At 44.1% G+C, this 55,925-nt stretch carries 63 protein-coding genes and 1 tRNA gene (2 of these 64 cut by a window edge); 35 read left to right on the plus strand and 29 right to left on the minus strand.

What is annotated here, in order from left to right:
• On the minus strand, positions 1-1,242 hold the 5' portion of the coding sequence (locus ACFGVR_RS17615) for a polysaccharide lyase family protein (protein WP_448698678.1). 909 nt of this gene lie to the left of the window's left edge; the window shows 1,242 of its 2,151 coding nt (coding positions 1-1,242); it begins with the start codon at positions 1,240-1,242; the stop codon falls past the left edge of the window.
• 120 nt (positions 1,243-1,362) lie between these two features.
• On the opposite strand from ACFGVR_RS17615, the gene ACFGVR_RS17620 reads away from it, so the two are divergent.
• From ACFGVR_RS17620 to ACFGVR_RS17630, 3 genes are all read left to right on the plus strand, one after another.
• Entirely contained in the window at positions 1,363-1,989 is a 627-nt protein-coding gene (locus tag ACFGVR_RS17620; protein WP_448698679.1) for a hypothetical protein, read from the plus strand.
• Positions 1,990-2,402: 413 nt separating this feature from the next.
• Entirely contained in the window at positions 2,403-2,816 is a 414-nt protein-coding gene (locus ACFGVR_RS17625; protein ID WP_448698680.1) for a hypothetical protein, read from the plus strand.
• A 2-nt stretch (positions 2,817-2,818) separates the two neighbouring features.
• Positions 2,819-3,784, plus strand: a complete 966-nt coding sequence (locus tag ACFGVR_RS17630) for an MBOAT family protein (protein ID WP_448698681.1) — start codon at positions 2,819-2,821, stop codon at positions 3,782-3,784.
• Between the two features lie 2 nt (positions 3,785-3,786).
• Here ACFGVR_RS17630 and ACFGVR_RS17635 read toward each other — a convergent pair whose 3' ends face one another.
• The 4 genes from ACFGVR_RS17635 to ACFGVR_RS17650 form a co-directional block, all read right to left on the minus strand.
• Entirely contained in the window at positions 3,787-4,395 is a 609-nt protein-coding gene (locus tag ACFGVR_RS17635; RefSeq protein WP_448698682.1) for an alpha-ketoglutarate-dependent dioxygenase AlkB family protein, read from the minus strand.
• A 2-nt stretch (positions 4,396-4,397) separates the two neighbouring features.
• Positions 4,398-5,108, minus strand: a complete 711-nt coding sequence (locus ACFGVR_RS17640; protein ID WP_448698683.1) for a 2OG-Fe(II) oxygenase — start codon at positions 5,106-5,108, stop codon at positions 4,398-4,400.
• Positions 5,109-5,112: 4 nt separating this feature from the next.
• Positions 5,113-5,961, minus strand: coding sequence for a bifunctional helix-turn-helix domain-containing protein/methylated-DNA--[protein]-cysteine S-methyltransferase (locus ACFGVR_RS17645; RefSeq protein WP_448698684.1), 849 nt, complete (start codon positions 5,959-5,961; stop codon positions 5,113-5,115).
• 71 nt (positions 5,962-6,032) lie between these two features.
• Complete coding sequence (locus ACFGVR_RS17650; protein ID WP_448698685.1) at positions 6,033-6,596, minus strand: hypothetical protein; 564 nt, start codon at positions 6,594-6,596, stop codon at positions 6,033-6,035.
• A gap of 191 nt (positions 6,597-6,787) precedes the next feature.
• Between ACFGVR_RS17650 and ACFGVR_RS17655 the strand changes: the two genes are divergently transcribed.
• Together ACFGVR_RS17655 and ACFGVR_RS17660 are read left to right on the plus strand one after the other, a co-directional pair.
• Entirely contained in the window at positions 6,788-7,576 is a 789-nt protein-coding gene (locus ACFGVR_RS17655; protein WP_448698686.1) for an alpha/beta hydrolase, read from the plus strand.
• A 69-nt stretch (positions 7,577-7,645) separates the two neighbouring features.
• Positions 7,646-7,721: transfer RNA gene (locus ACFGVR_RS17660), tRNA-Lys, on the plus strand.
• A 196-nt stretch (positions 7,722-7,917) separates the two neighbouring features.
• Here the strand turns inward: ACFGVR_RS17660 and ACFGVR_RS17665 are convergent.
• Complete coding sequence (locus ACFGVR_RS17665; RefSeq protein ID WP_448698687.1) at positions 7,918-8,841, minus strand: hypothetical protein; 924 nt, start codon at positions 8,839-8,841, stop codon at positions 7,918-7,920.
• Positions 8,842-9,174: 333 nt separating this feature from the next.
• Between ACFGVR_RS17665 and ACFGVR_RS17670 the strand changes: the two genes are divergently transcribed.
• From ACFGVR_RS17670 to ACFGVR_RS17695, 6 genes are all read left to right on the plus strand, one after another.
• Positions 9,175-9,630: a hypothetical protein gene (locus tag ACFGVR_RS17670; protein ID WP_448698688.1), complete on the plus strand. Its 456-nt coding sequence runs from the start codon at positions 9,175-9,177 to the stop codon at positions 9,628-9,630.
• 131 nt (positions 9,631-9,761) lie between these two features.
• A complete protein-coding gene (locus ACFGVR_RS17675) occupies positions 9,762-10,973 on the plus strand; it encodes a metallophosphoesterase (RefSeq protein ID WP_448698689.1) in 1,212 nt (403 codons plus the stop codon).
• Between the two features lie 115 nt (positions 10,974-11,088).
• Positions 11,089-11,436, plus strand: a complete 348-nt coding sequence (locus tag ACFGVR_RS17680) for a DUF2200 domain-containing protein (protein WP_448698690.1) — start codon at positions 11,089-11,091, stop codon at positions 11,434-11,436.
• The gene (locus ACFGVR_RS17685; protein WP_448698691.1) at positions 11,390-12,343 is read left to right on the plus strand and encodes a polysaccharide deacetylase family protein; all 954 of its coding nucleotides are present in this window, start codon (positions 11,390-11,392) and stop codon (positions 12,341-12,343) included. The genes ACFGVR_RS17680 and ACFGVR_RS17685 overlap by 47 nt, the downstream gene beginning before the upstream one ends.
• 104 nt (positions 12,344-12,447) lie before the next feature.
• Positions 12,448-12,783 carry a hypothetical protein gene (locus ACFGVR_RS17690; RefSeq protein ID WP_448698693.1) on the plus strand — a complete coding sequence of 112 codons (336 nt, stop codon included), beginning with the start codon at positions 12,448-12,450 and terminating at the stop codon, positions 12,781-12,783.
• A gap of 44 nt (positions 12,784-12,827) precedes the next feature.
• Entirely contained in the window at positions 12,828-13,226 is a 399-nt protein-coding gene (locus tag ACFGVR_RS17695; protein WP_448698694.1) for a DUF1801 domain-containing protein, read from the plus strand.
• A 17-nt stretch (positions 13,227-13,243) separates the two neighbouring features.
• On the opposite strand, the gene ACFGVR_RS17700 is transcribed toward ACFGVR_RS17695, so the two are convergent.
• Positions 13,244-13,663, minus strand: a complete 420-nt coding sequence (locus tag ACFGVR_RS17700; RefSeq protein ID WP_448698695.1) for an ester cyclase — start codon at positions 13,661-13,663, stop codon at positions 13,244-13,246.
• An 86-nt stretch (positions 13,664-13,749) separates the two neighbouring features.
• Positions 13,750-14,616 (minus strand): helix-turn-helix domain-containing protein, encoded by an 867-nt coding sequence (locus tag ACFGVR_RS17705; protein WP_448698696.1) that lies wholly within the window; start codon positions 14,614-14,616, stop codon positions 13,750-13,752.
• Positions 14,617-14,716: 100 nt separating this feature from the next.
• Between ACFGVR_RS17705 and bla the strand changes: the two genes are divergently transcribed.
• Complete coding sequence (gene bla, locus ACFGVR_RS17710) at positions 14,717-15,595, plus strand: subclass B3 metallo-beta-lactamase (protein WP_448698697.1); 879 nt, start codon at positions 14,717-14,719, stop codon at positions 15,593-15,595.
• Between the two features lie 51 nt (positions 15,596-15,646).
• Here the strand turns inward: bla and ACFGVR_RS17715 are convergent, their stop codons facing one another.
• Positions 15,647-17,275, minus strand: a complete 1,629-nt coding sequence (locus ACFGVR_RS17715) for an ABC-F family ATP-binding cassette domain-containing protein (protein WP_448698698.1) — start codon at positions 17,273-17,275, stop codon at positions 15,647-15,649.
• A 108-nt stretch (positions 17,276-17,383) separates the two neighbouring features.
• On the opposite strand from ACFGVR_RS17715, the gene ACFGVR_RS17720 reads away from it, so the two are divergent.
• The gene (locus tag ACFGVR_RS17720; protein ID WP_448698699.1) at positions 17,384-17,953 is read left to right on the plus strand and encodes a hypothetical protein; all 570 of its coding nucleotides are present in this window, start codon (positions 17,384-17,386) and stop codon (positions 17,951-17,953) included.
• On the opposite strand, the gene ACFGVR_RS17725 is transcribed toward ACFGVR_RS17720, so the two are convergent.
• From ACFGVR_RS17725 to clpB, 10 genes are all read right to left on the minus strand, one after another.
• Positions 17,943-18,176 carry a (4Fe-4S)-binding protein gene (locus tag ACFGVR_RS17725; protein ID WP_448698701.1) on the minus strand — a complete coding sequence of 78 codons (234 nt, stop codon included), beginning with the start codon at positions 18,174-18,176 and terminating at the stop codon, positions 17,943-17,945. The two genes, ACFGVR_RS17720 and ACFGVR_RS17725, sit on opposite strands and share 11 nt — an antisense overlap.
• A 236-nt stretch (positions 18,177-18,412) precedes the next feature.
• A complete protein-coding gene (locus ACFGVR_RS17730) occupies positions 18,413-18,739 on the minus strand; it encodes a phosphoribosylpyrophosphate synthetase (RefSeq protein ID WP_448698702.1) in 327 nt (108 codons plus the stop codon).
• A 125-nt stretch (positions 18,740-18,864) separates the two neighbouring features.
• Positions 18,865-20,454, minus strand: coding sequence for a flavin monoamine oxidase family protein (locus ACFGVR_RS17735; RefSeq protein ID WP_448698703.1), 1,590 nt, complete (start codon positions 20,452-20,454; stop codon positions 18,865-18,867).
• 248 nt (positions 20,455-20,702) lie between these two features.
• The gene (locus ACFGVR_RS17740) at positions 20,703-22,283 is read right to left on the minus strand and encodes an alpha-1,2-mannosidase (RefSeq protein ID WP_448698704.1); all 1,581 of its coding nucleotides are present in this window, start codon (positions 22,281-22,283) and stop codon (positions 20,703-20,705) included.
• 209 nt (positions 22,284-22,492) lie between these two features.
• The gene (locus ACFGVR_RS17745; protein ID WP_448698705.1) at positions 22,493-22,870 is read right to left on the minus strand and encodes a hypothetical protein; all 378 of its coding nucleotides are present in this window, start codon (positions 22,868-22,870) and stop codon (positions 22,493-22,495) included.
• A 79-nt stretch (positions 22,871-22,949) separates the two neighbouring features.
• On the minus strand, positions 22,950-23,564 hold the full coding sequence (locus ACFGVR_RS17750; RefSeq protein ID WP_448698706.1) for a YdeI/OmpD-associated family protein: 615 nt from the start codon (positions 23,562-23,564) through the stop codon (positions 22,950-22,952).
• A gap of 18 nt (positions 23,565-23,582) precedes the next feature.
• A complete protein-coding gene (locus ACFGVR_RS17755; protein ID WP_448698707.1) occupies positions 23,583-23,990 on the minus strand; it encodes a VOC family protein in 408 nt (135 codons plus the stop codon).
• An 81-nt stretch (positions 23,991-24,071) separates the two neighbouring features.
• Positions 24,072-24,971: a helix-turn-helix domain-containing protein gene (locus ACFGVR_RS17760; protein ID WP_448698708.1), complete on the minus strand. Its 900-nt coding sequence runs from the start codon at positions 24,969-24,971 to the stop codon at positions 24,072-24,074.
• A gap of 226 nt (positions 24,972-25,197) precedes the next feature.
• Positions 25,198-26,010, minus strand: coding sequence for a hypothetical protein (locus ACFGVR_RS17765; RefSeq protein WP_448698709.1), 813 nt, complete (start codon positions 26,008-26,010; stop codon positions 25,198-25,200).
• A 177-nt stretch (positions 26,011-26,187) separates the two neighbouring features.
• Positions 26,188-28,794 carry an ATP-dependent chaperone ClpB gene (clpB, locus tag ACFGVR_RS17770; protein WP_448698710.1) on the minus strand — a complete coding sequence of 869 codons (2,607 nt, stop codon included), beginning with the start codon at positions 28,792-28,794 and terminating at the stop codon, positions 26,188-26,190.
• Positions 28,795-29,224: 430 nt separating this feature from the next.
• Between clpB and ACFGVR_RS17775 the strand changes: the two genes are divergently transcribed.
• On the plus strand, positions 29,225-31,300 hold the full coding sequence (locus tag ACFGVR_RS17775; protein ID WP_448698711.1) for a DUF1800 domain-containing protein: 2,076 nt from the start codon (positions 29,225-29,227) through the stop codon (positions 31,298-31,300).
• A gap of 154 nt (positions 31,301-31,454) precedes the next feature.
• Complete coding sequence (locus ACFGVR_RS17780; RefSeq protein WP_448698712.1) at positions 31,455-32,792, plus strand: sensor histidine kinase; 1,338 nt, start codon at positions 31,455-31,457, stop codon at positions 32,790-32,792.
• Here the strand turns inward: ACFGVR_RS17780 and ACFGVR_RS17785 are convergent.
• Positions 32,774-34,207 (minus strand): ATP-dependent DNA helicase, encoded by a 1,434-nt coding sequence (locus ACFGVR_RS17785; RefSeq protein WP_448698713.1) that lies wholly within the window; start codon positions 34,205-34,207, stop codon positions 32,774-32,776. The genes ACFGVR_RS17780 and ACFGVR_RS17785 overlap by 19 nt on opposite strands.
• Positions 34,208-34,267: 60 nt before the next feature.
• On the opposite strand from ACFGVR_RS17785, the gene ACFGVR_RS17790 reads away from it, so the two are divergent.
• The 3 genes from ACFGVR_RS17790 (at position 34,268) to coaD (ending at position 36,407) form a co-directional block, all read left to right on the plus strand.
• Positions 34,268-35,089 carry a DUF3822 family protein gene (locus tag ACFGVR_RS17790; RefSeq protein ID WP_448698714.1) on the plus strand — a complete coding sequence of 274 codons (822 nt, stop codon included), beginning with the start codon at positions 34,268-34,270 and terminating at the stop codon, positions 35,087-35,089.
• Positions 35,065-35,616, plus strand: a complete 552-nt coding sequence (gene rsmD, locus ACFGVR_RS17795) for a 16S rRNA (guanine(966)-N(2))-methyltransferase RsmD (RefSeq protein ID WP_448698715.1) — start codon at positions 35,065-35,067, stop codon at positions 35,614-35,616. The genes ACFGVR_RS17790 and rsmD overlap by 25 nt, the downstream gene beginning before the upstream one ends.
• A gap of 329 nt (positions 35,617-35,945) precedes the next feature.
• A complete protein-coding gene (gene coaD / locus ACFGVR_RS17800) occupies positions 35,946-36,407 on the plus strand; it encodes a pantetheine-phosphate adenylyltransferase (protein ID WP_448698716.1) in 462 nt (153 codons plus the stop codon).
• Here the strand turns inward: coaD and ACFGVR_RS17805 are convergent.
• Positions 36,376-37,017 (minus strand): NUDIX hydrolase, encoded by a 642-nt coding sequence (locus ACFGVR_RS17805; RefSeq protein ID WP_448698717.1) that lies wholly within the window; start codon positions 37,015-37,017, stop codon positions 36,376-36,378. The two genes, coaD and ACFGVR_RS17805, sit on opposite strands and share 32 nt — an antisense overlap.
• Here ACFGVR_RS17805 and pyrE point away from each other — a divergent pair.
• Both pyrE and ACFGVR_RS17815 read left to right on the plus strand, forming a co-directional pair.
• Positions 37,016-37,669 (plus strand): orotate phosphoribosyltransferase, encoded by a 654-nt coding sequence (pyrE, locus tag ACFGVR_RS17810; RefSeq protein ID WP_448698718.1) that lies wholly within the window; start codon positions 37,016-37,018, stop codon positions 37,667-37,669. The two genes, ACFGVR_RS17805 and pyrE, sit on opposite strands and share 2 nt — an antisense overlap.
• 12 nt (positions 37,670-37,681) lie before the next feature.
• Positions 37,682-38,077: an SRPBCC family protein gene (locus ACFGVR_RS17815; protein ID WP_448698719.1), complete on the plus strand. Its 396-nt coding sequence runs from the start codon at positions 37,682-37,684 to the stop codon at positions 38,075-38,077.
• Here the strand turns inward: ACFGVR_RS17815 and ACFGVR_RS17820 are convergent, their stop codons facing one another.
• Entirely contained in the window at positions 38,078-38,848 is a 771-nt protein-coding gene (locus ACFGVR_RS17820) for a hypothetical protein (protein ID WP_448698720.1), read from the minus strand.
• A 148-nt stretch (positions 38,849-38,996) separates the two neighbouring features.
• On the opposite strand from ACFGVR_RS17820, the gene ACFGVR_RS17825 reads away from it, so the two are divergent.
• The 6 genes from ACFGVR_RS17825 to ACFGVR_RS17850 are packed head-to-tail and all read left to right on the plus strand — an operon-like array spanning position 38,997 to position 42,184.
• The gene (locus ACFGVR_RS17825) at positions 38,997-39,335 is read left to right on the plus strand and encodes an ArsR/SmtB family transcription factor (RefSeq protein WP_448698721.1); all 339 of its coding nucleotides are present in this window, start codon (positions 38,997-38,999) and stop codon (positions 39,333-39,335) included.
• 21 nt (positions 39,336-39,356) lie between these two features.
• Positions 39,357-39,926, plus strand: a complete 570-nt coding sequence (locus tag ACFGVR_RS17830) for a DUF6428 family protein (protein ID WP_448698722.1) — start codon at positions 39,357-39,359, stop codon at positions 39,924-39,926.
• A gap of 10 nt (positions 39,927-39,936) precedes the next feature.
• The gene (gene arsN2, locus ACFGVR_RS17835; RefSeq protein ID WP_448698723.1) at positions 39,937-40,365 is read left to right on the plus strand and encodes an arsenic resistance N-acetyltransferase ArsN2; all 429 of its coding nucleotides are present in this window, start codon (positions 39,937-39,939) and stop codon (positions 40,363-40,365) included.
• A 3-nt stretch (positions 40,366-40,368) separates the two neighbouring features.
• Positions 40,369-40,785 carry an arsenate reductase ArsC gene (locus ACFGVR_RS17840; RefSeq protein ID WP_448698725.1) on the plus strand — a complete coding sequence of 139 codons (417 nt, stop codon included), beginning with the start codon at positions 40,369-40,371 and terminating at the stop codon, positions 40,783-40,785.
• The gene (locus ACFGVR_RS17845; protein ID WP_448698726.1) at positions 40,782-41,438 is read left to right on the plus strand and encodes an MIP/aquaporin family protein; all 657 of its coding nucleotides are present in this window, start codon (positions 40,782-40,784) and stop codon (positions 41,436-41,438) included. Before ACFGVR_RS17840 ends, ACFGVR_RS17845 begins: the two co-directional genes overlap by 4 nt.
• Positions 41,435-42,184, plus strand: coding sequence for a metallophosphoesterase family protein (locus ACFGVR_RS17850; protein WP_448698727.1), 750 nt, complete (start codon positions 41,435-41,437; stop codon positions 42,182-42,184). Before ACFGVR_RS17845 ends, ACFGVR_RS17850 begins: the two co-directional genes overlap by 4 nt.
• Positions 42,185-42,191: 7 nt before the next feature.
• On the opposite strand, the gene ACFGVR_RS17855 is transcribed toward ACFGVR_RS17850, so the two are convergent.
• Positions 42,192-42,689: an NADH-quinone oxidoreductase subunit C gene (locus ACFGVR_RS17855; protein WP_448698728.1), complete on the minus strand. Its 498-nt coding sequence runs from the start codon at positions 42,687-42,689 to the stop codon at positions 42,192-42,194.
• Positions 42,686-43,333 carry a pyridoxamine 5'-phosphate oxidase gene (gene pdxH / locus ACFGVR_RS17860; protein WP_448698729.1) on the minus strand — a complete coding sequence of 216 codons (648 nt, stop codon included), beginning with the start codon at positions 43,331-43,333 and terminating at the stop codon, positions 42,686-42,688. Before pdxH ends, ACFGVR_RS17855 begins: the two co-directional genes overlap by 4 nt.
• Positions 43,334-43,463: 130 nt before the next feature.
• Here pdxH and ACFGVR_RS17865 point away from each other — a divergent pair, with 130 nt between their 5' ends.
• From ACFGVR_RS17865 to ACFGVR_RS17875, 3 genes are all read left to right on the plus strand, one after another.
• Positions 43,464-44,027, plus strand: coding sequence for a YqgE/AlgH family protein (locus ACFGVR_RS17865; protein ID WP_448698730.1), 564 nt, complete (start codon positions 43,464-43,466; stop codon positions 44,025-44,027).
• A gap of 71 nt (positions 44,028-44,098) precedes the next feature.
• A complete protein-coding gene (locus tag ACFGVR_RS17870; protein ID WP_448698731.1) occupies positions 44,099-44,872 on the plus strand; it encodes a hydroxypyruvate isomerase family protein in 774 nt (257 codons plus the stop codon).
• 18 nt (positions 44,873-44,890) lie between these two features.
• Positions 44,891-45,475 carry an LOG family protein gene (locus ACFGVR_RS17875; protein ID WP_448698733.1) on the plus strand — a complete coding sequence of 195 codons (585 nt, stop codon included), beginning with the start codon at positions 44,891-44,893 and terminating at the stop codon, positions 45,473-45,475.
• 3 nt (positions 45,476-45,478) lie between these two features.
• On the opposite strand, the gene ACFGVR_RS17880 is transcribed toward ACFGVR_RS17875, so the two are convergent.
• Positions 45,479-48,058 (minus strand): DUF3857 domain-containing protein, encoded by a 2,580-nt coding sequence (locus tag ACFGVR_RS17880; RefSeq protein ID WP_448698734.1) that lies wholly within the window; start codon positions 48,056-48,058, stop codon positions 45,479-45,481.
• A gap of 63 nt (positions 48,059-48,121) precedes the next feature.
• On the opposite strand from ACFGVR_RS17880, the gene ACFGVR_RS17885 reads away from it, so the two are divergent.
• Entirely contained in the window at positions 48,122-49,018 is an 897-nt protein-coding gene (locus ACFGVR_RS17885; RefSeq protein ID WP_448698735.1) for an AEC family transporter, read from the plus strand.
• Here ACFGVR_RS17885 and ACFGVR_RS17890 read toward each other — a convergent pair whose 3' ends face one another.
• Positions 49,019-50,683 carry a GH39 family glycosyl hydrolase gene (locus tag ACFGVR_RS17890; RefSeq protein ID WP_448698736.1) on the minus strand — a complete coding sequence of 555 codons (1,665 nt, stop codon included), beginning with the start codon at positions 50,681-50,683 and terminating at the stop codon, positions 49,019-49,021.
• 40 nt (positions 50,684-50,723) lie between these two features.
• On the minus strand, positions 50,724-51,038 hold the full coding sequence (locus tag ACFGVR_RS17895; RefSeq protein WP_448698737.1) for an MmcQ/YjbR family DNA-binding protein: 315 nt from the start codon (positions 51,036-51,038) through the stop codon (positions 50,724-50,726).
• Between the two features lie 38 nt (positions 51,039-51,076).
• On the opposite strand from ACFGVR_RS17895, the gene ACFGVR_RS17900 reads away from it, so the two are divergent.
• The 3 genes from ACFGVR_RS17900 (at position 51,077) to ACFGVR_RS17910 (ending at position 53,007) form a co-directional block, all read left to right on the plus strand.
• Positions 51,077-51,424, plus strand: coding sequence for an MmcQ/YjbR family DNA-binding protein (locus ACFGVR_RS17900; protein WP_448698739.1), 348 nt, complete (start codon positions 51,077-51,079; stop codon positions 51,422-51,424).
• Between the two features lie 63 nt (positions 51,425-51,487).
• Positions 51,488-52,597: a bile acid:sodium symporter family protein gene (locus ACFGVR_RS17905; RefSeq protein ID WP_448698740.1), complete on the plus strand. Its 1,110-nt coding sequence runs from the start codon at positions 51,488-51,490 to the stop codon at positions 52,595-52,597.
• An 83-nt stretch (positions 52,598-52,680) separates the two neighbouring features.
• Positions 52,681-53,007, plus strand: coding sequence for a hypothetical protein (locus ACFGVR_RS17910; protein WP_448698741.1), 327 nt, complete (start codon positions 52,681-52,683; stop codon positions 53,005-53,007).
• A gap of 55 nt (positions 53,008-53,062) precedes the next feature.
• On the opposite strand, the gene ACFGVR_RS17915 is transcribed toward ACFGVR_RS17910, so the two are convergent.
• Positions 53,063-53,827 (minus strand): GDSL-type esterase/lipase family protein, encoded by a 765-nt coding sequence (locus tag ACFGVR_RS17915; RefSeq protein WP_448698742.1) that lies wholly within the window; start codon positions 53,825-53,827, stop codon positions 53,063-53,065.
• Between the two features lie 72 nt (positions 53,828-53,899).
• Here ACFGVR_RS17915 and ACFGVR_RS17920 point away from each other — a divergent pair, with 72 nt between their 5' ends.
• Positions 53,900-54,694, plus strand: a complete 795-nt coding sequence (locus ACFGVR_RS17920) for a HipA family kinase (protein WP_448698743.1) — start codon at positions 53,900-53,902, stop codon at positions 54,692-54,694.
• Positions 54,672-55,055, plus strand: a complete 384-nt coding sequence (locus ACFGVR_RS17925) for a DUF3037 domain-containing protein (protein ID WP_448698744.1) — start codon at positions 54,672-54,674, stop codon at positions 55,053-55,055. Before ACFGVR_RS17920 ends, ACFGVR_RS17925 begins: the two co-directional genes overlap by 23 nt.
• Positions 55,056-55,226: 171 nt before the next feature.
• Here ACFGVR_RS17925 and ACFGVR_RS17930 read toward each other — a convergent pair whose 3' ends face one another.
• A protein-coding gene (locus tag ACFGVR_RS17930; protein ID WP_448698745.1) for a glycosyl hydrolase crosses the window boundary here: on the minus strand, positions 55,227-55,925 show its 3' portion. Its footprint extends 2,595 nt past the window's final position; only the last 699 of its 3,294 coding nucleotides appear in the window; the start codon falls outside the window, past its right edge; the stop codon is at positions 55,227-55,229.

The following is a 55,925-nucleotide window of genomic DNA, read 5'->3' on the forward strand; positions in this document are numbered from 1 at the left end:
TACGGTTTGGGTTAACACTACCGTTGTATCCCTGCGGCGCGGCTGACGGGGTTGTGCCGGCTGGTCGGGAAATGACAGGCCAACAAGCAAATTACCAAATTTGGTCATCGGGTTTTGCGGATCAACCAGTTTTAGTTTCCCTTTAACCGTAGCACGTTCGGCGGCTAAAGGGTAGTCAACGCCTTTTACCCAGTTATATGGCCAGCGGGCCTGTTCTGTCGCCACTTGTTTTTTGGCATCTATAAACAGTGTTTTTGGATCATTACCGGTAGGTACATAAATAAATATCGGGCCAACAACTTTTGTCCATGCTTCGTTATCGCCAAAGTTCAGTTCGCTGCCGCCATAGTGTGTACCGCGCCAGTAATCCAGCAGGGTAGGGTCGCCACCATCGCCATCGTCAATGTGGCCCGTCAGCTCAAAGTGCAGCGGCCCGCTCGACAGGTATTCAAACGACGGGTTGATGATATACAAACCTACTTTTTCCTTTGTTGACGACCAGCCGAATGCAGGGATCTTGCTCTGGTCGGCCGAGTAATCATATTTATGCTCCGCACGGCCGGCATAGGGCCCGGTAGTTAACCTGCGCGATTCCTTCATGTTCAGATCAGTGCCCTCGTCCCAGTCTTTACCGGTAGGCATCAAAAAATTACGCTGCTCGTCAACCGATAGCCAGTCGAAAACCTTACCCGAAAGCTTGAACCCAAAACGCGATTCGCCTACCGAACCGGCAGGGTAGGTGTCCTGGTGTGTAAATATGGCATAAGTATACAGGCCATGTGCGCCGCGTTCAAGGGTATAGCGTATCTCCAGGTCGGCAATTAAGCCGCCACCCTGGCCGGCAGCCTGCGGGCCGCTACCCAATATCGATTTACCATCAGAGTATCCTTTAACCGAAACCTCGGCACGGTCGCCGTTAACGTTTTTGGGATCAATGGTTATAGCAGTAACTTCGCGCGGTGCACGTGCGGGGCTTTGTTCCCAGTAACCGGCATGGTGGCCCGATACGTAGCCCATCAGCTCGATATTTGGTGTAACAGTTTTAGGTGTGGTTACCGAGGTGAGGTCGCCGCTGCGTTTGTTCACTTTTATGGTGAGGTAGCCGTTGCTCAGCGTATACGTTTGCGCATCCTCGGTAACGGTAACCGCTGGGGCTGATGCTTTTTTTGCTTGTCCAAAGCCGGTAAGCGATGAAAAAACGATCATAGCCGCAGCTAATAAAAGCGTATATTTATTCTGCATAATGGTTGTGTATTTTGGTTTACCCGATAAATGTAACCGGAGTGTTTATAAACAGCATCCTGTACTGTGTGCCTGTGTTTAAATTGTTACATTAGTAATACCATGATCTTTGGAAAGTATATGAGCATAATCAATCAATTAGCTTCGGCACTGGGCCGCCGCGACGAAGAACCCAACCAACAACTGGCCAAACAAATTGCCGATAACAGCGATACCGCGGCCGTAAAGGAACTGATCGATAACCTCAGCAATAAAAGCAAGGATATACAGCACGATTGCATCAAAGCGATCTACGAGACAGGTACGCTGAAACCTAAGTTGATAACGCCATACTGCGCCGAACTGGTTAAACTGCTCGATAGTAAAAACAACCGTATGCAATGGGGCGGTATGACGGCCCTGGCTACCATAACCTCCGAATGCCCCGATATCATTTTTGCCAACCTCGGTAAACTGGTGGCTGTTGCCGAAGCGGGTTCGGTAATTACTAAAGACAATCTGATGGCCATTCTGGTCGAGCTTTGCGCGATACCGCGATACGCCGGCGATGCTTTTGCTTTGTATAACGAACAACTGATGGGTAGTTTAACTAACCAACTGCCCATGTATGCCGAGCGGGCGTTACCCATCATCAACGATCAAAATAAAGCTGCCTTTATTAAAACCTTAAATTCACGCTTAGGCGATATTGAAAAGGATACCAAACGCGCAAGGGTAGAGAAGGTGATCAAAAAACTACAAAAATGATTTTGATAATTTTCCTGACCTATGCGTCCGCAAAAGGTGGGTATTTGTCGGTATTTTTCAGTTGTGTTTCTAAATTTTGTTAACAAATTTGTAATTAATTTAAGAACGAGAGCCTTAGCATACAAAACACGGCCATGCTTAAATATACATAAAATTAGCCGGAATTGCAAAAAATAACAGCCAAAAACGCGTTAGGGATAATAGCGGATACCGGCTCGTGGCTAAGGCCCGTGCAGTATGAGCGGTTAGCCCGGCCCGAAGGGAACGCCCAAGGTATTACAACAATATAAAGGAAGGTCACCTTCTATCTTTTGTGTATCAATCTTTTATCCCTTTTTTATATAAAAGCAAAATCCGATAAATTTATCTTTCAGTATATTTTGAAAGTTTAATAATTTATGTATCTTTGTATCATGAAAACGATACAACAATTGATATTTCTGGCAGGGGTAGGGCAACTCTGCCTGGTTACCGGCAGCGTATTTATTCCGCGGATATTAAACTGGCGGGCTGAATTAACCAAAGTGCAGCCCATCATTAAAAAAATGTTCTGGGTGTATGCTTTTTATATCCTGACTATAAACCTGTGTTTTGGCCTGGTATCAGTTTTTGCTTATGCTGATATGACCAATGGTTCAAAGCTTGCCACACTGGTCACCGGTTTTATCGCAGTATATTGGATCTCACGTCTGCTGATCCAGTTCCTGGTTTTGGATAGAACAAGCTTTCCCAAAGGCCTGTGGCTCAGGATCGGTGAAACAGCATTGGTGACTTTATTTGTATTTTTAGCTGCGGTTTACAGCTGCGCATGGTATCATAATCTTTAATTATGCCGGGCCTGTTATTGCACATCGTTTGCTTTGCGCTGATCAACCTGTTGTTGATCCTGTTGGGGTACTCTATTGTAAAACGTGGTATGATATGGCTAAGCTGGTTGTTACTTGTCCTGTCCGTCACCACTGCCGATCTGATTTTCATTAACGAGATACCCGTATGGCGCATGCTGGCTATTATCGCTACAACCTTCACAGCCATGAAATTGATTGCCGTTGCCGAAGCTTATAAAGGTAAAAGGCTCGGGCTAAGCTTTAAACAATGGGCCATATTCGCTTCAAGCTGGGCAGGCATGCGTGCCGAACCGTTCGAAAGCTTAGGTGGTCCTGCTTTGCCCAATGCACTGCCGATGGTGAAGTTTGGCATTAGCCGGATTGTTATAGGGCTTGTATTGATCGCCGCGGCCCACGGGGTTGTTGCTTTGCATTTACCATCCATCACCAATTATATCCTGGTAAGCGGCTTATTATTGGTGGGCCTGAGCCTGATACTGCATTTTGGCTTATTAAGCATCAGTGCCGGCATGTGGCGCAGGCATGGTGCAAATACTTACCTGTTGTTCCGCCAGCCCGCAACAGCATTAAGCCTCACCGAGTTCTGGAGCAAACGCTGGAACATCGCTTTTAGCGAGATGACCTCCGTAGCAATTTTTCGCCCGCTGAAAAACAGGGTAGGGGCGCCCGTAGCTTTAATGCTGTCCTTTGCCTTTTCGGGCCTGCTGCACGAACTGGCCTTAAGCCTGCCCGTAAATGCCGGCTATGGTTTACCAATGTTGTATTTTATCATCCAGGGCCTGGTGGTTTTATCCGAAAAATGGCTGGTCGTTAACAATATTCTTTTTCTTAAAAATAAGGTCATCGCCCGTATATGGGTATTCTTCTGGCTGGTTGTGCCAATGCCTTTGCTGTTCCACGAGCAATTTATTAAACACGTAGTTTGGGTGCTGGGCGGGGTAAAATAAATTCACCTCACCACCGTCCTAAACGTTAAATTAACCCGTGCCCGCGTAATCAGCTTAGTTGGCGGTAAGCGGTGCAGCCAGTGGGTTTGCGTAGTATCCTTCATTACCAGTAAACTGCCATGTTCCAGCAGTACCTGTACCGTTTGCTTGTTTTGTTTGTGTTTAAACATAAACCTGCGTTCGGCGCCAAAGCTCATTGAGCCAATGGCGCCGTTACGTTTCAGGTCCTTTTCGGCGTCGCTGTGCCAGGCCATGCCTTCGTCGCCGTTGTGGTACAGGTTCAGCAGGCACGAGTTAAATTGCTCGCCGCTTAATTGCTCGGCCAGTGCTTTAAGTTCTAAAAGTTCTTTGGTCCAGGACAGGGCGCGTTTGGTGGTATTGGAGTAGGTGTATTCAAACTCACCATCGCCATACCAGGCCACTTTACGTTTGGTTACAATTAGTTTACCGTAAATAACGGCCTCATCGTTTTTCCATTCAATGGTATTTAACAAGGTATCCAGGTAAGCATTGGCTTTAGCAGATGGCATTATTTTGCCATAATAATTTACCGTTCCATCACCGGGTAACAGGTTTTTGTTCGTATCGGTTTGATCGTTAAATAAATCCATCTTTAACTTAATGCATCATGAAATATCACACCTAAGGTATACCGTTCGCCGCTGTGCAACTCGCTTACGCCATGTTTCATATTTACCCGGTAATAACCCTTGCTGCCCTTTACCGGGCGAAAGTTGGTGGTAAATATCAACATATCGCCTTTGCCTGGTTTTAGCACAATAGCTTTTGATTGCGCCCTTGGCGTTTGCTGTACCAGTACAAATTCGCCACCGGTATAATCGGTATCTGTTTGGTTTAAAAACAGTACCGCTTGTATGGGGAAATCCACATCGCCATACAGATCCTGGTGGAGGGTATTAAAACCGCCCGGCCCGTATTTAAGTATCAGCGGCGTAGGTTTTAACTGCCCGGCCGTGTGGCATTGTGCCTGCAGTTCTTCAAACTTATCCGGGTAGCGCGTGCCTATATTCAATACTTTCATCCAGGTGTTGGCAATAGGGGCAAGCCGGGGGTAAACGCTTTCGCGGATGATTTGTATCGTATCCGGCAACGGGTAATTAAAATATTTATATTCACCCAAACCAAACCGGTAACGTTCCATCACTACGGTCTTCCGGTAAGCATCGGGTTTATTGTAGCTGTCTTGCAGTTCAGCACATTGCGTATCGGATAACAATCCGGGGATAACAGCATAACCTTGCTCATGCATGGTTGCGGTAATAGCCTCCCAATCCAGCGAGGCTATTGTTTGTTCTACCTGCATCGGCTTAGCTTAATTGGTTTGTTTTAACACCTTCCCAGCCAATAATTGCTGCCTTACGGGTTGGCCCCCACATATAACCGCCAAATGTCCCGGTGGACTGGATAACCCGGTGGCACGGAATTAAAAACGCTACCGGGTTGCTGCCAATGGCCGTACCCACCGCTCGCGACGCATTAGGCTGATCGATCTGTTTTGCCAGGGTTCCGTAAGTGGTTAGCTTACCCATCGGTATCTTGAGCAGCGATTCCCACACCTTCAGTTGAAAGTCGGTACCTTTCAGGTGCAACTTGATCTGGTTGAGCTTGCTCCAGTCGTTCTGAAAGATAAACAAGGCGTTTTGCTGTGCCAGGTCCAGCTTACGGGTAAACCCGGCGTTTGGAAAATTACTGATCAGATCCTGCAAAGCCTGTTGCTCATCCTCGTTAAAAGCCATGTAGCAAATACCTTTATTGGTTGATGCTACGATGAGGTTACCGAACGGGCTCTCGGCAAAGCTGTAATTGATGCTCAGGTTTTTGCCGCCGTTCTTATATTCGGCAGGCGTCATCCCCTCAATGTTAATAAACAGGTCGTGCAGGCGGCTGGTGCCGGAAAGGCCGGTTTCAAAAGCTGCATCAAAAAGCGTAGCCTGATTATCTTTCAGTACCTTTTTGGCATACTCGATACTGGTGTACTGCAAAAACTTTTTAGGCGTAGTGCCCACCCATTCGGTAAACATCCGTTGAAAATGGAACGGACTTAAATTTACTTTTTCGGCAACTTCGTCCAAATTGGGTTGCTCTTTAAAATTCTCGCTGATATAACCTATCGCCTCTGCAATGCGGTTATAATTGATGATTTCCTGTGTGCTCATTGTTATTGATTTATAGTACAAAGGTGTGCACTACAGGCGGGCCATAAAATCCGAAACTTGCGGTGTTTTGATCATGCGATATTAACTACAGGCGTTTTACGAAGCGTAGCCGCCACGCGTTTAATGAACAGGTAATTTGCCGAGCCGCCAATTACGGCGCCTACCACAGGTATCAACCGTTCAGCGGTTTTTGAGCCGATGTTGATGAGTAGCTTTTCTGCCACTTCTTCCATTATATTTTTGGTGACGGTGACGCCCGCATCTACTTTTAACGATGCAGCTACGATCTTAAAAAAGTCATCAAAACTTAGTTTATACGTGCCGGTGTTATGGTAGGAGATAGCCATGGTAACTCTAAACTGCTGGGTGATCAGGTTCACCATATCCAGCGGAACGCCTATCAGCATGGTAGTTAAGCCGCCGGCACCGGTTACCACACCCGAAGCGGCTGCCAATAAGGCACACTGGTTAGTAAACTTATCAATACCCATCTGGTCGACACCCTTTTTGATGCCCAACTGGTCTATCTGGTTAAATATCTTCTCAAAGCCATCGTTTGATAGTTTTTTAAAGCTTTCTTTAATATCCAGCCTTACTTTTTTAAGGTCGAATTTACGGACGGTTAAGATGTTCATGGCTTATGGTATTGATCCGGATAAGTATATGCTATTTCCATGCCAATAATTTCGGTATTATTAATTAGTATATTGTTGAATATCAATATTATTGCATATATTGTAACGGAATATCCGCCTGCTATTAGTTGTAATTTATAAATCGGTTTCTATCGGGAAACTATTTTTCAAATATCTTAAACACCTTACCTATGTCAAAAAAAACAATTGTATTTATTCACGGACTTTGGATCCACAGCAGTTCATGGCAGCCCTGGATGGATTTTTTTAAAGAGCAAGGCTACGAAACCCTGAACCCGGGCTGGCCCGGCGATTCGGCTACTGTTGCCGAAAGCCGTGCAAACCCGCAGGCTATTGCAAACCATGGGGTTACCGAGGTTGCCGATAGTTATGCCAAAGTTATTGCATCACTTGCCGAACCGCCAATTGTTATCGGCCATTCATTCGGCGGACTGATCGCGCAAATATTATTGGGCCGTGGAATTGCCGCAGCGGCCATAGCCATCGATCCGGCGCCGATGAAAGGCGTGTGGCAATTACCGTTTTCGGCGCTAAGGGCATCGTTTGCGGTATTGAGTAACCCGTTCAATCTCAAAAAAGCCGTATCGTTAACATTCGGTCAGTTTAAATATGGGTTTGCCAACGCCGTTCCCGAAGCAGAAGCTCACGAACTATACGACCTGTGGGCGATACCGGCTCCCGCCCGCCCGCTTTTCCAGGCGGCTACGGCTACCTTTGCCGGATCGGAAACTAAGGTGGATACAGCCAACGCCACACGCGGTCCGTTATTGATAACAGGTGGTGACAACGACCATATTGCACCGCCGGTACTGGGCAAGGCGTCGTTAAAAAAATATAATTCATCTGTAATTACGGAGTTTAAGCTGTTTGAGGGCCGCGGGCATTCGTTAATTGTTGACCACGGCTGGAAAGAAGTGGCCGGGTACAGCCTGGCCTGGCTCAACAAAAACGGACTGTAAGTAAACATATCGGGAACAAAGCTTTCGCACTTAAAATAAAAATTCGTTTATTTGCCCTCCCGATAAAATGACTCCGTAGCTCAGTTGGTAGAGCAAATGACTCTTAATCATTGGGTCGAGAGTTCGAGCCTCTCCGGGGTCACCAAAAGCACAGTAGTACTCAAATATTGCTGTGCTTTTTTCTTACTTTTTATACCTCAATAGTTTCTACATCGTCTTTAACATATACATCATACCTATTTGAGCAAGCTTACTCAGTAAAGCCTAATATTTGCTCTCCTTGCTTGTGTGTTATAATAGCAACAACCTTCACTAGCCTATTTAAATAGAACCGGACGAGATTAATCACAAATAATTTTGATAGCGGTATTTGTTTGAAAGTGATCGACAGCTGCCTGCAAGCGCCCGTATGTCTCCCGGAGTTTGCCTGCGTAATTATTAAACACTGTAGCATAACCCTCGTGGCTGGTCCGCCATTGCATATAAATAACAGAGATTGCGCTAATAGCAGTCATGAGGTCATTAACCTGAACATCTTGTGATGGAGAAGCCTGAAAAAACTGGTTTACCGCGATCATATTTGGTGTGATCAGGTTGTTATAAATGAGTGTCGTGTTTTGAGGATTTTGTGCCGAAACCAACAGCCAAGCCGCGGCATTTATCCGAAGCTGATGTTCCAGGTCTTGCCGTTGCTGGCTCTTAACAGCAGCGGGATCACTAAATAATGCTGTAGTTTGCTTTGTAAGCGTCATGAACGCGGCGTTCCAATCTGTCATGAGGCTATTCGCCTTTGCATAGTGTTCTTGATATTTCGCCTCGATTTCCGGCCCAAGCTTGTGCAAAAAATCAAGATTGCTTGTGAGGTAAAACAATTGTTCATTATTACTATGCTCCTCACCAGTGCTGTTGTAAATAAAAGCTTTGACAAGTTGATGAATATCAATAGCGGCTAACTTATCGGTATTCAAAGATAAAAAGCCAAAGGCTTCCGCAGAAAGGCGTTGGGATGCAGCCAGTCGTTTGGCCAGGTCAGCACATGATGCAGCGAAGGTTTCGACAGGAGCTGAAAAATTGGGCACCCAGGTATAGAATAAGGCTTTCAATTGTCGGTATTGTCGCCTCCGTTCCAAGTTAAGTTTTAACCAAGTGGCAAATAAGCCCAACCCGAAAACAAATAGGGTTACGCAGGCGGGAATTAGATACTTAAGTACATCATCACTTAGTAGAGATTCGGAATGTGGAGATTTTTGTATCAATAAGGTCATCGGCAATATGGTTGTTTTATCGAAGATAATTATATAGCCTTAGATCTCAAGTGGCAAAGCCATTACTTATATTTTGTATAATAGATTTGCTATCGGCCTCACTTTATGTCGGATATACTTCTTTCAACGCAATAATTTTCTTACAATCCTCAATAAATGAGTTCGATATCCGTATATTTGGGGGCACTATTTTAAAAAGTAAAAGCACATTCTCATTAAGGGTGTGCTTTTTTATGGTTGCAGAAGAAACAAAATGCCCTGTATAAATAATAGATTTCAGCAATATTTAAAAGCGATAAATAATCGTCAATATACTATTACAAGTTAGTTACTGTGAAGAAAATAATTTTACCCGCCCTGTTAATTATATTAGTTATCTCTGCCTGTACAAAAGAACCTGGTGCATCCACCGCCAGTTTAGCCATAGTAGGTAAATGGTATTATACCCAGGATACGCTCAGAACGTATAAGAACGGCGTTTTACAATCGATCAATACTACGGGTGTAACTTTGAACGGAACAAGTTTTAATCAGTTTAATAACGCCGGCAGGGGCTCAGTTCTGATTAGCGGTAACAGTAATGCTTTTACCTATTCGATAACCGGCAAAATAATTACTTTATATAAAGCGGCACAAAGCATTGGCGGAGTTGCCATACCCCCCGCAACAGAGTTTGCAACCATCAAAACCTTAACTGCCACCCAACTGGTGTTGTTTTATAGCGATACCTCAGCAGACGCACAGGGTAACACAATTTTAAGCACAGAAGTTGCTTGTTTTGGGAAGTAACAAAGCAGGAGTTTGATTTTTTTAACAGATAAAAGCCTTTAGCGAAAGCTGAGGGCTTTATTGTTGGTTGCGCTGATGTGTAGTGGTAAAATAAGTGCCGTACGTATTGTATGCAACATATTGTTACCAACATGGAGGAAAAAAGATCCACAGCTATTTCACGCAGAAGTTTTGTTTCGTCGATCGGGGTATTTGGCGCAGTTGTAGCGTTACAGGTACGGTCGTTTGCCGGTAGTACAGAACCTCAAAAGCAAAACCTGCCCATATTAAAAAGCGGCCCATATTTGCAGGCGCCTTCGGCAAATAGCATTACAGTGCGCTGGTTAACTAATGTACAGTGTTTTAGTTGGGTTGAGTATGGCGAAACGTTTGATAAACTTGACCGCAAGGCCGAGAGTGAAAGTTTTGGACTTGTACAGGCATTTAACACCATAAATGCGATTAGCATTAACGATTTGCAACCCGGAAAAAGATATTTTTACCGTATTTGCTCAAAAGAAATTAAAATATTTGAGCCGTATAAAATTACATTTGGCGATACTTTTACAAGCGAGGTTTTTTCGTTTAATACTGCTGATCCCAAAGCCGGTAAAGTTTCGTTTTTGGTTTTTAACGATATACACGACAGGCCCGAATCCTTTTCGCTGTTAATGAAATATAATGGCGACCGTAAAAACGATTTTGTGTTTTTAAACGGTGATATGTTCAATTTTCAGGTAGATGAAGATCAGCTGGTAGATCATTTGCTGAAGCCTTTTGGTACATTGTTCAACACTGTTCCATTTTTCTTTTCACGGGGTAATCATGAAGTAAGGGGTAAATTTGCCAGAAACTTGCCCCAGTATTTCAACAGCGAAAAACCTGCATTCTACTTTTCATTTCAATATGGGCCCATGTATGCTATTGTGCTTGATTCGGGAGAAGATAAAGAGGATAACAATGTTTCTTACGAAGGAATGGTTGATTTTGACCGTTACCGGATAGAACAGGCCGCATGGCTGGAAAAGGAAATTAAAAAGCCAGCGTTTAAAAAAGCGAAGTATAAAATTGTTTTCAGCCATATCCCATTGTATAATTCGGGCGATTGGCATGGAACCATGCACTGCCGGCAGGTATGGGGCCCGATTTTAAACAAGGCTAAGATCAATTTACTGATCTCGGGGCATACCCATCAATATGGTATTCACCTACCAGTTCCCGGCGAACATAACTATCCCATCGTTATTGGCGGAGGCCCGGGTAATAACATCCGTACTATTATTAAAGTTGATGTTGATGATACCGCCTTTAAATTAGAAATGCTGGATGACAGCGGGAAACGGGTAGGCGAGATAACTATTTGATCGGGACGCACATTTGTTCCGCCCATGTTGGTGTTGTCACCAACATGATATTACTGTTAAACCCACTACCAATTCCCGCCACAAAAAACTAACTTTGGGTACCAGTATAACATCAATGGACAATACAAGAGTATACAAAATGTCGTTTGCGGGCGTTTATCCGCTCTATATCAATAAGGCTGAGCGAAAGGGCCGTACCAAAGCCGAGGTAGATCAGATCATTTTTTGGTTAACCGGGTATGACGTGCAAACACTGCAGCAGATTATTGACAATAAAACCAATTTCGAAACCTTTTTTGCGCAAGCGCAGCTCAACCCAAATGTATCAAAGATCACCGGGGTAATTTGCGGTTATCGGGTTGAAGAAATTGAGGACCCGCTGATGCAAAAAGTGCGTTATTTGGATAAACTGATCGATGAATTGGCAAAAGGAAGAGCCATGGATAAAATTTTACGAAAATAAGTACGGTTCAGGGGCAATACATCAACTTTTTAGCTATTTTAGCTCAGTTAAACCACCGTTTTCCGTGCTCAAAAATCTCATCACCGCTGTATTATTTTGCAGTTTATTGCAGGCTGTTCAGGCGCAGATCATCAACAATGCCGATGTCCTGGCGCGCAAACAGGTCCCCGTTTTGTGTTACCACCAGATACGCGACTGGCGTAAAAGCGATAAACAGGCTGATAAGGATTATATCATCCCGCCGGAAACATTTAAGGCCCAGATCAAAATGCTGGCCGATAGCGGATATCACACCATACTGCCCGATGCCTTGTTTGATTACCTGACTAATGGTACGCCGTTGCCCGCCAAACCCGTTATGCTCACTTTTGATGATACCGATGGCGACCAGTATGAAATAGCGCGGCCCGAGCTGATGAAGTACGGCTTTAAAGGCGTATACTTTATCACATTTACTAATATCAATAAAAATAAGTATTACATGAGCCGCAGCCAGATCAGGCAGTTATCCAACGAGGGGAACGTGATTGCCTGCCACACGCAGGATCATACCAATTTTAAAAAATACACCGCTCAGGATTGGGAACCACAGATAGGCATTCCCACCAAAAAGCTTGAGCTGCTTGCTGGTAAGCCCATTAATTATTTCGCCTTTCCGTTTGGGGAGTGGAATTCGCAAGGATTGCCACAATTGCATAAATATGGTTTTAAGGCAGCCTTTCAGCTCTCCATGCCGCGCGACCCTAACGACCCGCTGATGACCATCCGCCGTATTTTAAGCTGCGGTTACTGGAACGCCGAAACGCTCGATTACAATATCAAACATGATTTTGGCCGCCCTTCGCCCAAATTGGCATCGCTGGCAAAGCCAAAGCAACAGCCTGCCAAAACTACGGCCAATAAATAAGCTGGAATTAGAAATAGCGTATAGCTGCATTTTTCCATTCTTGCAATAACAGTTTTTGATTAGTAAATTTAGTGCATACTTAACCAAACCTGTTATCACAAATTATGGAAAACAACGTAACTGCAACTGATGCTACCTATGACGAACTGTACAATTACGCGGTAAAAATGAGTTTGTACGGCAACAAAAACTCGTACGAAATTAAAAATGCCTTACTTGAACGCGGCATGAACGAACAAGACGCCGATGTTATTATTGAAAACATAGAGGGCCAAATTACCGATGCGCGCAGAAAGAAAGCACAAAAAGACATGCTGTACGGGGCGTTATGGTGTATTGGCGGCACTGCCTTAACCCTGGCCAATATTGGGTATATATTTTGGGGCGCTATTATTTTTGGCGGCATTCAGTTTTTCAGAGGGGTATCTAATCTTAAATAAGAGTTACATTTTATCGGTCGATTTGATGTTAGTGTTCTGTTTTTATGGAAAGATCAAATAGCGAAGCAGTTAGTACGTATATTGAAAAATTAGATGCGCCCGTGGCCGCAATAGTTGAGGCTTTAAGGCGCATTATTTTAAGTGCCGATGCGGAGATAGGCGAGGAGATCAAATGGAATGCGCCAAGCTTTTTTTACACCGGCGAAATGAGGCCCTTTAATCCTAAAGAATACAAGCGGCACATTATTGTAATGAACCTGCATAAACGCATTTTGCTTGTTTTGCCAAGCGGCGCCAAAGTGAACGATACCAGCGGGTTACTGGAAGGCAGTTATACCGATGGCCGCCGCCTGGTAACCATTAAAACTATGGATGATGTTACCCAAAAGGAGGCGGCCCTGAGATCGGTGATCAAAGATTGGTTGAAACTGGTGGAGAAATAACTATTTCTTTCCGGTTATCAGTTTCCCGATATCTCTTTAAGGATCTCCGCGAAATTGCTTTGCCCCCAATGTTCGGCATATTGGCCGTCGCGTAAGCGGATGATATCAATTACCTTGATCTCAACCTTTTTATTGCTTGGCGCGATACCGAATATTTCGCCGGTATGTGTAGCATAAATGGTTTTACGGCTGGTTACCAGGTCGCCTTCGGCAACCTGCTCGTGTATCTCAACTTTCAACCCGGGGAAACCTTTGCGTAATACATCATTTAAAAAGTAATAGAAGCTTTCGGCGCCATTGGGTGCACCAGCCGGCGCAGAGTGGTTGATCACATTACCGGCCAGTAATTCATTAAAAGAAGCGGGGTTACCCTGTTCAATACATTCGGCATTAAAGCGTTTAACTACGGCTTTGTTTTGTTCTGTTGTGTAGCTCATTTTGTGTTGCTTTTGTTTAATGCAAACATAGTTTGCCAAAAGCGGGCCGGTATAGGGCTAAGCACTCAAAAGCTGTTGCTAACGGTTCAAACTACCTCGCTGTAGGCTTTGGGCGTTACACCAAAATGTTGTTTAAACGATTGGGAGAAACTCGAATGGTTTTCGTACCCTACCTTGTGGTATACCTCGCCGGGGCGCTCGCCGTTTTTCAGGATCAGTTCACCGGCCAGCTCCATCCGTTTTTGCAGCAGCCATTTTCCCGGCGGCATGTCGTAAATATCTGTAAACCGTCGTTTAAAGGTCGATAAGCTCAAATTACAGATAAAAGCAAGCTCATCCAGGCTAATGTTATTGGTGATATTCAATTCAACCGCTTTCCTGATCTCCAGGTCTTCCAGTTCCCGGTTTTTGGTTAGCGGAAAGGCAAGGAGCTGCAGGGGGCAAACTTCCAGTAAATGCAGCATCAGTTCTTCAAATTTTAGCAATTGCATCTCGCGCGAAATAATTGCCGGCGACCGGAAAAGCAATTTAAGCGATGCGATATAATTGTTTACAAAATCATCCTTTTTAAAAGCGATATAAGGTTCGGTGGTAACTGTTCTGCTCTTTTTAACAGCCGCTATCTTATCCTGGTATTTTGAATAAAAGTCGGCGAGGGTTTTGTTTGAGAAAAAGATCAGCACACTTTCAAACTGCACGACCTGGTGCAGATCCATCGTTACAATGCAGTTGCCCGCCGAAAGAAAATGAAATTCGCCATGCTGTATGTTTACCGTTTTACCGGCAAAATGCATGGTTTTGGTACCGCTTATTACCAGGCTGATGGCATTGGTATGTAATACGCTTTTACCTTTAAACGAACCAACAGGCGCATGGTAATGATGAATAAAAATATCATCGTGCCGGTTTCCCTTTCCGGTGATGATATCCTGCGGTAAATTAAAAATTTCCATGTGAGTTGATAACGGTGTTAAACAAATATCGGTATCCGGATGCTTTACACATATCATTTAAATATCAAAAAATTATACCTTCGGTTATATATTTATACTCATGCTATCCTTCAAAAAACTATTTAAAATTACGCTGTTCGTCAGTGTTTTATGTTTGTTTAACTTAACCGCAAATGCACAGAAAAGCCAATTGCCGGTTCAGGAGATCTGGCAGCGCGATTACCAGCCCTTTCGCATTGCCGGCAACCTGTATTATGTTGGTACTTTTGATTTGGCCTGTTATCTCATCACCACGCCGCAGGGCCATATCCTCATCAATACCGGACTGGAAGATTCGGGCCCGATGATTAAGCAACACGTGGAAGCATTAGGCTTTAAATTTAATGATATTAAGATACTGCTGGCTACACATGTGCATTACGACCATGCAGGCGCTTTGGCCTGGATCAAAAAGGAAACCGGGGCCAAACTGATGATAGAAGAAAACGACGCACCTGTTGTGGCCGATGGCGGCAACTCTGATTTTTTATATGGTGGTAAAGGCGCTTTATTTCCACCGGTAAAAGCCGATAAATTATTGCACGACCAGGAAGTGGTTAAACTTGGCGATGCAAAGGTAGCTGTTCTGCATCATCCCGGGCATACCAAAGGCGCCTGTAGCTTTTTGTTTGATGTAAAGGATGATAAACGCTCGTACAAGGTGCTCATTGCTAATATGCCAACAGTTTTAAGCGAAACCAAACTTTCGGGAATGCCAACGTACCCGAATGTGGGTAAAGATTATGCTTACACCTTAAAGGCCATGAAAGATATCAAATTTGATATTTGGCTGGCATCGCACGCCAGTCAGTTTGATCTGGAAAAGAAACATCAACCTGGAGATGGTTATAACCCGCAGGCATTTTTTGATCAGAAAGGGTACGATGCAGAACTAAGCGATCTGCAGCAGCAATATGATAAAAGGTTGAACGATAAATAAAAAAGGCTCCCGGATTTTCCGGGAGCCTTTTGCTCGTGTAGAGCGGTATTTTTATGCAGTCGCGTACATTTCTTCGCGTTGCTTCTGAACGGCGTCGCTGTTAATGTATTCGTCGTAGGTCATCAGTTTATCGATAACGCCGCCCGGAGTGAGCTCGATGATGCGGTTGGCAACGGTTTCGGTCAGCTCATGGTCACTCGAGGTAAATAGGATAGTGCCTTTAAAATCCTTCATACCGTTGTTCAGCGCAGTGATCGATTCGAGGTCGAGGTGATTGGTCGGTTCGTCAAACAACAATACGTTGGCTTGCTGTAGCATCATGCGGCTAAACATGCAGCGCATTTTTTCGCCACCGCTTAACACGTTGCTCTTTTTCAAAACCTCTTCGCCCGAAAACAGCATCCTGCCCAAAAATCCGCGGATAAACTGATCATCCTGGTCGCCTTCGCTGTATTCGCGCAGCCAATCGATCAGGTTCTCGTCCTTGCCTTTAAAGTAGTCGGCGTTATCAACCGGGATATCGGCAGCCTTTATGGTCACGCCCCATTTAAAGGTACCTTTAAAATCGGTATCGCGGCCCATTAAAATATTGTAAAATGCCGTAGTAGCTAAGCTGTTTTGCGACAGGATGGCAATTTTATCACCTTTATTTACCATCAGGCGAACATCGTTAAACAATACTTCGCCGTTAAGGCTTTTGCTTAAATGCTCAACCTGTAGTATCTGATCGCCAGCCTCGCGGCCCAGGTTATTGAATATAATGCCCGGGTATTTACGGTTTGATGGTTGGATCTCGTCAAGATTGATCTTATCCAAAGCCTTTTTACGGCTGGTAGCTTGTTTTGATTTGGAGGCGTTGGCGCTGAAACGGCGGATGAAATCCTGCAATTCCTTAACCTTGTCTTCCAGTTTTTTATTCTGATCAGACCGTTGCTTCAAAGCCAACTGGCTCGATTGATACCAGAAGGTGTAGTTACCGGTGTAGATCGTCATTTTACTAAAGTCGATATCCACCACGTGGGTACAAACGGTATCTAAAAAGTGCCTGTCGTGCGATACTACCAGTACAATAGCCTCGTATCCCGCAAGGAAATCTTCCAGCCATGCAATGGTGTTGATATCCAAATCGTTGGTAGGCTCATCCAGTAATAAAATATCGGGTTTGCCAAATAAAGCCTGTGCCAGTAACACACGTACTTTTTGGTTACCGTCAAGCTCTTTCAGCAATTTGTAATGGTGCTCTTCTTTGATACCCAAGTTGCTCAGCATGGTAGCGGCGTTGCTTTCGGCGTTCCAGCCATCCATTTCGGCAAAAAGGTTTTCCAGTTCGCCCGCGCGCTCACCGTCTTTATCGGTAAAATCTTCCTTCAGGTAAATGGCGTCCTTTTCTTTCATTACGGCGTACATTTCTTTGTAGCCCATTAAAACGGTTTCAATAACCGGGAACTCATCAAACTGGTAGTGATTTTGGTTAAGCACAGCCATACGCTCACCGGGGGTAAAGCTGTAGCTGCCGCTGGTTGGGTCAATTTCGCCCGAAAGAATTTTCAGGAAAGTTGATTTACCGGCACCGTTAGCGCCAATAATACCATAACAATTGCCCTGGGTAAACTTTAAGTTAACATCCTCAAAAAGTGTGCGTTTTCCATAACGCAATGAAAGATTAGAAACGGTAATCATGCCGCAAAGGTACGGCTTTTACAGCGAAGCTAAAAGCGCGGAGTATTGATTTATCATTGATTTTCAGCCCAAATCAATTATTTTTACACAGCATCAGCATTGGCAATTTTGGATCATCAACTCACACAGCAAGAGCTTATTGAATGCATATCGGCAGATATTGGCAAACCCAACGTATTAAAACTGGCCGATACCTTATTGATACAGGATTTTCCGCTGGCGGGTTTGATCGGGGTTACTTTGCATCCCGAAAGAGAGATCGCATTCAGAGCTGCATGGACATTAGAAACGCTGGTGCTTGGCCAGCCATCGCATTTTATCGATCAGCTTGACCAATTGATCGCCCCGTTTTGTATGGTTAAAAACACGGGCTGCCAGCGCCATTATGCCCGTATATTGGATGAGCTGACTGCACCCAAAGCGGATAAGGCAATTAAAGCTAAAATGTTATCCATGGATCTTGAGCCCGTTGCCGAGCGTTGCTTTGATCTGATGATCGAGCCGAAGACGCCTATCGCTGTAAAGGTTTTTGCAAGCCAGCTGGCGTTTAACCTGCGCCACCGGTACGACTGGATAGCTGAAATATTAACCGGGCAATTACAGATCATGATGAACGGGGGCAAACCGGCCATCAGGGCGCGGGGCCGCGTATTGCTCGAGCAGTTGACTAAACGTTAGGCAGCTTGCTGTTGTATTGAAAACTTAAAGCTCCCGATGGGCAATTTTGCACCGTGCGCACAATATCTTCAGTACTGCCGTTCTCCATCACTACCCATGGTTTGCGCCTTGGATCAAACACCTGTTGCAAACCACGCACGCAATTGCCGCTGTGTTTGCATTTTTCGGGTTGCCAAAATACAGTGATATCGTCGTTTTGATATTTTTTGTCTAACAAGCTCATTGAGCTAATATAGCTACTTAGCCTGAATTTTTCAAAATAGATTGGGTTTGAAATGATAATAATGTCGGTGAGGACACCGACATTGGAGGAAAGACAACTCCCTTCTTGAGAAGGGGTGTGCTGGGTTTGTGAAGTAGCGGGGATGTGTTATTCAGCGCTTTGAAATACACACCCCTGCACCCCTCTCAAGAGGGGAATCGCACCAGCCCGGGGCTTTAAGAGGCCCCCAAACGCCATTACGGATGATTTGACGCCTCAATTTGCGGGTGATTCAATTTAGCCTCGATAGCCGACGAACTGTTGTTGGCGTAAGTGCCGTAAGCGTTAACCAGCACACCTTTCAAATTATATTTTTCCGATTCGATAGCATACACGATCGACATATCCGAGGGATTGGTGGCTCCTTCAAAACGGTAAAATTCTTTAATCTCAAAGTCGCCGGCTGTCATGTGGATGTTTTGCCCGTTATCGTTTATCGTATCGCCATCTAAAGTTAAATTGGCGGTGTATCCTCTTTTATTCAGATCCTGAGTTGCATCAACCAGGGTTTCATAGCTTTTCATATCAGTGGTATTTAAGTTTTTTTAAGAGTAACCCTTAAATAAGGGTTGTTGTTTGAAATTTTTGGAGCAAAAAAAATCCCGGCAAGGAAACCAAACCGGGACGGTAATCAAAAGGGTGGTATATGTTATTTTATTTTGCTTAGCATGATATCAGCAGTTTGCAAGGCGCCTTCAACCCAGCCCTGATAGTCGGAGTAGGCTTCGCCGCAAATGTATAACGGCATTACTTCTATTGGGTGCGGTATTTTTTCTTTTACTTCCCAGCTTTTTACACCAATGTTCCAGCTGTTCCATCCGCCGCCAAACGGGTCTTCGCCCCAATCGCGGAAGGCCGCATTGTTCACTATCGGGGTATGGCTCAGGCCGTGCATCAGCTGCAGCTGGCGTGCAACCTCCGATACCATTTTGGCAGGAGCCTGATATTGGTTCCAGCTTTCATTTGCCTTGGTACGCGGCGCATCGCCAACAAAAGGGTTGTCTATTTTAGGGTGTGCTAAGTTATGTTCCCATGTTTTGCTCCGTTGCGGGCGCAGGCCATCCCAAAAGCCAATGTTGTTGCCATCGTCATAACTGGCCAGCAGCATAGATTCGCCTTTTGCAGCCGGCGAGCCATCGTTATTTGGCCAGTAATAAGTTTGCCTTACGGGAAGATCGGTAACGCTTCGACCTGCATTTACAGGCACGAACGAACCATTAGCAGCAGTGTACCCGGCCGCCAGCCACCACGGACTGGCATACGTGGTAAATAACTTGAAAAGCGGACGCGGGGTTACGCTGCCGGTTAATTGTTCTATACTTTGTAATGGCGGGCAACCTGGCGTTAACAGATCAAGCGAGCGGCGCGGCATGGCTAAAATAAGCTTGCCTGCAACAACTGCCTTGCCATTTACCATGAGGTGGAACTTGCCGTTGATATATTCAAAGCTTTCCAGTTTGCTTTTTAACCTCACCTCGCCGCCCAACTTTGTAAAAAAGTCGGCCAAAGTTAACGGTACCTGCTGGAAGCCGTTTTTAAAACCTTTGTATACCGGGTTGATGCCAAAATCGGTCAAATACCATGGGATAGCGTCGGCGGCGTTCCAGTTAAGCAGGGTTGAATCGTAGCCACCGGCATCCATGCCAAACTGGTAAGCCTCGCCGCTTATTACGCGGTACAGTACGTTCCAGAAGCCTTGTTTGTACAGCGGTTCGCCTGCAAAGCTGGCATTCTGCGCCATTTTACGGCGGTCGTCTTCAGTCAGGCTCGGGTCGGTTATACCGGGCACTATCTGTTCTATCGCGTTTACAATTACGCTGCCCGGTGTATTGCCTTTTTCTAAAAAGGTTAGCTGGTAAGGTACCTTGTTAGGATTGGATGTAAAATCCGACAGGCGCAGATAAATGCCGCGTAAGTAAGCAATATTTTGAGGCTGATCAACAGGGAAGGGGTAAAGCTCTATCTGCTTATCCTTCGGTAAACCTTTGTTCAAGTCGTGGATCAGTTTAACGATAAGGGGTTGCGCATTTTCTAATATCCGCATACCGCCCAGTTCGGCTACCATGCTGGGGATGCCCGGCGGCTGTACCGATAATAACCGCCCGCCAATGTGATCGCCGCCCTCAAATACCACGATCTTTTTGTCCTTGTTTTCTTTTTGCTGTTTGAGTTTCCAGGCGCTGTATACCCCCGAAACACCACCGCCAACAATGGCAATGTCAATAGTTTCTTCTTTCATAAATAAGGCTCCGCGTTTGCCCGGAGCAGGCGTTGTTTAGGTGAATTAAAATATGAACAGAAGATCAGTCGGGTGGGAAAATCGTACGGTGTATCTGTGATAAATATATTGATATTTTAATTTATCAAAGCAATATTTTAATAAAAAATAATTGTTGGTTTTTTGTTAAGCCAGCATGTGATCGCAATAACAAAAAAGGCCACCAACCTTAGCTGATGACCTTTTAACATAGGTAGGTATTAATATGATTAAGGTAACAGGCTTACTTTAAGCGATGATGTCAAATCATTAAAGCTATGATCACTCAAACAGGCATCATCGGCAGTTAAGGTTAGAGCCGTGCCGCCATAGCTGTTGTTGGTATACAGTATTACCTGCATGCCCGGCGGTATTTTGATGGATGAGGCATCATCATTAACGCCGCCTTTGGCTATCATATCGGCTTGTAAAAAGTTACCCACATCAAAAGTTGCCTTCCAGCCGCCGTAGCTGCAATTTTGATACAGGTAAACATCCCCGTCTCCGGCTACAAAACGGCGGTGTTTGAGCCATAAAATGCCGGCTGTGATCTGTGCAGAGCTTGCGTATTTGCTGTTGGCAATGTCAATGTTCGATTCGTAAAAATACCGGTCCTGCCGTATATCGCCCAGGTAATAATATTGCCAGCGTACATAATTGTCGCCGCCTGAGTTGCCGGTGCCTGTGGTGCCATCTACCTTGCCGGCATAAATACCACCGGTAACAGTGGCTAATACAATATCATAATAAGTATTGGCCATGTTTTTGATCTGCGTAAGCGTTACGCCGTACCGGCCGCTGTCGTAGGCGTTCCATAGGCCTTCGGCATCGTAGGCAAAGTGGTTGGTATCTTCGGTGCTTCCGCCAAGCGCATATTTCCAGTTCCAGCAGGCAGCGCCGTCGGGGGCGGTATTGGCCGTAAGGTTTGAGGTAAACCAGTTCACATTTGCCTGTACAACGGCATCATATTGTGTTATGCGCGATGCCGAGTCGGCTAACAGCACATGGCACTGAATAAGCCTGATCATGGCATTGGTTACCATAAACATTTGGTTCCACGGTGCGGGGTCGCCCGGTTTATACGGGTTTGGCGCGCCGGGGAAATAGAGTTTTTTATCGCTTGTGCGTACAAAGTGCGGTGTTATCCAATTATCAATTACATAATCTGCCTGTGCAATATAGGTTAATGCCCGGGCTTTATAGGTAACCCCGTAACCATGCGGGTTACCGTCGGGAACGGTGGTGTTCCATATCGACGAATGCTGCAGGATGAGTTTGGCGCAATAAGCCATGTGCGATATGACCTGCCCTTGTTCAATACCCGCGGTCTGGGGGCTATCGGTTGGGGCGCTGCTTGGCCATACGGGTTCGATGTTACCGGTCCACAAGGTGCGCTGGCCACCATTGGCGGCACTTGCCAGGTCATTCCTGCCGGCCAAAGCTGCATCACAAAAGTAGATCATCTTGTTCAAAATAGAGGTGTTGCCCGTAGCATCATACATCAAACCACAGGCTTCGGTTTGGTAGGCAGGGTTGCCAAATACCCAGGTATTCTGATCATTTGTTGCAGGTGCCGATAGCGCGTTCACATAGGTTAGAAAAGCGGAGGACTCATTGGTGGTAATGTCCCCGTTTAAACCTTCTATAACTAAAGACGTGCCGCTGGCAACCCTGTTGATTAATGAAGGAGTAGCCACAGTAGCATCTGGGCCTTTAGTGCTGTCGGTAAAGGTGGCCTGCTTTTGGCAGCCATACCATAACGCGCTCGAAAGCAGGAGCATTGCCCCGGTAATAATTACTGGTTTTTTCATAAAAGTAGATTTGGTAAAAAAAATAATTGGTTATAGAATTACACAAACCTTGGCTTTTAATTTCAATGAAAATTGTTTGTTATTGGCCTAATAATAAATTAAATATTCATAGTGATAAAGAATAATAATTGTCAATTATACTCTTAAAATCAGATAGATACAGGACGTATGTCGGCTATACCGGGTGCGATAATAATTATAATTTAAAGTTAAAATATAAGGGTTGTATCCCTGTTGTCTGCGAGGCTTTGCTTGCGCTTTCGCCACCTGGCGATTTTAACAAGCGCCATTATACCGGCTGCCAGTCCGGCAATAATGGTTAAACCAATGGTTAAAAATGCCTGGCCCATAGGCATACCGTAATGCCCGTTAAAGGGTTTGTTGGGAAGAAAATAAAAAACCAGCGCGCCAATTGGAAATATCAATATGTAGCCGGTAACTACGCCTGTTAGCAGGGAGAGTACTAAGGAATATATTCCCATAAATTCGCGCATGCCCGTGCGTTTTATCACACGTGGGAGTATGATATAACCAACAGTTGTCAATACGATCGGTGCGATGAGCAGGAGCCAGCCTAATGGTTTCATCCTATTAATACAAGAAGCAGACTAAAGGTAACCCCATAGTAGTTTCAGACTACATTGCTATTTATAGCGAGAGTAAAAGCTATTTTTGATGCTTCCAAAATCTGCCTTTTCCATCAGATATCCATTCTAAAGCATCATCTATTCTTTTTTGCCGTGTTTCATCGGTCTTTGCATCCATGATCCAGATAATATATTCCTTACGAAAAGAATTGGATCTGGCTTCAAAAACCTCCCGGGCCCTGAGATTAGCTGCCAATGCCGCCAACAGATAGTCTGGTGTTTCTAATACTTTTGGTTTGTCGCCTGCCGGTTTTTCCCGCTTTATTTTGACGCCTTGTTCGTTTAATTGTGCCGCCTCTTTCAGCATTGTTATAAACAGTTCATCCGGTGGCAGATCTTCCATTTTATTGATCTTGCCTAAAAAACGCTGAATAGGTTTTTGATTTTTACTCTCTTTAAGGCGCGGGTCGCTCATTAACTCAGCTTTTAAGAAAGTAAAAGAGCAATGATTTTTATAAGCTGCCATCACAAACAAATGGTCATTCTTGTAGTCGAAATGCGGGAAACTCCACTTTATCGCCTCTGTCACCTCCGGACAATTTTCGTGTATGAGCCTGCGCCAGTGCGTCAGAATAGGTTTTGCAAAATCTTGTGCATTATCCAGGTAAGCATCTACTGCCGGGTCGTAGTTCATAATTTTTAATTTTTAAATTTAGGATTGAGGGAACGCAGTCATATCCAAATAGGCCATTTCCCATTTATGGCCGTCAAGGTCGGCAAAGCTATGCTGATACATCCAACCTTGATCCTGCGCCGGGGCATAGAGTTTACCGCCCAATAGCACTGCTTTACTCACAAACGCTTTTACTTCCTCCGCTGAAGCGGCGTCCAGCGCGATCAGCACTTCGGTTGAATGATGCGCATCGCACACTTCCGTGTCGATAAATGATTTGAAATAAGTTTCGGTTAGCAGCATTACAAAGATGCTGTCGCTGATCATCATGCAGCCTGCTTTTTCGTCAGTAAACTGCGGATTAAATGAAAACCCGAGATTTTGGAAAAACTCCTTGGACTTAGTGAGATTTTTTACCGGTAAATTTATAAATACTTTAGTTGCCATAACATTGAGTTGAATGGCACAAAGAAACTTAGCCCGGTGTAAAAACACTGGTCGAAAACTTGGATGAACAAGTCAATTTAATTACTTGCGCTGTTTGCGGAACTCCGAAGGTGATAACCCGACCTGTTTTTTGAAAAATTTGCCAAAATTAGCGGGATCCGAAAAGTTGAGCTGATAGGCAATACCCGCAATTTCCAAATCGGTATACTGGATTAGCGACCGGGCTTCGGCCGCCAGGCGGTCGGCAATAAAGGTAAGTGCGTTTTTACCCGAAACGCGCTTAACCGATTGCGAAAGATAATTGGCAGTAACCGAAAGCATCGCTGCATACTCCTGCACAGTACGCTTATCAATATAATGATTATCAATCAATTGGATAAATTTACGCAGCAGTATTTGCTGAGTAGTAACAATTCGGACGTCCTTTTTCTTTTCTAATGCAAAGTCTTGCAGGTGATAAAGCAGGCCAAGTAGTTTTATCCTTGCTTCCATATGCTGCGCTTTAGGCGAATTTTCGTAAGCGGTAAAAACGGATTCAAAGTGCGGTGCCAATTGATTAAATGTGGCGTGGTCAAACTTAAACAGGCTGGTATGTAATACGTCAAACAAAGGAAATTGCAAATGAAAGTCCGGTTTAAAAAAGGAGAAGCATTCTGGTTTAAAGTAAATCACATAACCCTCCAGTGCATTGTTATGTGCAAAGCTATACACCAGATTAGGCGAATGGAAGACGAGGTAAGAATCGGGATCATGAACGGTTTGATCTCCATAATTGATCTCGATTTTACCGGAATTGAATAACAACGCGAAGAAATAAAATGATCTTTTAAAAGGAGGCCGATAGATCTGCATATCCTGATCGAGCTTTTTTAACCGCAGGCAGTAAAAGTCTGGATTTGTTGTGCGGCCCGGCCATGGGATAGATGCCAGGAAATCATTGATCTCTGTGTAATAAGGAACACCGTTTTTTGTTTTTTTCATAAAATAGCGTCGAAAAAACTCAAACCCAAACTAAGGAAGAAAATGTTTTAGGAAACCGACCCCAAGATTTCGGCAAAGCTAAACTTTTAGGGCAATTTAGAAATGGTGCGAAGCAAAAAAGCCCGTACAAACTAATGCACGGGCTTTTTATATATTTTTTTGTTGGTAACAACACTAATAATTGAAACACGTAAATTATGCAAACCAAGACGTTTACATTTTTATATCACCAGGCATATGCAAGACCAACAAATTCCCCCGGAAGTAATTGATGCCAATGAAAGGTAATACTGCGATTGGATGTATTAAAATTTTTGTAATCCGCATTATAAGAATCGCCATATGATATCGTTGAATTTTTGTCTTGCTTAACTGCGTTACGAGCAAATCCTTTTATGTCAAGTGAATTTGATTCTATATGGATGGTCAAGTCAGAGATATAATCATCAGAATTTGGATAGGAGTAAAAATCCATAGGACCATTAGGTTTCATAACAAATTCAGATGGACTAGTAATTGAGAGTGTTTGGGACAGCATATTAGCACCTGTCATTATGGTTTTTACTTCATTTTTTTTCATGTGTAAAGGAATATCGTAGGATTGGTCATTAATACTTTTCGGTAGTTCCTGATCACTTCCCATTACATGTTGAATTTTATTAGGGCCACTGTATGTTTCTACGAAATTGTCGGAGAAATCTTTTAGAGCCCGTATTTTATAAATAGTCTTGCAATATTTAATAAAACCTGTATCTGTTTTTTCAACTTGAACATTAAGAAAGACATCTTCGAGAATGTAATTTTGATTTTTAGCACTCCCGATTTGTGTGATTGCCGACAGGTTGTCATCAGTAGTCAATGTTGTTTTTTGACTTCCTCTGCCAATCAGTAATTTGCCATCATCATACTTAGCTAAGCCAGTCAATATAAAAGCGATTGCAAGTGAAATAAGGAAAACAACAATAATAATTAAGAATTTACTATTTTCTGCAATTACGTCCCAGGGAGTTCTTCCTATAACTTGTTTTTCTTCATCCATTTATTTGGGCGATTTTGTTTATAAATTTATATTATTTTTATAGTAGTTGCAATTATTATAACATTATTTAAGTTAAAAATAAACAGTATCAAATAACAGGTAAATACATGGCATTGCTTGCAAAATAAAAAAGCCCGTGCAAATTAATGCACAGGCTTTTGTTAATCTTAATGTCGATTACACCGTTTCCGGTTTTTCATTCAAAAACACAAACTGGTTATCAAAAGCATCCAGTTTGATCTTGCTGTCTTTATCTATTTTGCCTGAGAGTATCTGTTTTGATAGCTCATTGAGTATCTTTTTCTGGATAACACGTTTTAGCGGACGGGCGCCAAATTGCGGGTCGTAGCCCAGTTGCGCCAGCCAATCCAAAGCTTCTTCGCTGGCATCAATGGTGATGCCCATTTCCTGCAGGGTGCCTTGCAATTGGTGAAACTGCAATTTAACAATATCGCTGATCTCATCACGGCTCAACGGGGTGAACATGATGATCTCGTCTATCCGGTTTAGAAACTCAGGGCGGATGGTGCGGCGCAGTAGCTCGAACAGTTCGTTCTTGGTTTTGGCCACCACGCTGTCGTGGTTGGCATCGTCCAGTTCCTGGAAGTTTTGCTGTATCACATCCGAGCCGATGTTCGAGGTCATGATGATGATGGTGTTTTTAAAGTTTACCACACGGCCCTTATTGTCGGTTAAACGGCCATCATCCAATACCTGCAACAGGATATTGAACACATCCGGATGCGCTTTCTCGATCTCATCCAGCAATACTACGCTGTATGGTTTTCTGCGCACGGCTTCGGTTAACTGGCCGCCTTCATCGTAACCCACATAGCCCGGAGGCGCGCCTACCAAACGGCTAACCGCATGGCGTTCCTGGTATTCAGACATGTCTATCCGCACCAGCGCAGCCTCATCGTTAAACAGATATTCGGCTAATGCCTTGGCTAACTCGGTTTTACCAACACCGGTAGTTCCTAAAAAAATGAACGAACCAATAGGCTTGCGCTTATCCTGCAAACCGGCACGGCTGCGGCGTATGGCATCGCTAATGGCTTCAATGGCCTCTTGCTGACCGGCAACACGTTTGTGCAGCTCTTCCTCCAGGTGCAGTAGCTTTTCGCGCTCGCTCTGGATCATTTTACTTACCGGGATACCCGTCCAGCGCGAAACCACACCGGCAATATCATCGGCAGTAACTTCTTCCTTCAGCATCCGCGAATCGTCCTTATTCTCCAATAACGCAGCTTTTAGCTTTTCAACTTCTTCCTGTGCCTCGCGGATGCGACCATAGCGTAATTCGGCTACTTTGCCATAATCACCGGCACGTTCGGCCTGGTCGGCTTCCAGTTTATAGTTTTCGATCTGCTCGATTTTGGTGTTGATACCTTCAACCACATCTTTTTCGCCCTGCCATTTGGCACGTAATGAGTCGCGTTCAGCGGATAGGTTGGCAATTTCTTCGCTCAACTCTTTAACCCGGCGGTCGTTATGCTCGCGTTTAATGGCCTCGCGCTCAATTTCCAATTGCATAATGCGGCGTTCCAGTTCGTCAACCACTTCGGGAACGGAATCCATTTCGATGCGGAGTTTCGAAGCGGCTTCGTCCATCAGGTCGATCGCCTTATCGGGAAGGAACCTGTCCGAAATATAACGCTGCGACATCTCTACAGAAGCAATAATGGCTTCATCAAGGATTCGCACTTTATGGTGAGCCTCGTATTTTTCTTTTAAACCACGCAATATCGAAATAGCATCGGCAGTATCCGGCTCATCAACCATTACCTTTTGGAAACGGCGCTCGAGGGCTTTATCTTTCTCTAAATATTTTTGGTACTCGTTTAAAGTAGTTGCGCCGATGGCACGTAGCTCGCCACGGGCCAGGGCGGGTTTAAGGATGTTTGCGGCATCCATCGCACCTTCGCCGCCACCTGCGCCTACAAGCGTGTGTATCTCATCAATAAACAAAATGATCTCGCCATCGGCCTGGGTAACTTCTTTAACTACAGCCTTTAAACGTTCTTCAAACTCACCTTTATATTTTGCACCGGCTATCAGCGCTCCCATATCCAGCGAGTAAACAGTTTTGCTCTTGAGGTTCTCAGGCACGTCGCCTTTCAATATCCTGAAAGCAATACCTTCGGCAATGGCAGTTTTACCTACACCCGGTTCACCAACCAAAATAGGGTTGTTTTTGGTACGACGGGAGAGGATCTGGATCACCCGGCGGATCTCGTCATCACGGCCAATAACGGGGTCGAGCTTGCCCGAACCTGCATATTCGTTTAAATTACGGGCGTATTTGTTTAAGGCATTGTAAGTAGCCTCGGCGTTCTGGTCGGTAACCTTGCTATCGCCGCGCAGTGCTTTAATGGCCAATTTAAGGTCTTTTTCGTTAACGCCCATATCTTTCAATAATGTAGCGGCCTTATCACTTGATGATAAAATGCCCAGCAGTATATGCTCGACCGATACAAAATCGTCTTTAAACTCTTTAAGATATGAGTTGGCCTTTTGCAAAGCGCTGTTGGCACCCGAAGATAAATATACTTCGCTACCACTGACTTTAGGGAAGGTTGCGATCTGCTGGTCGAGCGATTCGTTGAGCCTGTTGATGTTTACATTCAATTTCTTCAACAGGTAAGTAATTACATTTTCGTCAACCAGGAGCAGTGCCTTTAATATATGTGCGTTTTCAATTGCCTGTTGTTGGTTGCCAACGGCAATTTCCTGAGCCTTTTGTATGGCTTCCTGTGCTTTAATGGTAAAATTGTTGAAATTCATATCATCAGTTAATCAAAACCATTGCCAATGTGTGCGGCCTGAAAAAAAGTCAGGTAAAATCAATTTAAAGCGACTTTTTGTCAAGTCTTGCCGCGTAAATTTAAAACAAAACATGCAGGTAAAAGTGTTTAAAATGTCAATAATTTTTGGTATATTGTACTTTTACAACGCAATAGTCATTTGATCATTGATCGTTACGTTATTTGGTTTTTGACCTTGTGTAATTAAGGAAAGTATAGTGATAAATTGCAAAAATAACAACGGGTATATAGAAAAATACCGACAAATACCCACCTTTTGCTGACTTTTTCGTTGTGCTGATTATGAAAATGGTAAAATGAAATTTTGATGAAATTACCTTAACTAAACATTAAACCCTGCATTAATGTTATGGTCTAAAGTATACCCCTTTACACCTAACTACTACCAAATGAAAACCATCAGATTTGTATTGATAGCTGCTATTATCTGCGTAAGCGGAATGGTATTGGCATCTTTTTTAACCGGACCTGCATTACCTGTTAAAAGCTATAAATTTCCGTATAAAAAAGGAGGCTTAAACGAAAGACAGGCCGCCGCGCAATTGCTTAACCGTTTTACCTATGGCGCTACGCCCGGGCAGATAGACCAGGTGGTGAATATGGGGCTGGAAAAATGGTTTGAACAGCAATTAAATGCAGATGCCCCCGATGATTCGTTAAACCGCAGATTGAGCAGCTATGATGCCATTAACCTGACTAACAGCGAAGTGCTGCAAAAGTTCCCTCCGGGATTTGTGGTGGTACACATGGCGATAATCGATAGCGCCATCAGCAAAGATTCGGTTGATAAGGCAGTCGACAAAAAAGCTTATAATGAGAAGATACAGGCTTATATGAAAAGCAAGGGCCTACGGCCCGACCAGGAATTATACAAGCAATTCATCAGTCAGAACATACTGCGCGCTGCGTATACCAATAACCAGTTGCAGGAGGTGATGAGCGATTTTTGGTTCAACCACTTTAACGTATCATTTACCAAAGGCGAGTGCGCCCAATTTATCCCGGCTTATGAGCGGGATGTGATCCGCCCTAATGCATTGGGCCAGTTTGATAAGCTGCTGCTGGCATCGGCAAAATCACCGGCCATGCTGTATTTTTTAGATAACCTGGTAAGCCAGGGGGCGCCTGTGCCACAGGCAAAAAACGATAAACCCAAAACCGCAGTTAAACCGGCAGAACCGGCGGCATCAACAGATATGATGACGGGCGAGGCATCAAAACCCAAACCTGCTGCACCGGCTAAAGCAGATGCCAGTATGGATATGATGATGATGGCTGCAGCGCCTGCGCCAACAGCGGTTAAGCCCAAACCCAATCCACAAAATAAAAACGTAAACGGCCTGAACGAGAACTACGCCCGTGAGGTGATGGAACTGCACACCATGGGTGTTGATGGCGGTTACAACCAAACCGATGTTACCCAGGCAGCCCGCGTTCTAACCGGATGGACCATGTATCCCTTAACTAATTATGGTTACGGCAGTAACATGAAGGGTTTGGTGGATAAAGTAGGGGTGAACAACCTAGAAGCTAAAGGCTATGTACACGATGGCGACTTTTTGTTTACACCAACCCGCCATGATTTAGGCGAAAAGGATGTGCTTGGTCATCACTTTGATGGCAAAGGCGGTTACCAGGAAGGAGTTGACCTGCTGGAAATGCTGGCACATCATCCATCAACAGCTAAATTTATCAGTAAAAAACTGGCCGTGCGTTTTGTAAGCGATAACCCGCCGCAAAGTTTGATCAACAAAATGGCTAAAACCTTTATCGAGCAAAACGGTGATATCAAACAGGTGCTGATCACGATGGTGAGCTCGCCTGAGTTCTGGGCAAAAAAAGTGCAGCGCGAAAAGATCAAATCGCCGTTTGAACTGGTGATCAGTTCGGTGAGGGCGTTGAATGCCGATATTAGCCAGCCGTACCAATTGTTTAGCTGGATGTCGCGCATGGGCGAGAAGATCTATTATTACCAGGCGCCAACCGGTTTCCCGGATAGGGGGCAATACTGGATCAATACCGGTTCGCTGCTTAACCGCATGAATTTTGGTTTGGCACTAACCAGCGGCCGTATCCCGGGCGTTGCCGTAAACCTGGCAGCTTTAAATAACCACCACGAGCCCGAAAGTGCAGAGGCGGCTTTGGTAACCTACAGCAAACTGATCATGCCCGAACGCGATCTGGATAAAACCATCAAACAATTATCGCCATTGTTAACCATGCCTAATGTGGCCGTAAAGGTAAACGATGCGGTTACCAAAACGCCGATAGCTGCAAGCGCCCCACCATCGGCAGCATTTTCGGGTATGGATGCGGTGCCCGGCAGCGAAGAGTTAACCAGGAAAAAGGAAAACATGCCACCGCCAAAGGTTACAGCATCGGCGGCAAACAACAAAAACAATGGCAATATGCTGGCCCAGGTGGTGGGTATTATCATCGGTTCGCCGGAGTATCAGAGAAGATAAATGCTTAAAAATAAGGTACATTGAATAGGATATCTCCGGAGTTAAATGGCTCCGGAGCAACTTTAACTATGTAAACTATTTATTAACTTTTACCTTTTTTTATTTCCAGAACTCCGAAAACCGTATATTAGCCGGTGAAACACCCCCTAACACATTGAAAATTAAATTTTTCAGTCGACTAAGTTATCCAAACAGGGCACAGTTCAGGACCGATTATGTGCGCCAGAATATCGAAGCGGTACGTTCGATGGGTATCGTATTTTTTGTGCTGGACGTTGTATTCAAGTTATCGCCGCTTATTTTGGGGCTTCAACCAACACAGGTCAAAAATATCCACGAATATGATGTATCTGTAACCATCCACTTAACAGTAACCCCGGTTTTTATTGTGCTGAGCCTCATTATGCTCAGGCAATTTAAGCAAACGCCACGTCACTTATTTTTAGGGCAGTTGTTAACTATTGTTTTTGCATCGTACCTGATATCGGCGGGCATGGTTGCCAGTTTTTTTGGAATGCATAACCCTAAAAACACGGTAACATTATATATGATCACCTTAATGATAGCCGCAATATTTTTCGTATTCGAGTATTACGAAACCGTATTGATAGGTGTGATAACTACTGTAATTTTTAGCTCGATACTACCGCACTATGTTACCGATTCGCGGCAATTGCTGCTAAACCAGTTTATGTCGGTAGTGTTGCTTATCGTTTTTTTCAGCATTTCGCGATATGTTTTTTCGTACCGGGCCAACCACTTTATCCAGCTTAAAACCATCAAGGAGAAAAATGCGCAGATAGAGATCGCCAACCAGGTTAAGGATGAGATACTTGGCATAGTAGCTCATGATCTGCGTAACCCACTTGCCGCTATCGAATCGATTGCCACGCTGATGCAAATGGATGACAATATTGATGAAGAAAGCGAAGATAATATACTGATGATCAAGGCATCATGCGAACGCGCCAGGATGATTATCAATGATTTGATCGAAGTTGCCCGTAACGATGTTGATAATGAGTTTGAAGTACACAAAACAGATTTGAACAAGTTTTTACTGCAGATAGTTGAGCAGTGGATGCATACTGGTAATAAACCTAAAATTGCTTATTACGGCCCTCAAAAACCTGTTTTTGCCTGGATAAACGAAGAAAAAATGCACCGGGTAATGGATAATCTGATCAGTAACGCGGTGAAGTTTTCGGACGAAGATGAGGGTATTGAGGTATCGCTAAGAGACGTTAATAATGCCGCTTTTATTGATGTAAAGGATTTTGGCGTTGGTATCCCGGATAATTTATTGCCCAACATTTTCGACAGGTTTTCAAAAGCAAGTCGCACGGGCCTTCACGGCGAAGAATCGATAGGGCTGGGACTTAGCATCGTTAAACAGATCATTACCAAGCACGGCGGCCAGGTGAATGTAAAAAGCGTGGAGACAAAAGGTACTACCTTTACCATCAGCCTTACTCAATCATTAGCGTCCTGACCGGCAGGAAAAAAACGCTGATTGAAGTTTACCAAAAACAAATTGGTTGTAGCACGAGTGCAGGCGGTGTAAAACCAGCGTAAAAAATCGTTATTTACCATTTCTTCAGTCAGATATCCCTGGTCAACAAATACCGCGTCCCACTGGCCACCCTGGGCTTTGTGGCAGGTAACCGCATAAGCAAATTTGATCTGCAGCGCGTTATAGTAAGGGTTAGTTTTCAGTTCGTTGTACTTTGCACGCTTGTTGGCAATATGGTCATAATCCTTCATCACTTCCAAAAAAAAGCGTTTCTGGTCGGTGGGAGACAAGGCAGGCGATTCCGAATACAAAGTATCCAGCATTACCTTGCAGTTGATGGTCAGGTTTTCGGCATAATCTATCAGGCCTATCTGCGCATCTGCAAACCTGAAACCATACATATCCTGAAAATTACGGATCTTTTTGATACGGGCAATGTCACCGTTGGCAATAAACCCGGTGCTGTTTTCTTCCTCTTCCTGCAGCCAAAAGTAGTTGTTGCGCACCACCATGATCTGGTCGCCGCCGGTAATTTCCTCATCGCGAAACAATACCCGGGCGCGGATCTGCTGGTTGTATAAATTGGCGTTTTTGTTCGACCGGCAGATCACCAGCGTTCTTTCCATACCAAACTTGTTGTAGGCGTAGTTCAACCCTTCCTCAAGCCTGTCGCCGTTAATGCGGTATACATCCTTAAAGCCTTGGGTAATGATCTTCGGGATCTGGTTTTTACCCTTGCGCACCAGGTTGCGTATGCCTGTAACGTTCATCAATATACCCGATTCTTTTTCCTGCCGCACAACATCGGTCAGTTCAAAACTGTACACATCCAACCCAAACTGGTCTTTCATGATCTTTTCCTCGAGCGCAGGGCTTGCCAGCGAACCAACAGGCGGTAGTTGTGCGGTGTCGCCAACCAGCATTAGTTTGCAGTTCCTGGTGTTGTAAACGTAGTTCACCAGATCCTGCAGCAGGCTTTTGTGGTTGTTGCCGTTTGCCTCGTCGGATATCATGGAGGCTTCATCAACAATAAACAAGGTGTCTGTAGCGATGTTGTCGCCTATCAGAAAAGAATCGTCAATACTCATAGCCGACTTCTTTCGGTATATCCGTTTATGAATAGTGAACGCCTTTTTGTTGGAGTAACCGGTTATTACTTTGGCGGCGCGCCCGGTAGGGGCAAGTAGCACGGATTTATAGTTATACTGCCCCAGGACCTTTACCAGGGAACTGATCACGGTTGTTTTACCTGTACCGGCATAGCCTTTCAGGATAAAGCATTCGTCACCATCGGTACGTGTTAAAAACTCATGCAGGCGCTTAAACAGCTCTAACTGTTGCCCTGTGGGCGTATGCGGGAAAGATTTTGATATCTGTTCTGGTTCAGTATTCACTTCCCAAAAATGCGTATAAAAAGCCTTAAACAGACATATATTTTTTTTACTTTTGCTACAATGAGCAATAGCAGGTATAACTATTACGATCCGGAGTTTAACCCCGAAGAGGCACAAGGTGACAGCCTGCTTATCCTGATAACAGGCGATACTTTTTCATTTTGTGTGATCCAGTTAGAAAGCACCAAGGTGCTGGTATGGGGCGAACAATATAACATTGCCGAACTAATAAGCCCGGATGCTTTAAAACACATACTGACTGCCAATTACAACAGCGTTAAGGTCGGAGTACAGTCGCTTGCGTTTACCGTAATTCCTGATGAGCTTTTTGAACCGGGGAAAATTGCCGCGTACGGCCAGTTTTTGAGTAAGGATTTTGCCGATTTAATATTGGTAAACAAGCTTGATGCACATAATCATGTGGTGTTTAAGCTGGATGCCAACGTAGCAGATGCTATTTCGGCAAATTTCAGTCTTGATGATGTGTATTTCGCCGGTAAGGCCTGGATAGCTGGTGTGCATTTCTCACGCCCATATAATCAGCCGCTATATATCCATGTGGAGGGCGACTTTTTACAATTGTTGTATTTTAACGAGGGTAAACTGAGGTTTTACAACTGCTTTGAGTTTAATAACCCCGATGAACTGATGTACTACACCATTTTGGTTGCCAACGAACTGGATCTCAACCTGGACAGCACTTCGGTTATTTTAAGTGGCGATGTCAGTTTGTCCGACAGGAAGATACATCGCATTAACGATCTGTTGCCCAAAGTGTATTTCAATCAAAACCATGTGGTTGCTTTACCCGATGGTTTTATTTCTCATCAAATACTAATGCTTGCCGGTTTATCACTATGCGAATCATTGGTGGCAGGTTAAGAGGGTTGAGGCTTAACCCGCCTAATAATTTACCGGTGCGCCCTACAACCGATCTGGCAAAAGAGGCGCTGTTCAATATCCTGAATAATCAAATTGAATTTGAAGGGCTTAAAGTGCTCGACCTGTTTAGCGGTACGGGCAATATATCACTCGAGTTTGCTTCGCGCGGTGCCGAAAGTGTTACTTCCGTAGATCGCAGCGTACAATGTATCCACTATCTTAATGATACTTCACGTCAGCATAAGCTGGAGCAGATCAAAACATTTAAGGCCGATGTTTTTAAATACCTGGATATGGAGACCGACCAATACGATATGATCTTTGCCGATCCGCCCTATGATCTGAACCGTATCCCGGATATCCCTAAAATTGTTTTCGAAAAAGACCTGTTATTGTCCGGTGGGATGCTTATCGTTGAGCATCAAAGCATGCAAAACCTGAGCCAGCACCCGGCTTTTGTAGAGCAGCGTAAATACGGGCATTCGTCGTTTTCTTTTTTTGTCAATAAGGTCACAGATGACGAATGAGTAATAACATTACAGTTAAGCGATATAAACTATACAATTTAGTTCCTATCTTTATAGTAGTTAGAAAGTAGAGTGTATAGAACTTATCTTAAAAATCTAACGATGAAACAAGCAGTGCAAAAAATATTAACTTGGTTTAGGAGCTTTACGTTGTTGTTGAGAAAATATGGATGGAAGCCGTAGATCGGGATACTGTAAATCAACAACTTTTAAACTTCAATGCAAACGCTCTGTCATCGTTTGGCGATGCAGTAGAAAGAGTGTATGAACTTAGCATTTTGGCATGATTAATAAACTAAAATTAATCGCCCCAACTGTTATATATAATTATGAAAATCGCGCTCTTCCCAGGTTCGTTCGATCCGGTTACTAAGGCCCACGTTGATATTTTAAAACGATCGGTAGCCTTGTTTGATAAGGTGTATGTTGGCATTGGGGTAAACAGTACCAAAAAAGGTTTTCTTACCGTCGAAAAGCGCGAACTGATGCTCCGTGCAGTGTTTGAAAACGAGCCTAAAATACACGTAATAGCTTATGAAGGCTTGACTGTCGAATTTTGCCGGCAAATAGGGGCAACCTATATGATCCGGGGTATCCGTACCGTATCCGATTTTGAGTACGAAAAGGCCATCGCACAGATGAACCACGCCCTTGAGCCCGAAATTGAAAGCATATTTATTGTAAGCAAACCCGGTTATTCATCCATCAGCTCAACCATTGTACGCGAAATTTTGCGCTACCATGGCAATGCCGATCAGTTTATTCCGAAAGAGGCGCTTCAATACCTTTGATCAGTCCTGTTTTTTCCATCACTTCGGTAATAGATGGGAAAGTATTTTTGGTGATCACACCCATTTTTTCGGGTGTAAACCAGCGCGCATCGGTAATGCCTTCTTCTTTTTGAGGTTTTAGTTTTTCCTGACCTTCGCACCGCATTTTATACCAGTACGATTTTTTTAACACAACCTCGCCTTTATAAATATAGGCATGATAGGTTTTGCCTATTTTTTTACCCAGTTTTTTCACGATAATGCCGCACTCTTCCTCAACCTCGCGTACGGCGCATTCCTTTATATTTTCGCCTTTTTCAATTTTGCCTTTCGGCAGATCCCATTTATCGTTCCTGAAAATAAATAAGTATTCTTTACGTTCGTTTTTAACCAAACCTCCGGCTGCTTTGATTACGGTAATGCTGCTGGTTATCTGTTTAAAAAAAAGTTTGGCATCGGTACAGATCACAAAAAAATTGTGGCCCGGGTAATGTTCTAAAATAAGTGGATAAATTATTTTCAGATCAAAGTTTTGATGGTCAATCTGTTGAAATTTTTTTAAGTTTTTGGGTGCCGATTCTGTTATTAAAAGAACCTTTTGGTTAATATAAATTCTATAAATTTGAGCCATGTTTAATAAAACTGAGATCGAACAACAAGTAGCCGAATTCCTGCTGCAAATTAAAGCAATTAAATTGCAACCAAACAACCCTTTTACATGGGCTTCGGGTTGGAAATCGCCAATTTATTGCGATAACCGTGCCACGCTCTCTCACCCGGCAATCCGTACCTATATCCGCCAAAAATTAACCTCGCTTGTGCAGGACGAATTTGGCGTTGTAGCCTGTGTTGCCGGTGTTGCTACAGCTGGTATCCCCCAGGGTGTATTGGTAGCGCAGGAACTTGGTTTGCCATTTGTTTATGTACGTGCCAAACCTAAGGAGCATGGTACCGGTAACCTGATAGAAGGTGATATATTCCCCGGGCAACGGGTTATTGTGGTTGAAGATCTGGTATCAACGGGTAAAAGCAGTTTACAGGCTGTAGAAGCCTTGCGTGCTGCCGGCTGCGATGTTGCCGGCCTGGTTGCCATATTTACCTATGGTTTTGATGCCGCTGCCGAAAACTTTAAAAAGGCTAATTGTCGTTTCGCTACTCTATCAAACTATGATGCGCTTATTGAATATGCCGAAGAACATCAGTATATCTCAAAAGGTGATGTGAAGCTGTTAAAGCAATGGCGCGAAAACCCATCTGAGTGGGGATTGCAGTTTACCGATTAAATAAATCCGATTATGACCATTATTGAAAGTAAAAAAACGATAGGCAAACCAATTGCCGATGCCTATACTTTTTTAGCCGACCTGAACAACCATCAGCAATTGATGCCCGAGAATATCTACAACTGGTCGTCAACAGCTACCGAGGCACGTTTTACCATCCAAAATATGGCTAAGCTGGCCTTAAAGGTTGGCAGCCTTTTGCCAAACCAGCAGGTACAGATCGTTCCTGCCGAAACTCCGCCTTTCGAGCTCGAATTAAAATGGATAGTAGCAGCTAACGGCGATAGCACCGATGTCACTTACCAGATCTCTGCCGATCTGAATATGATGATGAAAATGCTGGCAAGCGGCCCGCTGCAAAAGTTAGCCGATCACGAAACTGCCCGTTTAGCCGAAGTTTTAAAATAATCAGCTGTTCCGTTTCTTACTCCGCAGATATAAAGCTATACAAACGGCTAAGAATATCAGGGAGATTATGATGATCATCCAACCTTTTGACCGTGTGCCCTCATTGTGAAAGGCCTGATTATTGCCATGCTGTGATGTATCTGTTTTGGTGTTTTTAGCAACAATATTGGTTACAGAATCCCTTAAAAATGTTATCCGGTTTAATGCCGCCTGTGCTTGTGATGCATCACCTTTTTGGGTGTAATAAGCAGCCAGCGTTTTTAAAACTTCAACCTGCTGATTTATTTGAGGTTGTGTTTTAGCGAGTGCTAACGCCTCGTCAAGGTCGCGTTTAGCTAAGCTAAAATCTTTAATATCTTCTTTTACAGACGCCAGGGTAAGCAATGATGCGATAATATTTAAAGTATCTTTTTTCTCTCTCGATATCGCAGATGATTGCAGGATAAACCATTTGGCCTGGGTGTATTTTTTTTGCAGATGATAAACCAAGCCTAAATGATCAAAGGTTTCGCGTAAACCAACACTATCACTAAATTTTGAATAAATATGCAGCCCTGTCATAATATGCTCAATAGCCTTATTCAAATCAGCGGAGCTTGCACCTGGCGCAGCAAGCTGTAAAGCAAGCTCATTTAACGAGTCGGCTTTAATTGTCTGGCTTTTAATAAAAATCTTCCGCGCTATTTTAATACTATCCGTATCAACCTGTGCCCGGCTTAACGGTAAATTAAGGGTCAGTAAAATAAACAGGCAAAGTAATTTTTTAATCATTTAAACGAGTTTTAGGTCGGCCCAATGTAGTTATTATAACCTGCTAAAGTTATTTTATGTGTTTTTGTTTCATTACCAATAGCAAAAAGAAAAATGATTTGGATGTTCGGATTTTATTATCGTATATTTACGATATATAATTTAAGCAATGGCTATCAACAAAAAAGCAGAGTTTACAGAGCTTGATCAAAAACTTGCCGATATGGCTAAAGCCATGTCGCACCCGGCCAGGATAGCCATTTTAAGGGTGCTGGCCCAGCGTAATACCTGCATATGCGGCGAAATAGTAGAGGTGATGCCTTTGGCGCAGGCTACTGTATCGCAGCATTTAAAAGAACTGATGGGAGCGGGGCTGATCAAAGGAACCATCGACGGAAAAAAATCGTGTTATTGCATAAACTGGGAGGCATTTAAAGATTTTAACGCTGATTTTAATACCCTTTTCGGCGATCTGAAATCTGCCGCAATTAATCAAAGTTGTTGTTAATATAAATTAAATTAAATAGTTATGGATACCAGGGAGGTTATAAACTGGCAAAACTTTAAAAACCAGTTATTGCAACATCAGGATAAACATCTGCAGTTTAAATATGCCGAAAATAGATTGGTTGATGCTTCTTATCATATTACCGAAATAAAGCAGGCGCCTGTAACTTCGGTTGATTGTGGCGGTAAGCTCAACAGCTGGACAGAAATTATCGTTCAGCTTTGGGAGCCGGTTTCCCGGGATACCGAACGTTCCATGAAGGTAAGCAAGGCCTTATCTATTATTCAAATAGTAGAAAAAGCAATGAGTATTAACCCTCTCGGTACAGTGAAGATCGAGTTTGGTAATTCTGAGTTTGATACGCGCCAGATGTTCCCTAATGCTTTGATAGCAGATGGTGATGATCTGATCGTCGATCTGAGGCCAGATCAAACGCAATGTAAAGCCATTGAAAGAGGTGGCAGCTGCGGTACCAATGATAAAGGTGAAGAGTGCTGCACACCGGTAAAAACCGAAGTGAAGCCTAAAATCGAGTTAAAAAATTTGGCGGTCGCCCCGGCTTGTTGTGAGCCTGGCGGTAGTTGCTGTTAATTATTGGCCGATGCAAATAGAAAAAGGCACATTTTATAAAAAGGCAATGCTTGATTTGCTAAAAGCCGAAGGCTTACCTGCCGATGATCTGCGAGACGGACCGGATGATTTTTTTGTAGCAATAAGCAATAACGAAGTAATTGCCTGCGCAGGACTTGAGGTGTACGGAAATTATGGCTTGCTGCGGTCACTGGCTGTTAACAGATCTTTTCGTAACAACGGAATAGGCGATGAGTTACTCCGGAAAATAGAGTCAACAGCCAAAACCAAAGAGCTTTTAAGCATATTCCTGCTCACCGAAACAGCTCCTGATTATTTTAAACGTAAGCACTATCAGCAAATTGCCAGGGCAGATATACCCGTCGAGGTGCAGGCCTCATCCGAGTTTAGCCACGTTTGCCCGGTATCAGCTATAGCCATGAAAAAAGAATTAAAATAACATATGAAACGAATATTAGTACTATGTACCGGGAATAGCTGCCGTAGCCAGATCGCTCATGGCTATTTACAACATTTTGCAGGCAATAAAGCCGAAGTTTACAGCGCCGGTATCGAAACGCATGGTGTAAACCCTAAAGCCATACAGGTAATGGATGAAGATGGTATCAACATCTCCAAACATACTTCGAACAATGTAGATGAGTATATCGATATTACTTTTGATTATGTGATTACAGTTTGTGATAATGCTAATGAGGTATGTCCGTTTTTCCCCGGCAAGGTGGAACGTTTTCATCAAAATTTTCCTGATCCGGCGAAAGCCAAAGGAACCGATGAGGAGGTGATGAACGAGTTTCGAAAGGTTAGAGAAATGATCAAAGCATATTCGGCAGATTTTGTTAAAACTCATTTTGGATGAGAAATTATATTGCTGAATTGATCGGTACATTTATCCTTGTTTTTTGTGGCACAGGGGCAATGATTATTGATCAGCAAACTGGCGGAGCAGTTACTCATACAGGCGTTGCAATAACGTGGGGACTAATAGTTATGAGTATGATCTACAGTTTAGGTAATGTATCTGGCGCGCATTTAAATCCCGCCGTAAGTATTGCTTTTACTGTTTCAGGTCGCTTTGCTGCAAAATTGCTTCCTGGTTATATCATCAGTCAACTCATAGGCGCAATATTGGCGAGTATTGTGCTGAAATTTCTTTTCCCATCAAATAGTTTATTGGGAGCAACTTTGCCGGCGGGTAACGAGATGCAATCATTTATTCTTGAATTATTGCTCACGTTCTTTTTAATGCTGGTAATTTTTAACGTTGCTCATGGAAGTAAAGAAACCGGAATGTTTGCGGGCTTAGCTATAGGTGCTGTAGTAGGCCTGGAAGCTATGTTTGCCGGGCCAATTTGTGGTGCTTCTATGAACCCTGCAAGATCGATCGCACCAGCCTTAGTGTCGGCCCATTTAGACCATCTTTGGATCTATATTATTGCACCAATAACTGGCGCCTTAATTGCAATTCCTATTTGGAAATATTTAGCTGTGGATATTAAGGATCACGAATGAAAATAGCATTGTTTTCTGATATACACGCTAATCTTCCGGCTTTAACAACGGTTTTGAATGATATTGATTCCCGGAAACCAGATGCTATTTATTGCCTTGGCGATTTAGTGGGTTATAATGTTTGGCCAAACGAAGTGATCGCGGCTATTCGTGACAAAGGAATTCCAACCATCGCGGGTAACCACGATATAAAAGTTAGTAATTTAAACGCTGTTGATAAGCACGGCCTCGATCAATCAGGTAAAAATTATGCTTACCATATAATCAACGCACAACATCGGGAATACCTGCAAAGTTTACCTGTGCATATTCGTGTTGAGTTTCGTTTAAATAATGAGTTGATAAATTTGTTATTAGTACACGGTAGTCCACGGAGTATTGACGAATATTTGTTTGAGGATATGCCCGAAGATGATATATCAACAATGATGAAGGAAGTTAATGCGGATATATTATGTTTTGGCCATACGCACAAACCTTATCATCGCATCATTAATGTAAGTCAAAATGGCACCACACATTATCGGCATGCTATTAACCTGGGTTCAATTGGTAAGCCGAAAGATAATGATAACAGAGCTTGTTATGTGATCTTAAATATCGATAAAAAGACAAATATTACCGATCCGTCTACTGTAAGTGTAGAATTTATCCGTGTTGTATATGGGGTTGAAGAAGCGGCAATAGCTATTGAAAACAGCCCGCTACCCAATGAATTTGCAGATATGCTAAGAAAGGCTTATTGAGTAAGTGCTACTTAATTTTTATCCCCTTATATTCTTCGGCCTCGGTATAATCTTTTCGCAAAGGGTAGCCTTCCCAGTCATCCGGCAATAAAATACGGCGCAGGTCGGGATGGTTTTCGAAAAATATACCTACCATATCGTAAGCTTCGCGCTCGTGCCAGTCGGCGGTTTTCCATACCGCTGATACGCTCGGGAACGAGGGCAGGTTATCTTCCGAACGATCGTTTTCCCGGCTAACCTTTAAAACAAGCTGTGTATTGTAGGGGATAGAACTTAGGTGATAAACTACACCAAACTTGTTTTCAGTGGTGCCGTAATCCATCCCCGTAAGGCACGATAAAAAATCGAAATAAGTTTCTGGGTTATCGCGCAGTTCCAGGCAAACACTGGCTATCATTTCGGGTTTGATGAGCAGCGCTTTTTGCAAACCGCCCGTTTCTTCGCCTAAAATAACGCCTTCACCAAACTTGTTGATCAGTAAAGCCTTAATATCTTCAAAAATCATGGGGCAAGTCTAACAATTTTCCAGTCGTGTTTATCGGCACGTTTGTAAACTACGCGGTCATGCAAACGGCTTGGGCGGCCCTGCCAAAATTCTATCAAACGTGGTTTAACAATATATCCGCCCCAATGTGCCGGTTTAGGTACATCCTCATCAGCGTAAACCTTTTCCAGGTCGGCCCATTTTTTCTCCAATATATCACGGCTGTCAATTTCCTGGCTTTGCGGCGATACTACTGCGCCCACCTGGCTGCCTTTAGGGCGGGTATAAAAATATTTTTCCGATTCTTCGCGGCTAACTTTTTCAACCGTGCCTTCAATGCGTACCTGCCGCTCAAGCGCCGGCCAAAAGAAAACCAGGTTAACCAACGGATTTTTGGCCATTTCTTTACCCTTACGGCTCAGGTAGTTGGTGTAAAAAATAAAGCCACGTTCATCAAAACCTTTCAGCAATACTATCCGTGCCGATGGCCGGCCGTCGGTAGTAGCGGTTGCCAGCGTCATGGCGTTGGCTTCCTGCGCATTAACTTCGAGCGCCTGCTTAAACCATTTTTCAAATTGTTTAACAGGGTTTTTAGCTACATCCTTTTCAGATAATGTAGCAGCGCTGTATTCTGCTCTCAGGTTTTGAATTGTTGTTTGATCCATTTGGCTGCAAAGTTACAAATAGCATGCGGCATATTTTAATGTTAAAATTTTGTTGTCCAAAATTTCAGTTTATCTTTAATCGAACATATTTTTGATACAAATGTTAACGTTATACACAAAACGACTATAGATGCTAAGTACAATTACCCCCGCAGCAGGCAGATTATTGATATCGGAACCGTTTATGATGGACCCGAACTTCAAGCGTTCTGTTATCTTACTCACCGAATATTCGGAAGTTGGCGCTATGGGTTTTGTGCTTAACCAGGTAAGTGAATATGTGTTAAGCGATATAATGCCTGATATCAGCTATGCCGAGATCCCACTTTATAAAGGCGGACCGGTAGGTAATAATACCCTACACTTTATACACCGTTGCCCCGATAAAATTGAAGGGGGCATCGAAATAACCAATGGCGTTTATTGGGGCGGCGATTTTGAAATAGTTAAAGAGCTCATCAATAGCTACCAGCTTGCGGATATTGATATCCGTTTTTTTATCGGTTACTCCGGATGGACCGAAGGCCAGTTGGACGACGAGTTACTGGAAGATACCTGGATGGTAACCGATAAGTTTGATACAGATGTGCTGTTTAGCCATAACGAGGAAACCTTGTGGAAGCAAACTGTGGTTAGCCTGGGCCACCGTTACGCACATATTGCTAATTTTCCCGAAAATCCGGCATTGAATTAGGAGCATTAAGTTATTGATCATTCGGTCATTTAGGATGATTTGTTAGATTTGTCATACAGATCAATGATTAAATGACATCTTTAAAAGGAAATATCAACCATTCGGTTTGTGCGTGGTGCTACCCGGATATGAATCTCGAAGAGCTTTGCATCGCTGCAAAGCAAACAGGCATAACCGGCATTGACCTGGTTGGGTCGCAAGATTGGCCGATCCTGAAAAAGCATGGTTTACACTCGCCAATGTGCAATGGTGCCGAGATCAGTTTAACACAAGGCTTTAACGATCCCGAAAATCATGCACAACTCTTTAAAAATTATAGCGAAATAATACCCCTGGTAGCCGGGGCGGGATACACCAACCTCATTTGCTTTAGCGGTAACCGTAATGGTATGGACGATGAAACCGGTTTGCGCAATTGTGTTACGGGCTTAAAACCACTATTGCCATTTGCCCAAAAGCATAACGTGGTTTTGGTAATGGAACTGCTTAACGCGAAGATAGATCACCCGGATTATCAATGTAACAAAACACCCTGGGGAGTTGAGCTGGCTAAACGCCTGGCATCGGATAACTTTAAACTGCTGTACGACATTTACCACATGCAGATAGAGGAGGGAGATATTATCCGCACCATTAACGAAAACCACCGGTATATAGCCCATTACCATACCGGCGGCGTACCCGGCCGTAACGAAATTGATCATACACAGGAGCTAAATTACCCGGCAATTATGGAGGCTATTAAAAACAGTGGTTTTAAAGGTTTCGTTGCACAGGAGTTTATCCCTACACAAAACAACAAAATAGCATCGCTGGCCAGGGCCATACAAATTTGCGATGTATAAAAAACTATCTATACAAATATGAGATCTATTTGCGTATTCTGCGGGGCTAACTTTAACGGCGACCCAAACCTGAAACAAACTATCGAACTTTTGGCCGATGTACTGGTGAGCCGCGATATTACCCTGGTGTTTGGCGGCGGTAAAGTAGGAGTGATGGGCCTTATGGCCGATGCTGTACTGGCACGCGGTGGTAAAGCCATAGGGGTGATCCCGACGTTTTTAATGGATAAAGAAGTTGGCCATACCGGTTTAACCCAAATGCATGTGGTTGATACCATGCATCAGCGCAAGCAATTAATGAACGACCTGAGCGACGGCATTTTAACCTTGCCCGGCGGCTTTGGCACCCTCGAAGAGTTTTTTGAAGTGCTCACGTGGTTGCAGCTCGGTTTACATAAAAAACCCATCGGCGTGTTAAACGTTGGCGGTTTTTACGACTTTTTGCTTAAACAGATGGATGTAATGGTTGAGCAACGCTTTTTAAAGCCAGCCAATCGCGAACTGGTATTAACCTCGGCCGATCCGATCGAACTGATCGACCTGATGTCGGGCTTTGATGCTAACCCCGATGATGTTTGGTTTAAGGAGCGGAATTTGATTTAACAGCTATTCTATTACATAGTTGCTTTCATCAGTCTCATAAGCTATGTTGTGATGCGGGTACGGAACTATAAAGGTTTCTTTAACCCGTGTTGATCTCATGAAATAGCTGATCCAGATGCCGCCGACTATAATGCTCCGCACCAGGTTGTTTATGCCGTTTTGTGATACCTTGCCGTTTAAACAATAGCCCCAAATATCATCTATTAAAAAGAAAACCATAACAAACAGGTAAAAGCCAATAATCACTTTGGGCAGTATATCACGTTTATTAAGCATTAAAACGGCGCAAAAAATAGAAAAACAGATAACGAATGTATTGCCTGCGGTTTCATACATTAAAATCCCTTTATACCAAAAACCAGGCAAGCCCGAATAGTAGTTCCAGATGGCGGCATTAAAATAATTGTTGTTAAACAAACCATAAATATTATATAAAGGAGTAATGATCAGGCCGATGGTGATCAAAACCAGCCATCCGCCAATTGGTTTGCCGTAAGGATATCCCGCCAACCGCAGCGATTGTGTTTGCCTGCGATATAATTTGATCGAGAAAAAAGCACTTAGCCCAATTACAAAGAAAGATATCAGCATGGTCCAGATGTTTAACCTGAAACCTGACGCTTCACCAGCATGCGGCATATACGAAAAATTAAAAGATAGCTGGTTCTCTGTTATTTCTTTAATGTCTTTTTTAAACTCTGTGAGCTTTTCGGGCAGCACATAGCTCTTCAGGTAGTTAAGTTCATAGTAATGGATCAAGGTAGTTGAATCAACCGTAATGGTTTTGTTGAAATGGTAAGCATCTCTGTCGATATTGAAGTGACTGCTTTCTACGGTCCAGCCTGTTGGTAATGTTACTGCCAGGGTATACTCTACATGATAAGGATAGTTTACTGCTACCGGCGTTTTTATATCCTCGGCAATATGTGGTAACTGTTCATCAATAACATTGGCATAAAACGACGCCGCATATTTACCTGTGGTGCTATCACGCTTAAAAAAATCTTTGATCTTATAATGTTCGATGGTGGTTAACTCATTGTTTTTTTCATCATCGTTTACCGTGATAGAATCTTTGATCTCAATTTTAGGATAGATCTTCAGGTAATAATCAAGATAGTTCTTTTCCGTTTCGGCCATACTTCCTGATGCAAGTCTGCTCCGTATCTGATCGGCCTGGCCAAGACTGTATATTGTCTTTACGTCAAATGACACCGGCTCTTTCTCATTATCGGGCACGGTGTACGTATCCTGATAACGTATTTTGCCAGGATCGGCGGGAGGTATAATGCTCAACTTATCGTTTCCTGCTTTAAGCACCAGCGCCCTGTAATACGGCGGTATATAGATATTGGTACGGGTGCCACCCTGATCGCTCATGGTAGCATCTATCCATACCTGTTTTTTATTAATGGTTGCTACAGCTATAGCATGGTCAAAAAGGGTGTTCGATGGTAAATAGTCATCTATCTTTTCCTGCAGATCGGTAGCAACAACAGCCATTTCTGCCTCTATACCATCGGCTTCAAGCATCGAAGCGAGTAACAAAGCCTTATCTTTACAATCGCCGTAACGCTGTGCCAGTACCTTTTCGGGACGGTTGGCACGATGCGAGTATTCGCCGGTTTCAATACCCATGTAGCGTATTTCGTTCTGCACAAATTTTACGGCTTCCCTAAAATAAACTTCCTGGTCGCCATCTGCTATTTTTTTCAGGCGGTCAACTTCTTTTTTAAGCTTACCGCTGATGTTTTTTTCTATAGGATTGACCTTTAAACCCCAATTTACAACCTCGGCCCAGTTATCGTAGTCGGTAAGCTGTACCCTTGCAAATTCTTCGTACCACGAAGGCTGGCCTTTATGATTTTCAACCCCTTTAACCTTATAATCTTCCCATTCGTACCGTTTTAAACCTCCGGTTAATAACGTAATAACAGGTTTTGACACCTTATTAAACGATTTCATGTTCAGCCTGCGCGATGCCGAAAACAAAACTGACGTGTAGCGGTGCTCGGCTGATGTATAATCCTGCAAAAAGATGCTGCGGCAAAATTTGTTGTCGAATATGGGGTTATAGCCCGATATGGTATAAGAATATTCGATACGGTCGCCCTTTCTGATATCGTTTAAAATATATTTTGCAGCGTAAGTGCCGTTGTAGATAAATCTCGAAAAGTCATCTTCTTCGGCCAGTAACTTAAACGACCCTGCACTAAGGCGGTTCTCCGGCTTGTTATTGCGCCATACCGTAATGTTATGGAATTCGAGCTTTTGGTAGGAAGGATCAAAGCTTACCGAAATATCAGAAGCGTTTTGAACACCGGTTGCCGATACGATGTCTTTAACAAAACGACGGTAAGTAACCTGTTTTTCAATATTGTACTGTTGTTCGATCAGTTCATAGTAGTACCCGTTTTCTACTGTACGCAAATTGGGCCTGGCGGTATAGGGTTTGCTTGCGCTTATCCATGCAGGTTTTGCCGATACATTTACTGATGGAGTGTACGCATGTGCTTTGATATTGATGAATACAATAATTAAGCTTAAGATCAATAGTTTGGACCAGGGTAAAAGTTTCTGCATATCTGCGATGAAAATATAAAAAGAAAAGTAAATTTCTTAGTAAAACTATGATATTTGCCAGCCATGGTAAATTTTGTACTGATAGCCATATGTATTATTGCCGGTATGCTTTTCCGCGCATCCAAAAGTTTACCTGCCGATGCGCACCGGGGCATTAATGCCTGGATCATCTATATCGCCCTGCCTGCTGTTTCGTTTAAATATCTTCCGGGCATTGTATGGTCAAAGCAACTGATAGCGCCGGTTGTTGCACCTATTATTGTATGGCTGGGTGGTTGGTTAATGGTAACCATCTACACTAAAATTAAACCTGCTGATCCGCTAACCAAAGGCAGCCTGCGGTTTACCAGTGGTTTGGCAAATACTTCATTCGTTGGGTTTCCGCTGGTTGCTGCTTACTTTGGCGAACAATATATCACTACAGCTATCATCTGTGATCAGATCACGTTTTTGCTGCTTTCTACAGCAGGAGTGGTGGTAGCCATTAATGCTTCAAAAAGGTCGCCGTTATCTGCCGGTGTGGTTTTAAAACGGGTACTGCGCTTTCCGCCACTCCTGGGCTGTATAGGCGCTTTAACTATTCCGCATTTTATTGATATTTCTGTAGCTACCCCTTTGTTTGATAAGCTTGCCGCTACCGTGGCGCCATTGGCATTATTTTCCATCGGATTGCAATTACAGTTTAAAGGCTGGCTAAACGAGATCAGGAATATATCCGTTACGCTCCTTTACAAACTCATATTGGCCCCATTGCTTGTATTGAGCTTGTTTTTTGTGTTGGGGTTTAAAGGGATCATACCGCAGGTAAGTATATTTGAAGCCGCTATGCCCACGCTTTTAACCGCTGGCGTTGTAGCCGATGAATATGGTTTGAACCCTAAACTATCCAACCTTGTTATCGGCATTGGCATTATCCTTTCGCTGCTAACCACCTGCGGCTGGTATTACATGATCAGGTAACTACCAATCCAGCTTGATCAAAGTTACACCCTGCCGCGGAAGCGACAGCTTCACTTGTAGACTACCGTTATTGATATTAATTTTTGCAGGCGCGTTCAACGTTTGTAACTGTCCGGCTTTTTCTAATTCCGCTATTTGTGCTTTGGTGGGATTTTGCGGCGATCCCATCTTTTTCCATACTTCGTACGAGTTACTGTGCTGGTCATCAATTCGGTACTGTGTTACTGTTGCTTTTGCGGATGGGATGTTTTTGATATTGATGGTCACCGGTTCGCCTGCAGATTGTTTATCCTCATCATGATAGTTCCAAACCATTATCGCCGCTGTATGTGTATCGGCAGAAGCCAAGGTACCGATATCGGTTTGAGTACCGCGCACGCTCGAATCCAACACCATCTTTAACGAATACATCCGGTTGCTTTCGGCTTTAACACGATTACCCTTCATCATACCATACATCCTGAAAACATTTAATACAGGTTTGTCCACGCCATTCGTTGCCAGATCGCGGAAGCCGGCAAACCAGGGCTGATCTTCAAACTCGAACGACCAACTCACAGCGCCTAACAGGTTCATGTTGTATTCGTCCATCAACTCATATTTACGGGCAAACGCCGCTGCTGTATAGCTCGAATACATAGTGCCGTTACGATAAGCGTTTTCGGGATTGGTTACCATGCCACATGCTGCGCAGCCTTCAGGGTCTGATTCACCAATGATCACGGGGATATTCTTCAACTCCGGGAACGAACGGATATTTTTAAAATGGTTGTTGATATTTTGCAGTTGCTGTTTAACATTCATCACTACCACACCGTTAACCACTTTGGGCGAACCTTTGGCATGGAACAGCACAATATCCAGCGGCGAACCTATTTTGCCCGTAGCGTAATTAGTATCCCGTAAGCAATGTTTAATAAAATTAGCCTGGTATTTGGTTGCCCCGCCAGTGGCATCGGCTCCGCCTACTTTTGCTGTAGGCAACGCGCGTTTAACGCCATCGGCGGCATAGTCATATAGCTTATAAAATTCTTGTACCGTACCTTTCCAGTAAGCGCCGTCGGGTTCGTTCCAAACCTCCCAGTACCAGCTTTCTACTTCTTTCTGGCCATACCGCGCAACGCAATGCTTAACCCAGTTATAAACCAGGTCGCGCCATTTATTATAATCTTTTGGCGGGTAGGCCCAGCCGGTAATAATGCGGCTGTACGGCAGTCCGGGTTTCCAATCGTGCTTGTAAGGCTCAGGGTGGGTTGACAACGCTTCGGGCATAAAGCCTATCTGCGCCAGTGGTTTCATGCCGCGCTTTACATAAGTATCAAAAATACTGTCAACAATGTGGTAATTATAAACCGGGTTCCCTTTGGCATCTTCGGTATAAATATTGGTCGAGCCCCATTTCAGGGCCGGTATTCCATCACCAGATGACATTAAGCTATGCGCTCGTACATGAACCGGCACCGGGCTTAAAGCTGCTATTTCAGATAACAATTTCCGGCCGTCTTTCATATAGGTATAGTTCGGCTCATCGTACCCAAACCACGCCCATATCGGTTTCATGGGTGCGATTGTTTGTTTCAGATCGACATTAATAGCAGCCGGGGTTTGCGCCTGCGCACGGCAAATAACTGCCAGCGACAGCGTAAATAGGATAAGCTTTTTCAAGATTTCAGGTATTGGTTAATGAATTGTCTAATATACACTTTTACTTTGCCTTTTTTGCAAAGGCCCGTTCGTAAGCTAAAAATAAAGCATCCTGCAGCATGTCTTCGCGTACTTTGGCCAGATCGATAAAGGTACAGCCTTGTAAACCCCATTTATTAGGAACGGGGAAAAAGATAGTAGGATCGAAAGAATGAAAAACAGACTGATCAGTTGGCGAAAGTTTAACCATTAGCCGCTGCTCAGCCTGCCACAGGGTAGCAAAGATCTTTTTATTGGCTTTTAAAGCGCGTAGGTGAAAATGATCTACCTCCTCCACATTGCCAAAAGCAAAGGCGATCTGCCTTACAGTTTTCATATCAATTGCCATTAGATAAAATTACTAAATTTGTGCATATGACCATTGAAGATATAGAAACCCTTTGTGATAGTTTTCCCGGTGTGACAAAAGACATTAAATGGGAGGATCATTTATGTTTTAATGTAGGCGGCAAAATGTTTGTGGTTACCTCGCCCGATGCTGTCCCGCCGAGCGCTACCTTCAAAGTAACCGATGAGGAATTTGAAGAAATGATAGCCCGTGACGGCTTTTCTGCTGCTGCATACATGGCCCGGTACAAATGGGTAAAGGTTGATAACATTAGTCTGCTCAATAAAAAAGAGTGGGAGCACTACGCCCGGCAATCATACAATCTTGTTGCCGCTAAACTCCCGGCTAAAGTAAGAGGCGGCCTGGGCTTGTGATCCATTTTCAACTTCATCCGGAAAATATTATTTTCGGCTGATCAACCATCATTTTCCATATCAATGGCCAAAAGCTTTATCATACGTCCGCGCTACTTTATTCCGTCTATTGCTTTGTTATTTGGCTATATCGCCTTTCAGTTTGAGGGCGATTTTAAAATAAGCGGCTGGCTGCTGATGTTGTTTTTCCTGTCGCTTGCGCTGGTATTTCAAAAAGCCGAAAAGCTCAGGGGCTTTTCGTTCCCGCTCATCATCTTCGCAGCGGTTAGTTTAACCATGTATTACCCGCAGCATTTTATCAGTATAAACGGCTTTAAATTATCTAAGTTAATTATCCCGCTGCTGCAGATCATTATGTTTGGCATGGGCAGCGAGCTAAGCCTGAGCGAGCTGGCCACGGTGTTTAAAATGCCGAAAAAGATATTGGTAGGCGTAGTATGCCATTATACCGTAATGCCGCTCATTGGTTTTGCATTGGTGAGCATCTTTAGCTTCCCGCCCGAAATTGCCGCAGGTATTATTTTGGTGGGATGCTGCCCCAGTGGCCTGGCATCAAACGTGATGTCGTTTTTGGCGCGTGCAAACCTGGCGTTATCTGTTGCCGTAACCACTGTATCAACTTTGCTGGCTCCATTATTTACGCCTTTACTGATGCGGATATTGGCAGGCAAGCTGATCGAGGTCCATTTCTGGGCTCTTGCCTGGGATACTACACAGGTAGTGATCTTCCCGATATTAGCGGGGCTGCTCTTCCACTTCCTGGTTCGCGGTAAGGTAAAGTGGCTCGATCGCATGATGCCGATGATCTCCATGATAGGCATCGCGCTCATTATTATGGTGATTACCGCCACCGGCCGCGATAGCTTGCTTAAGGTAGGTGCACTTTTGATGGTAGCTGTACTGATCCACAATACGCTTGGTTACACTTTAGGCTATTGGTTTAGCCGCTTACTCGGTTTTGAAGAAAAGGACTGCCGTACCATCTCGCTCGAGGTTGGGATGCAAAACAGCGGACTGGCATCTGGCTTAGCGTTGCTGATGGGAGGGATGGCTACCATCGGTTTGGCACCGGCTATTTTTGGCCCGTTAATGAATATCAGCGGCTCATCGCTGGCAACATGGTGGCACGGGCGAATCCCGAAAGGCGAAATTGAGCCGGAAAAGCCGTTTTAACATTTTTTAACTAAATACTTACGTATCCATACTAAACTGCCTGCTGCCTGGCTTGTCATAATTATAAATAAAACAACAAGATTATGAAAGCTCAAATTTTAGGCATCTCCCTGATGATCGCCTTTTTCGGAATAACCAGCACAACTTTTGCACAAGATAGATTTGACCGTACACACCCACGCCGCGCCGAAGTGAACAGCCGCCTGGCCCGCCAGGATGCACGTATCAATCATGAAGCAAGGTATCACGAGATCAGCCGCGCCAAAGCTGCCCGCCTGCACCGCGAGGATAGCAGAGTTCGCCGGCAGGAACAACGGATGGCGGCCCGCGATCATGGCCACCTCACTGCCAGAGACAAGGCCCGCTTAAACCATCGCGAAAACCGCATCAGCAGAAGGATAGGTAGGTAATTTATTACCGAATCAATGATAGATGATGAAAGAGCTTCCGTTAACGGGAGCTTTTTTATTTTAAGGCTTTTACAATGGCATCGCACCAAAATTTGCCTAAAGCTACATCACCCTTTTTGTTAGGATGCAGGTAAAATACACCATCCAATCCGTTTTCGGCTTTAAAATCGGTTAGGTAGTTTTGCTCAAAGTATTTGTAGGCATCCTTATCGCCGGCGTAAACATGATGTGGCTTTGTTTTGGCATACTCCTTAACCAGCGCGTCGATCTCGGTATGGTAAGTGAGTACCCGTGCCTGGCCTTCCTGCATGTAAGCTGCGCCGCGGTTGTGTGTATTGTTGCTATACCATATCGGCTGGTTGATCACGATCTTACAGGTTGGATATGCAGCTAATAAACTATCGGCAATGGTTTTTAAATTTTGATGATAATCCTGCGGTGATACCGGCGCGCCTGTGGGCCCTTTTATGGCGCTGTCGTTGGTGCCAAGCATGATCGAGAATACCAGGATGGCTTGCTTATCCATATTAAAAGCATCGGCAGCAGCACACACTTTTGGGTACGATTTATGAGTGGCAGGCAAAAAGTCGACCGTAGTGTAACCGCTCACACCCTGGTTTGCCACCTGTACCGTTTTAAATTTACCGGTTTGCGTTAAAGCGCTGTCGGCATAGTTTGGCGGCGTTTCGTCCTTTTGCGTAGTACCGTGTGTAATGCTGTCGCCGATGAAAACAACATTGATGGCAGGTTTTTCGCGCAAAGCAAATGAGCATAAGGCGAGCGCAAGTATCCCCGAAAGGGTAAGGGTTTTGATTTTCATAATAATTGCCAATTTACATTAATTGATATAAATTCTTTCAATTAAGCTATACATTCTATTTTTACCGCCGATATGTACACTGTACCCGAGCTACGCACCGTTAACGTAACCCGTTATGTAACGCCTTTGCGCGAAGGCGGCTCTATGCCCGCTATTGCCGAGGCCGATGATGACTTTCTCTACGTTATCAAATTCCGCGGGGCGGGGCAGGGTGTTAAGGCGCTTATCGCCGAACTGATAGGCGGCGAAATTGCCCGGGCCTTAGGCTTAAAGCTCCCCGAAATAGTTTTCGCCAACCTCGACGAAGCCTTTGGCCGTACCGAACCCGACGAAGAGATACAGGATCTGCTCAAAGCCAGCGTTGGCTTAAACCTGGCCCTGCATTACCTTTCGGGAGCCATTACTTACGACCCGGCCGTTACCAAACTGGATGAAACCCTGGCATCACAAATTGTATGGCTCGATTGCTTGTTGATGAACATGGACCGCACCGCGCGTAACACCAATATGCTGCTTTGGCATAAGGAGTTATGGCTCATTGATCATGGCGCCGCATTGTACTTTCATCACTCCTGGCAAAACTGGCAAGAGCAGGCCGTTAAGCCGTTTGTATTGGTTAAAGACCATGTACTTTTGCCGCAAGCCACTCGGCTAACTACTGTTGACGAGCAATTTAAACCGATACTAACTAACCAATTGATTAGCACCATTGTTGGGTTAATACCCGATGAATGGCTCACCGTTGATGCACCGTTTGACACACCCGGACAGCATCGCGCTGCATATATTGAGTTTTTAACCGCGCGGATAGCACATTCGCACATTTTTGTAAACCAGGCACAACATGAACGGGAAGCACTTATTTGAATATGCTGTGATCCGCGTTGTGCCCAGGGTGGAGCGCGAGGAATTTATGAACGTGGGCGTGATCCTGTTCTGTAAAAAGGAAAAGTTTTTACAGGTCAGGTTCAACATCGACGAACAGCGCCTTTGCGCCTTTGCGAAGGACATTGATTGTACAGAACTCAAAGAACATATTCAATCCATTCAACGCATCTGCCTCGGCGAACAATCTGGCGGCCCGATAGCGCAACTGGATATCGCCTCACGCTTCCGCTGGTTGACTGCTACGCGCAGTACCATTGTACAGCCCTCAAAAGTTCACCCTGGTTTTTGTGCCGATGCTGCCGAAACGTTAGATAGGCTTTTCGCTGAACTGGTATTGTAATTTTCGTAACACCCCAACCCAAACAGGGGGGTAATTATCGGTATTTTTAGATTGGTATTTCTTTTTTATTGCCAATTCAATAATTATCCGGACAATCAAAACACATAGGTATTTATGGGTATTACAACATGTTTTTTGTCTTAATTCTTGACTCTTGATTCTCAATTCTCATTACTTCCTCTCCTCTAACAAAGTCACCGGCCCCATCAATCCCGATTCCGTTAACTGGTATTGCCCGCCAAAAGGCGCGGTATAACTATCCAGTACTTTTTTACCGGCCGGCGCGCGCTGGTCGCCAATTAAGCGATTTGTCCATTCGTTGGTCACTTTGATCTCTAACACATTGAAACCCTCCCTTAAATAATTGGTTACATCGGCCTGGTAAGGGGCTTTCCACAGGGTGTTTACTTTACTGTGGTTAAGATAAACCTCTGCAATATCGCCAACCTTGCCCAGGTCTAAAATAATTTTGGGCTTGCCGGCTATAGTGCTTCTTTTAACCGTAAAGTATTGCAAATAAGTAGCCGTTCCCGAAAAATACTTCACGCCGGTATCCGCGTTCATCGTCCACGATTGAAGTTGCCGCAAAGTTATTTTAGCCGGCGCACCCAGCTTCGGGGGGAAACTCACATCCCAGTGGCCACCGCTGAGGTCTTGCAAAAACACATGGGTAGTTATGCGTATTTTTCTACTACTTTCTGTAGCTATCTTGTTAAAGATCACAAACACGGCCTCGCGTTCGCCTAAATGCAGCGGCACGGTAGTTTGGTCGCCGGTAATGGTGTAAGCTGCGGGGCTTACAGAGCCGTCGTCAGCATGCCATAATTCGGCTTCCTTGCCACTCACGTTAAACCGGGCATTCAGGTCAAC

The organism is Mucilaginibacter aureus, from assembly GCF_053514885.1.

Bases quoted from the DNA above. Each gene is read 5' to 3' on its own strand.
- ACFGVR_RS17640 (WP_448698683.1), bottom strand. From the start codon at position 5,108: ATGCAGGTAGAACAAACAATAGCCTCGCTGGATTGGGAGGCTATTACC.
- ACFGVR_RS17865 (WP_448698730.1), top strand. From the start codon at position 43,464: ATGCTAAGTACAATTACCCCCGCAGCAGGCAGATTATTGATATCGGAA.
- ACFGVR_RS17905 (WP_448698740.1), top strand. From the start codon at position 51,488: ATGGCCAAAAGCTTTATCATACGTCCGCGCTACTTTATTCCGTCTATT.
- ACFGVR_RS17630 (WP_448698681.1), top strand. From the start codon at position 2,819: ATGCCGGGCCTGTTATTGCACATCGTTTGCTTTGCGCTGATCAACCTG.
- ACFGVR_RS17760 (WP_448698708.1), bottom strand. From the start codon at position 24,971: ATGAAAAAAACAAAAAACGGTGTTCCTTATTACACAGAGATCAATGAT.
- ACFGVR_RS17690 (WP_448698693.1), top strand. From the start codon at position 12,448: ATGGAAAACAACGTAACTGCAACTGATGCTACCTATGACGAACTGTAC.
- ACFGVR_RS17840 (WP_448698725.1), top strand. From the start codon at position 40,369: ATGAAACGAATATTAGTACTATGTACCGGGAATAGCTGCCGTAGCCAG.
- ACFGVR_RS17730 (WP_448698702.1), bottom strand. From the start codon at position 18,739: ATGAAAAGCTATGAAACCCTGGTTGATGCAACTCAGGATCTGAATAAA.
- ACFGVR_RS17745 (WP_448698705.1), bottom strand. From the start codon at position 22,870: ATGAAACCATTAGGCTGGCTCCTGCTCATCGCACCGATCGTATTGACA.
- ACFGVR_RS17695 (WP_448698694.1), top strand. From the start codon at position 12,828: ATGGAAAGATCAAATAGCGAAGCAGTTAGTACGTATATTGAAAAATTA.
- ACFGVR_RS17900 (WP_448698739.1), top strand. From the start codon at position 51,077: ATGACCATTGAAGATATAGAAACCCTTTGTGATAGTTTTCCCGGTGTG.
- arsN2 (WP_448698723.1), top strand. From the start codon at position 39,937: ATGCAAATAGAAAAAGGCACATTTTATAAAAAGGCAATGCTTGATTTG.
- rsmD (WP_448698715.1), top strand. From the start codon at position 35,065: ATGCGAATCATTGGTGGCAGGTTAAGAGGGTTGAGGCTTAACCCGCCT.
- ACFGVR_RS17740 (WP_448698704.1), bottom strand. From the start codon at position 22,283: ATGAAAAAACCAGTAATTATTACCGGGGCAATGCTCCTGCTTTCGAGC.
- ACFGVR_RS17870 (WP_448698731.1), top strand. From the start codon at position 44,099: ATGACATCTTTAAAAGGAAATATCAACCATTCGGTTTGTGCGTGGTGC.
- ACFGVR_RS17755 (WP_448698707.1), bottom strand. From the start codon at position 23,990: ATGGCAACTAAAGTATTTATAAATTTACCGGTAAAAAATCTCACTAAG.
- ACFGVR_RS17845 (WP_448698726.1), top strand. From the start codon at position 40,782: ATGAGAAATTATATTGCTGAATTGATCGGTACATTTATCCTTGTTTTT.
- ACFGVR_RS17855 (WP_448698728.1), bottom strand. From the start codon at position 42,689: ATGATTTTTGAAGATATTAAGGCTTTACTGATCAACAAGTTTGGTGAA.
- ACFGVR_RS17655 (WP_448698686.1), top strand. From the start codon at position 6,788: ATGTCAAAAAAAACAATTGTATTTATTCACGGACTTTGGATCCACAGC.
- ACFGVR_RS17815 (WP_448698719.1), top strand. From the start codon at position 37,682: ATGACCATTATTGAAAGTAAAAAAACGATAGGCAAACCAATTGCCGAT.
- ACFGVR_RS17895 (WP_448698737.1), bottom strand. From the start codon at position 51,038: ATGAAAACTGTAAGGCAGATCGCCTTTGCTTTTGGCAATGTGGAGGAG.
- ACFGVR_RS17850 (WP_448698727.1), top strand. From the start codon at position 41,435: ATGAAAATAGCATTGTTTTCTGATATACACGCTAATCTTCCGGCTTTA.
- ACFGVR_RS17880 (WP_448698734.1), bottom strand. From the start codon at position 48,058: ATGCAGAAACTTTTACCCTGGTCCAAACTATTGATCTTAAGCTTAATT.
- ACFGVR_RS17645 (WP_448698684.1), bottom strand. From the start codon at position 5,961: ATGAGCACACAGGAAATCATCAATTATAACCGCATTGCAGAGGCGATA.
- clpB (WP_448698710.1), bottom strand. From the start codon at position 28,794: ATGAATTTCAACAATTTTACCATTAAAGCACAGGAAGCCATACAAAAG.
- ACFGVR_RS17715 (WP_448698698.1), bottom strand. From the start codon at position 17,275: ATGATTACCGTTTCTAATCTTTCATTGCGTTATGGAAAACGCACACTT.
- ACFGVR_RS17750 (WP_448698706.1), bottom strand. From the start codon at position 23,564: ATGAACTACGACCCGGCAGTAGATGCTTACCTGGATAATGCACAAGAT.
- ACFGVR_RS17820 (WP_448698720.1), bottom strand. From the start codon at position 38,848: ATGATTAAAAAATTACTTTGCCTGTTTATTTTACTGACCCTTAATTTA.
- ACFGVR_RS17675 (WP_448698689.1), top strand. From the start codon at position 9,762: ATGGAGGAAAAAAGATCCACAGCTATTTCACGCAGAAGTTTTGTTTCG.
- ACFGVR_RS17790 (WP_448698714.1), top strand. From the start codon at position 34,268: ATGAGCAATAGCAGGTATAACTATTACGATCCGGAGTTTAACCCCGAA.
- bla (WP_448698697.1), top strand. From the start codon at position 14,717: ATGCTATCCTTCAAAAAACTATTTAAAATTACGCTGTTCGTCAGTGTT.
- ACFGVR_RS17885 (WP_448698735.1), top strand. From the start codon at position 48,122: ATGGTAAATTTTGTACTGATAGCCATATGTATTATTGCCGGTATGCTT.
- ACFGVR_RS17685 (WP_448698691.1), top strand. From the start codon at position 11,390: ATGAATTGGCAAAAGGAAGAGCCATGGATAAAATTTTACGAAAATAAG.
- ACFGVR_RS17635 (WP_448698682.1), bottom strand. From the start codon at position 4,395: ATGGATTTATTTAACGATCAAACCGATACGAACAAAAACCTGTTACCC.
- ACFGVR_RS17925 (WP_448698744.1), top strand. From the start codon at position 54,672: ATGAACGGGAAGCACTTATTTGAATATGCTGTGATCCGCGTTGTGCCC.
- coaD (WP_448698716.1), top strand. From the start codon at position 35,946: ATGAAAATCGCGCTCTTCCCAGGTTCGTTCGATCCGGTTACTAAGGCC.
- ACFGVR_RS17915 (WP_448698742.1), bottom strand. From the start codon at position 53,827: ATGAAAATCAAAACCCTTACCCTTTCGGGGATACTTGCGCTCGCCTTA.
- ACFGVR_RS17650 (WP_448698685.1), bottom strand. From the start codon at position 6,596: ATGAACATCTTAACCGTCCGTAAATTCGACCTTAAAAAAGTAAGGCTG.
- pyrE (WP_448698718.1), top strand. From the start codon at position 37,016: ATGTTTAATAAAACTGAGATCGAACAACAAGTAGCCGAATTCCTGCTG.
- ACFGVR_RS17705 (WP_448698696.1), bottom strand. From the start codon at position 14,616: ATGGAAATTTTTAATTTACCGCAGGATATCATCACCGGAAAGGGAAAC.
- ACFGVR_RS17805 (WP_448698717.1), bottom strand. From the start codon at position 37,017: ATGGCTCAAATTTATAGAATTTATATTAACCAAAAGGTTCTTTTAATA.
- ACFGVR_RS17910 (WP_448698741.1), top strand. From the start codon at position 52,681: ATGAAAGCTCAAATTTTAGGCATCTCCCTGATGATCGCCTTTTTCGGA.
- ACFGVR_RS17920 (WP_448698743.1), top strand. From the start codon at position 53,900: ATGTACACTGTACCCGAGCTACGCACCGTTAACGTAACCCGTTATGTA.
- ACFGVR_RS17725 (WP_448698701.1), bottom strand. From the start codon at position 18,176: ATGAGCTTGTTAGACAAAAAATATCAAAACGACGATATCACTGTATTT.
- ACFGVR_RS17830 (WP_448698722.1), top strand. From the start codon at position 39,357: ATGGATACCAGGGAGGTTATAAACTGGCAAAACTTTAAAAACCAGTTA.
- ACFGVR_RS17700 (WP_448698695.1), bottom strand. From the start codon at position 13,663: ATGAGCTACACAACAGAACAAAACAAAGCCGTAGTTAAACGCTTTAAT.
- ACFGVR_RS17625 (WP_448698680.1), top strand. From the start codon at position 2,403: ATGAAAACGATACAACAATTGATATTTCTGGCAGGGGTAGGGCAACTC.
- ACFGVR_RS17665 (WP_448698687.1), bottom strand. From the start codon at position 8,841: ATGACCTTATTGATACAAAAATCTCCACATTCCGAATCTCTACTAAGT.
- ACFGVR_RS17875 (WP_448698733.1), top strand. From the start codon at position 44,891: ATGAGATCTATTTGCGTATTCTGCGGGGCTAACTTTAACGGCGACCCA.
- ACFGVR_RS17825 (WP_448698721.1), top strand. From the start codon at position 38,997: ATGGCTATCAACAAAAAAGCAGAGTTTACAGAGCTTGATCAAAAACTT.
- ACFGVR_RS17735 (WP_448698703.1), bottom strand. From the start codon at position 20,454: ATGAAAGAAGAAACTATTGACATTGCCATTGTTGGCGGTGGTGTTTCG.
- ACFGVR_RS17620 (WP_448698679.1), top strand. From the start codon at position 1,363: ATGAGCATAATCAATCAATTAGCTTCGGCACTGGGCCGCCGCGACGAA.
- ACFGVR_RS17765 (WP_448698709.1), bottom strand. From the start codon at position 26,010: ATGGATGAAGAAAAACAAGTTATAGGAAGAACTCCCTGGGACGTAATT.
- pdxH (WP_448698729.1), bottom strand. From the start codon at position 43,333: ATGGATCAAACAACAATTCAAAACCTGAGAGCAGAATACAGCGCTGCT.
- ACFGVR_RS17680 (WP_448698690.1), top strand. From the start codon at position 11,089: ATGGACAATACAAGAGTATACAAAATGTCGTTTGCGGGCGTTTATCCG.
- ACFGVR_RS17775 (WP_448698711.1), top strand. From the start codon at position 29,225: ATGAAAACCATCAGATTTGTATTGATAGCTGCTATTATCTGCGTAAGC.